At 44.2% G+C, this 57,671-nt stretch carries 38 protein-coding genes and 1 pseudogene (1 of these 39 cut by a window edge); 20 read left to right on the plus strand and 19 right to left on the minus strand.

All coding sequences use genetic code 11. The annotated features are described in order from the left end of the window. The first annotated feature begins 171 nt into the window (after positions 1-171). On the plus strand, positions 172-2,859 hold the full coding sequence (locus tag WDV75_RS07120) for a beta-N-acetylhexosaminidase (RefSeq protein ID WP_273558226.1): 2,688 nt from the start codon (positions 172-174) through the stop codon (positions 2,857-2,859). Positions 2,860-3,000: 141 nt separating this feature from the next. Here the strand turns inward: WDV75_RS07120 and fur are convergent, their stop codons facing one another. The 3 genes from fur to ybfE all read right to left on the minus strand — a co-directional run bounded on the left by fur (position 3,001) and on the right by ybfE (position 4,630). Further along, positions 3,001-3,450 carry a ferric iron uptake transcriptional regulator gene (fur, locus tag WDV75_RS07125; RefSeq protein WP_189758084.1) on the minus strand — a complete coding sequence of 150 codons (450 nt, stop codon included), beginning with the start codon at positions 3,448-3,450 and terminating at the stop codon, positions 3,001-3,003. Between the two features lie 181 nt (positions 3,451-3,631). Next, entirely contained in the window at positions 3,632-4,165 is a 534-nt protein-coding gene (gene fldA, locus WDV75_RS07130) for a flavodoxin FldA (protein WP_273558227.1), read from the minus strand. Positions 4,166-4,339: 174 nt separating this feature from the next. Then, positions 4,340-4,630 (minus strand): LexA regulated protein, encoded by a 291-nt coding sequence (gene ybfE, locus WDV75_RS07135; RefSeq protein ID WP_189758086.1) that lies wholly within the window; start codon positions 4,628-4,630, stop codon positions 4,340-4,342. Positions 4,631-4,853: 223 nt separating this feature from the next. On the opposite strand from ybfE, the gene WDV75_RS07140 reads away from it, so the two are divergent. Together WDV75_RS07140 and WDV75_RS07145 are read left to right on the plus strand one after the other, a co-directional pair. Beyond that, entirely contained in the window at positions 4,854-5,138 is a 285-nt protein-coding gene (locus WDV75_RS07140) for a CopG family ribbon-helix-helix protein (protein ID WP_273558228.1), read from the plus strand. Beyond that, entirely contained in the window at positions 5,135-5,404 is a 270-nt protein-coding gene (locus WDV75_RS07145; RefSeq protein WP_273558229.1) for a type II toxin-antitoxin system RelE/ParE family toxin, read from the plus strand. The genes WDV75_RS07140 and WDV75_RS07145 overlap by 4 nt, the downstream gene beginning before the upstream one ends. A gap of 135 nt (positions 5,405-5,539) precedes the next feature. On the opposite strand, the gene WDV75_RS07150 is transcribed toward WDV75_RS07145, so the two are convergent. Genes WDV75_RS07150 through WDV75_RS07160 form a run of 3 tightly spaced genes read right to left on the minus strand, consistent with a single transcriptional unit; the run spans position 5,540 to position 11,179 of the window. Then, positions 5,540-7,723 (minus strand): type I secretion system permease/ATPase, encoded by a 2,184-nt coding sequence (locus WDV75_RS07150; protein WP_273558230.1) that lies wholly within the window; start codon positions 7,721-7,723, stop codon positions 5,540-5,542. A 2-nt stretch (positions 7,724-7,725) separates the two neighbouring features. After that, the gene (locus WDV75_RS07155; protein ID WP_273558231.1) at positions 7,726-9,081 is read right to left on the minus strand and encodes an HlyD family type I secretion periplasmic adaptor subunit; all 1,356 of its coding nucleotides are present in this window, start codon (positions 9,079-9,081) and stop codon (positions 7,726-7,728) included. Next, entirely contained in the window at positions 9,074-11,179 is a 2,106-nt protein-coding gene (locus tag WDV75_RS07160; RefSeq protein WP_273558232.1) for a peptidase domain-containing ABC transporter, read from the minus strand. Before WDV75_RS07160 ends, WDV75_RS07155 begins: the two co-directional genes overlap by 8 nt. A gap of 646 nt (positions 11,180-11,825) precedes the next feature. Between WDV75_RS07160 and WDV75_RS07165 the strand changes: the two genes are divergently transcribed. The 8 genes from WDV75_RS07165 (at position 11,826) to WDV75_RS07200 (ending at position 30,904) form a co-directional block, all read left to right on the plus strand. Beyond that, positions 11,826-12,176, plus strand: a complete 351-nt coding sequence (locus WDV75_RS07165) for a peptide chain release factor 1 (protein ID WP_189758091.1) — start codon at positions 11,826-11,828, stop codon at positions 12,174-12,176. Between the two features lie 33 nt (positions 12,177-12,209). Beyond that, positions 12,210-12,671 (plus strand): RTX toxin-activating lysine-acyltransferase RtxC, encoded by a 462-nt coding sequence (rtxC, locus tag WDV75_RS07170; RefSeq protein ID WP_273558233.1) that lies wholly within the window; start codon positions 12,210-12,212, stop codon positions 12,669-12,671. A 21-nt stretch (positions 12,672-12,692) separates the two neighbouring features. After that, a complete protein-coding gene (rtxA, locus tag WDV75_RS07175) occupies positions 12,693-26,420 on the plus strand; it encodes an MARTX multifunctional-autoprocessing repeats-in-toxin holotoxin RtxA (protein ID WP_273558234.1) in 13,728 nt (4,575 codons plus the stop codon). Positions 26,421-26,651: 231 nt separating this feature from the next. Then, positions 26,652-26,855 carry a type II toxin-antitoxin system VapB family antitoxin gene (locus WDV75_RS07180; protein ID WP_189758094.1) on the plus strand — a complete coding sequence of 68 codons (204 nt, stop codon included), beginning with the start codon at positions 26,652-26,654 and terminating at the stop codon, positions 26,853-26,855. After that, entirely contained in the window at positions 26,855-27,259 is a 405-nt protein-coding gene (locus WDV75_RS07185; protein WP_273558235.1) for a type II toxin-antitoxin system VapC family toxin, read from the plus strand. Before WDV75_RS07180 ends, WDV75_RS07185 begins: the two co-directional genes overlap by 1 nt. 615 nt (positions 27,260-27,874) lie before the next feature. Further along, positions 27,875-28,981, plus strand: coding sequence for a hypothetical protein (locus tag WDV75_RS07190; RefSeq protein ID WP_273558236.1), 1,107 nt, complete (start codon positions 27,875-27,877; stop codon positions 28,979-28,981). 215 nt (positions 28,982-29,196) lie between these two features. After that, on the plus strand, positions 29,197-29,880 hold the full coding sequence (locus tag WDV75_RS07195) for a hypothetical protein (RefSeq protein ID WP_273558237.1): 684 nt from the start codon (positions 29,197-29,199) through the stop codon (positions 29,878-29,880). Positions 29,881-30,067: 187 nt separating this feature from the next. Continuing rightward, positions 30,068-30,904 (plus strand): inositol monophosphatase family protein, encoded by an 837-nt coding sequence (locus tag WDV75_RS07200; protein ID WP_273558238.1) that lies wholly within the window; start codon positions 30,068-30,070, stop codon positions 30,902-30,904. A 216-nt stretch (positions 30,905-31,120) separates the two neighbouring features. Here WDV75_RS07200 and WDV75_RS07205 read toward each other — a convergent pair whose 3' ends face one another. From WDV75_RS07205 to ybfF, 4 genes are all read right to left on the minus strand, one after another. After that, positions 31,121-32,659, minus strand: coding sequence for an FAD/NAD(P)-binding protein (locus WDV75_RS07205; protein ID WP_273558239.1), 1,539 nt, complete (start codon positions 32,657-32,659; stop codon positions 31,121-31,123). A gap of 69 nt (positions 32,660-32,728) precedes the next feature. Beyond that, positions 32,729-33,760 carry a methyltransferase gene (locus WDV75_RS07210; protein ID WP_420497502.1) on the minus strand — a complete coding sequence of 344 codons (1,032 nt, stop codon included), beginning with the start codon at positions 33,758-33,760 and terminating at the stop codon, positions 32,729-32,731. Between the two features lie 497 nt (positions 33,761-34,257). Next, on the minus strand, positions 34,258-34,992 hold the full coding sequence (locus WDV75_RS07215) for a class I SAM-dependent DNA methyltransferase (protein ID WP_273558241.1): 735 nt from the start codon (positions 34,990-34,992) through the stop codon (positions 34,258-34,260). Positions 34,993-35,179: 187 nt separating this feature from the next. Further along, positions 35,180-35,959 (minus strand): esterase, encoded by a 780-nt coding sequence (gene ybfF / locus WDV75_RS07220; protein ID WP_273558242.1) that lies wholly within the window; start codon positions 35,957-35,959, stop codon positions 35,180-35,182. Positions 35,960-36,321: 362 nt separating this feature from the next. On the opposite strand from ybfF, the gene seqA reads away from it, so the two are divergent. After that, a complete protein-coding gene (gene seqA / locus WDV75_RS07225; RefSeq protein WP_273558243.1) occupies positions 36,322-36,855 on the plus strand; it encodes a replication initiation negative regulator SeqA in 534 nt (177 codons plus the stop codon). 81 nt (positions 36,856-36,936) lie between these two features. Beyond that, positions 36,937-38,577 carry a phosphoglucomutase (alpha-D-glucose-1,6-bisphosphate-dependent) gene (gene pgm / locus WDV75_RS07230; RefSeq protein WP_273558244.1) on the plus strand — a complete coding sequence of 547 codons (1,641 nt, stop codon included), beginning with the start codon at positions 36,937-36,939 and terminating at the stop codon, positions 38,575-38,577. Positions 38,578-38,615: 38 nt separating this feature from the next. Here pgm and WDV75_RS07235 read toward each other — a convergent pair whose 3' ends face one another. Next, positions 38,616-39,044 (minus strand): EamA family transporter, encoded by a 429-nt coding sequence (locus WDV75_RS07235; RefSeq protein ID WP_189758103.1) that lies wholly within the window; start codon positions 39,042-39,044, stop codon positions 38,616-38,618. Positions 39,045-39,714: 670 nt separating this feature from the next. Here WDV75_RS07235 and pulA point away from each other — a divergent pair. Further along, positions 39,715-42,513 carry a pullulanase-type alpha-1,6-glucosidase gene (gene pulA / locus WDV75_RS07240; RefSeq protein ID WP_273558245.1) on the plus strand — a complete coding sequence of 933 codons (2,799 nt, stop codon included), beginning with the start codon at positions 39,715-39,717 and terminating at the stop codon, positions 42,511-42,513. 59 nt (positions 42,514-42,572) lie between these two features. Here the strand turns inward: pulA and kdpD are convergent, their stop codons facing one another. From kdpD to kdpF, 5 genes are read right to left on the minus strand one after another with little or no spacing between them, the layout of a single operon-like run. Beyond that, the gene (kdpD, locus tag WDV75_RS07245) at positions 42,573-45,290 is read right to left on the minus strand and encodes a two-component system sensor histidine kinase KdpD (protein ID WP_273558246.1); all 2,718 of its coding nucleotides are present in this window, start codon (positions 45,288-45,290) and stop codon (positions 42,573-42,575) included. Beyond that, positions 45,277-45,876 carry a potassium-transporting ATPase subunit KdpC gene (gene kdpC, locus WDV75_RS07250; protein ID WP_273558247.1) on the minus strand — a complete coding sequence of 200 codons (600 nt, stop codon included), beginning with the start codon at positions 45,874-45,876 and terminating at the stop codon, positions 45,277-45,279. Before kdpC ends, kdpD begins: the two co-directional genes overlap by 14 nt. A 55-nt stretch (positions 45,877-45,931) precedes the next feature. Further along, positions 45,932-47,998, minus strand: a complete 2,067-nt coding sequence (kdpB, locus tag WDV75_RS07255) for a potassium-transporting ATPase subunit KdpB (RefSeq protein ID WP_273558248.1) — start codon at positions 47,996-47,998, stop codon at positions 45,932-45,934. 16 nt (positions 47,999-48,014) lie between these two features. Next, complete coding sequence (gene kdpA, locus WDV75_RS07260; RefSeq protein ID WP_273558249.1) at positions 48,015-49,712, minus strand: potassium-transporting ATPase subunit KdpA; 1,698 nt, start codon at positions 49,710-49,712, stop codon at positions 48,015-48,017. After that, positions 49,713-49,802, minus strand: coding sequence for a K(+)-transporting ATPase subunit F (gene kdpF, locus WDV75_RS07265; protein WP_065814091.1), 90 nt, complete (start codon positions 49,800-49,802; stop codon positions 49,713-49,715). Positions 49,803-50,150: 348 nt separating this feature from the next. On the opposite strand from kdpF, the pseudogene WDV75_RS07270 reads away from it, so the two are divergent. Further along, positions 50,151-50,336, plus strand: a pseudogene (locus WDV75_RS07270) (YbfA family protein); the annotation flags it as partial. A gap of 78 nt (positions 50,337-50,414) precedes the next feature. Here the strand turns inward: WDV75_RS07270 and tnpA are convergent. Then, positions 50,415-50,840: an IS200/IS605 family transposase gene (gene tnpA, locus WDV75_RS07275; protein ID WP_338860970.1), complete on the minus strand. Its 426-nt coding sequence runs from the start codon at positions 50,838-50,840 to the stop codon at positions 50,415-50,417. 56 nt (positions 50,841-50,896) lie between these two features. Between tnpA and WDV75_RS07280 the strand changes: the two genes are divergently transcribed. Together WDV75_RS07280 and WDV75_RS07285 are read left to right on the plus strand one after the other, a co-directional pair. Continuing rightward, the gene (locus WDV75_RS07280; protein WP_273570738.1) at positions 50,897-52,069 is read left to right on the plus strand and encodes an RNA-guided endonuclease InsQ/TnpB family protein; all 1,173 of its coding nucleotides are present in this window, start codon (positions 50,897-50,899) and stop codon (positions 52,067-52,069) included. Between the two features lie 250 nt (positions 52,070-52,319). Beyond that, on the plus strand, positions 52,320-53,063 hold the full coding sequence (locus tag WDV75_RS07285) for a type 2 GTP cyclohydrolase I (protein ID WP_273570744.1): 744 nt from the start codon (positions 52,320-52,322) through the stop codon (positions 53,061-53,063). An 84-nt stretch (positions 53,064-53,147) separates the two neighbouring features. Here WDV75_RS07285 and WDV75_RS07290 read toward each other — a convergent pair whose 3' ends face one another. Then, entirely contained in the window at positions 53,148-54,296 is a 1,149-nt protein-coding gene (locus WDV75_RS07290; protein WP_273570736.1) for a multidrug effflux MFS transporter, read from the minus strand. A 120-nt stretch (positions 54,297-54,416) separates the two neighbouring features. On the opposite strand from WDV75_RS07290, the gene WDV75_RS07295 reads away from it, so the two are divergent. Then, entirely contained in the window at positions 54,417-55,202 is a 786-nt protein-coding gene (locus tag WDV75_RS07295) for an AraC family transcriptional regulator (RefSeq protein WP_273570735.1), read from the plus strand. 102 nt (positions 55,203-55,304) lie between these two features. Here WDV75_RS07295 and WDV75_RS07300 read toward each other — a convergent pair whose 3' ends face one another. Next, on the minus strand, positions 55,305-56,588 hold the full coding sequence (locus WDV75_RS07300; RefSeq protein WP_189758112.1) for a citrate synthase: 1,284 nt from the start codon (positions 56,586-56,588) through the stop codon (positions 55,305-55,307). Positions 56,589-57,209: 621 nt separating this feature from the next. Here WDV75_RS07300 and sdhC point away from each other — a divergent pair. Both sdhC and sdhD read left to right on the plus strand, forming a co-directional pair. Next, entirely contained in the window at positions 57,210-57,599 is a 390-nt protein-coding gene (gene sdhC / locus WDV75_RS07305) for a succinate dehydrogenase cytochrome b556 subunit (protein ID WP_074022583.1), read from the plus strand. Then, positions 57,593-57,671, plus strand: the 5' portion of a protein-coding gene (sdhD, locus tag WDV75_RS07310; RefSeq protein WP_047770308.1) for a succinate dehydrogenase membrane anchor subunit. Its footprint extends 269 nt past the window's final position; 79 of the gene's 348 nt are visible here — the first part of the coding sequence; the start codon lies at positions 57,593-57,595; its stop codon lies beyond the right edge, outside the window. Before sdhC ends, sdhD begins: the two co-directional genes overlap by 7 nt.

The following is a 57,671-nucleotide window of genomic DNA, read 5'->3' on the forward strand; positions in this document are numbered from 1 at the left end:
TTGCCTGATAGCCTCGTAATGAAAATTAACTCCTTCAGCTAAGATTAAAAATTGCCTTATAGTCCCATATTGTATAGGGTTATTGTCTGACCAAATTTGTACACTATTTACCCAAAAATTTGCCCAAAAATTTACCCATCGAAAAAATAATAAGTTCGGACGAGGTAATTTATGAAACCCATTAAATTACGTACTTTGGCAGCATTCATCACGGCAGTTGGATTTATAGGCAACGCTCATACAGAAATAACACCGGCAATGTCATCACAGCAGATCGTAGATTTGCTGAGCCAGTTAAAAGTCAATTTCAACGTCATTGATAATCAGGCGGGTTCACATGGTACAGATTGTGCCATTCTTGGCGCTGATTCGGCGGCCTGTAATCGAGTCAATATCATCTTGAGCAATGGTGAGCAGGCAATCAACTCTTCTGATTGGGCGCTCTATTTTCACAGTATTCGCCAAATACTGAAACTGGATAATGATCAATATAAAATCACTCATGTTACGGGTGACTTACATAAACTGGAACCGACGAAAAAATTTACGGGCATCAAAGCCAATGAAAAGGTCGTGTTACCGATTATTGGTGAATATTGGCAAATTTACAGTACGGATTTTATGCCGCGTTGGTATGCGACTTCCGGTGATGCAAGGCCCAAGGTCTTGGTAAGTACCGATACGGAGAACATCAGCCAATTTTTATCCGATCTGGAAGGTGAACAGTGGAAACGAACCACCGCGGATAACAATATCCTGATGACACCTGAAAACCGCTTTGCAAAAAACCAACAGGTGGCAATAATCAGTGAAGATAAGCTGCGAGGACAGATTATTCCGACACCGAAAGTCCTTTCCGTTCATTCCCAGGATGTGGATTTATCTCGTGGCGTGAAATTAGAGTTGGGCGGATTGAGTGGCGAATCTATTAACGTGATCAAGGAGCATTTCAAAGCCCGTGATATTCCTTTAACGGATAACGGTTATCGAATAGCGACCCAGATCAACGCAAACCAATTTACCAAGTCCTGGAGAGTAAACGGTGCGTATTCATTGGAGATTACTACCAAAGGAACACAAATCGTCGCGTTTGATCAATCTGGCGTATTCTATGGTTTGCAGTCACTGTTTTCCTTACTTCCTGCCAATGGTATGCCAAAGATTGCGACATTGACGGCAAAAGATGCACCACGGTTTGAATATCGTGGGGTGTTCCTCGATGTTGGACGAAATTTTCATAGTAAAGAAGCTGTCCTGCGCCTGCTTGATCAAATGTCCCGCTATAAACTGAACAAATTCCATTTCCATCTAAGTGACGATGAAGGCTGGCGTTTGGAGATCCCTGGTTTACCGGAATTGACAGAAATCGGTAGTCAACGCTGTCATGATCTGAGTGAGACTCAATGCTTATTGCCGCAGTTGGGATCAGGCCCAGATAGCCACAACATGGGAAGTGGTTATTTTAGCCGTCAGGATTACATTGATATTTTGCATTATGCCAAAGCCCGCCAGATAGAAGTGATCCCAGAAATTGATATCCCCGCCCATGCTCGTGCCGCAGTGATGTCGATGGAAGCGCGCTATAAGCGGCTTATGGCACAGGGCAAAGAGCAGGAAGCCAATGAATATCGTCTGCTTGATCCGACAGATACCTCGAATACAACCTCAGTGCAGTTCTATGATCGTCACAGTTATCTTAACCCGTGTATGGACTCTTCAAAACGGTTTGTCGATAAAGTAATTAGCGAAGTTGTTGCCATGCATAAAGCGGCCGGTCTGCCGTTGAATACATGGCATTTTGGTGGGGATGAGGCAAAAAATATTCGTTTGGGTGCTGGATATCAGGATAGAGATGGACCGATTGTGCCAGATAAGGGGATTATCAACCAGAAAATTGAAGACAAGCCGTGGGCAAAATCTCAGGCTTGTCAGAAGATGATAGCGCAAGGCGTCATTAAAGATGTTGATGAACTTGCCAGTTATTTTGCCATTGAAGTCAGCAAAATCGTCAATGCCCACGGTATCAGCACCATGCAGGCATGGCAGGATGGCCTAAAATATGCCAAATCGGCAAAAGATTTCGCGACTCAATATGTAGCAGTGAACTTCTGGGATACCCTATATTGGGGAGGCTACGATTCTGCCAATGACTGGGCGAATAAGGGTTATCGGGTTGTTGTTTCCAGTCCTGATTATGTTTATCTGGATATGCCATATGAAGTTCATCCGAAAGAGCGGGGCTACTATTGGGCAACTCGCTTTAATGATGAGGCGAAAATTTTCAGCTTTGCCCCGAACAATATGCCACAAAATGCTGAGACTTCGGTGGATCGTGATGGCTATCACTTTAATACCCATAGTAATAAACGCTGGCCGGGAGCTTATGGCATATCGGGGCAATCATGGAGTGAAACCGTGCGTACCGATGAACAAATGGAATATATGATCTATCCACGCTTATTGCCGCTGGCGGAACGGGCATGGCACCAAGCTGAATGGGAGCAGAATTATCAGCAGGGCAGGGAATATAAAGGTGGAATAACGCATTATGTTGAGATTGCTCTCTTGCAACAAGATTGGGAACGCTTTGCCAATCTGATAGGACAGCGTGAGCTGGCTAAGCTGGATAGCGCCAAAATCACATATCGTTTGCCAGTGCCAGGCGGCAGAATTGTTTCTGGAACACTAGAAGCGAATATCGCATTACCAGGGGTGGTTATCCAATACTCATTGGATAATGGAAAAACATGGCAGGATTATAATGACAGACAGCGGCCTCATGTCAGCGGCAATGTGAAAATTCGTTCTGCCAATACTGATAGAAGCCGTTTTAGCCGTATAGATGAAGTTAAACTCTAACAGTTGCCTGGAGAAATGAGGGCAATAAATTGATAAAGCAACCTGCCGATTAATTATCAAGTTAATCGGCAGGTTGCTTATTTAGGTGAATAAATTGCAGAAGCAAATGGTTGCAATTATTTCATTGTCAGCGCTTGTTTATCATGCTTTTTCATCATGAAGCGTGCTATTTTCGCGGCAATCACCATCAGCACAGTGACCATATAAATAAAGACTGTGGTTTGAGAGCTTAATTCCATAACGCTCAGCGATATTTTTCTGACGCTCCTCAATGAATTCATCGTTAAATTCAATGACTTTACCGCAGTCGAGACAAATCAGATGGTCATGGTGATGTTGCTGAGTGAGTTCAAAAACCGATTTACCGCCTTCAAAATTGTGGCGTGTGACAATGCCAGCATCATCGAACTGGTTCAACACGCGATAGACAGTGGCGAGGCCAATCTCTTCACCGATATCAATCAGTTTTTTGTAGAGATCCTCCGCACTGACATGATGGCATTCTGGGTCCTGTAGCACTTCCAGAATTTTCAGTCGTGGAAGAGTTACTTTAAGTCCAGCATTTTTCAATGCTTTATTGTTGTCGGTCATGCGGATTCAGTCCTGTAACTTGAGTTAAGTGCACTTATGATACTTGGGGGTATCGTGAGGGAGTTTCATGTTGCTGATTATAGGCATGGATATTAAAAATGAAAACCATGCCTATTCATATATCATGACACATTATGCAAGAATAATCCTGCCTGAAAGGGCTTTTCTCTTCTTATTAAGCTTAAGCGCCTAGGATCTCTGACAGGCTCATTTCAGCCTTGATCTGCTGCACCCAGTTTTCAACGCGCTCATCTGTCAATTCAGGTTGACGATCTTCATCAATGGCCAGGCCAATAAAATGGTTATCGTCGGCCATACCTTTAGACGCTTCAAAATGATATCCTTCGGTTGGCCAGTGACCTACAATAATGGCACCACGAGGTTCAATAATATCGCGAATGGTGCCCATAGCGTCACAGAAGTATTCTGCATAATCTTCCTGATCACCACAGCCGAACAAAGCAACCAGTTTTCCGTCGAAGTTGATCTCTTCCAGTGTTGGGAAGAAATCATCCCAGTCACATTGAGCTTCACCGTAATACCAGGTTGGGATGCCAAGCAGCAGAATATCGAAGGCTTCAATGTCTTCTTTGCTGCTTTTGGCAATATCGTGGACTTCAGCAACATCAGCACCGCCCAATTTTTCTTGGATCATTTTGGCGATGTTCTCTGTGTTGCCTGTATCACTGCCGAAGAATATACCTATTATTGCCATAAAATGGGTTAACCTCTTGTTTTATTTGTGTATTAAATCTATACACATCACGCTGAAATCAGCTAGAAAAATGTCAGTTTCAGTAACATGAAAAGCGTTATTTTGACCAAACATCCATGACAAATCTGTCAGATTTGTGTGGTGACACCGCTTCGTTGTGTTTAATAAAAGCCGTTAATCGGCAAGGTGATTTTTTTCTGTCAGTTGGGCTAATAGCATTTGTTCAATCAATTCACTGCGGCTAATGTTGCGCTGTTTTGCCAGATGATTTAGTGCTGCGACGGCATCTTCATTAAGTTTGAGTTCCACTCGACGCAATCCTCTGACTTTATCTCGTCGCAACTGGTTGCGTTTATTGATCCTAAGCTGTTCATCCCTGGACAGTGGATTTGTTTTAGGTCGCCCAGGCCTGCGTTCATCTGCGAACAAATCCAGTGTGGTGCGATCAGTTTGTTCTTTTGCCATAAATTCAATTGATAATGGGCGTGTACCAATAATATAGCGGGCAATAATACCTTAGCTGGGCGCGTGTCGCTACTAGTTGATAGGAGAGATTGTTGGGATGGCTCAAATGTTGTGAGTGTGTTTTGAGTGAAATTTGAACTCTTTCCTTGCGGGATTTTCTCCCCAGAGCTAACATGTATGACAATGTAACACATGCTGTATAGGTAACTATTGAGGTATAACCATGAGTGAAACGACATTTACATTTAGGGTCGATGATACACTGAAAAGTGATTTTTCAGTGGCAGCAAAAGCACTTGATCGTACTGGTGCACAGATTTTGCGCGAATTTATGCGTGACTTTGTTCGCAAACAGCAAGAAGTGGCGGATTACGATGCTTGGTTTCGCGAACAGATTCAAATAGGTATTGAGGATGCCAATGTCGGAAATTTAATGTCAGCGGAAGAAGTTGAAGCTGACGCAAATGTATGGCGTGCTGAAGTCCGAGAGAAACTGGCTAAGAAATGAAGATCGTATGGACGCTATCAGCCAATGCTGACAGAAAAAAAATTCGTGAATATATTGCATTAGATAATCCGATAGCGGCTTTGACTATCGATGAACTTATTTCACAAAAAGCAAAGTTGTTAGTTGAACACCCCAATACAGGACGTCGCGGACGTATTGTTGGTACACGTGAGCTGGTTATTCATCGTCATTATGTTTTAGTTTATGACATAAAGAATGAATCGGTTAGGATCCTCCGTGTTCTCCATGCCGCGAGGCAGTATTGAATGTGACCGCTTAGGCGGTCACAGAATACCGGCTTCGGAGTTAAGAACATCTTATGATGCTATGTTAATTCCATAATGAGATGAACTCTGAGGCGAAACAAGTCTCATATCTTCAATAAATTTCTTTTTCAATCATCACTGAGTTTGTTGATACCAAAGCTGTGCATATAAGCTATCTTGCTGCACTAAGGCATCATGTGAACCTGATTCAGCGATTTTTCCCAAATCCAAAACGAAAATCTTATCGGCATGACGGAGAGTATTTAGCCGGTGAGCAATACTGATTACTGTTCTGTTTCGGCATATTTCAGCCATGTTGCTCATGATGGCCGCTTCAGATTCATAATCCAGAGCAGACGTGGCTTCATCCAGGATCAAGATCTTGGGATCACTCAGTAGCGCCCTTGCCAATGCGATGCGCTGCCGTTGTCCGCCAGAAAGATTTCCCCCTTTTTCGCCAACCGGATGCGCAAATTTATGGGGGAACGCGTTAATGAAATCAACCGCGCCTGCTAAGGTTGCCGCCCGATAGACCTCTTCATCACTGGCATTGGGTTTGCACAGGCGGATATTGTCCGCAATGCTGCCGGAAAACAGAATGCTTTCCTGCAAAACCACACTCATATTACGGCGCAATGATACTGGGTCGGCAATCGCTAAATCCATTCCATCCACCAAAACCTGACCGTGTTGTGGCACATATAGGCGCTGTAACAAGCGGGTTAATGTGCTTTTGCCGGAACCCGATGGCCCTGTAATACCAATAAATTCTCCGGCCTTAATTTCCAGTGACAGATTTGCCAGCACTTCTGGCGTATCTGCATGATAGCGGAAGCGTATATTGCGGAATTCAATCTGGCCTGCCAGTTCGGGGGCTGATGCCAGCCCTTGTTTACTGTTTTCCATTGGCTCATCAAGAATATCCCCCACCCGCCGTAGGGCGATCAGGGTGTGCTGGAAGTCTTGCCAGACTTGCGCCAGTCTTAGGATGGGCTGGGTAACGTGCCCTGCCAGCATATTAAAAGCAATTAACTCACCTGGGGACAAATCTCCATCAAGTACGCTTCGGACTCCCCACCACAACAGCAAGGCAGCAACCACTTTTTGGATCAGCTCAATCCCTTGCCCCGCTGCAAGCCCACTTTTTTGGGCGGTAAAGCGTTGGATTAACTGCTGGCTCAACACCTTTTGCCATTGGGACAAAAAGCGTTTTTCTGTCGCTGTGGTTTTGATGGTTTCAATACCCGTGACCGCTTCTGTCAGGAAGCTGGTGGCATTGGCATCGGCTTCATACTCTTTTTCTACCTTGCGCTGAATAATGGGGCCGACGGCGATCCAGAGCAAGAAATAGAGCACCAGCGAACTGATGACGAGCCATGTCAACAGGGAAGAGTAGTGGAACATCACGCCCAGAAACAGAATGATGAAAATCAGGTCAAGCAACAGCATAAGGGTAGAGCCGGTCAAAAACTGGCGGATCTGCGCCATTTCCCGAACTCTGGCGATAATTTGCCCTGTTTGCCGTTGTTTGAAATAGGGCAGGGGCAATCCTACGAGATGACGGTACAGCTTGCCGGAGAGTTCCGCATTGATTTGGCTGGCCGTATGGCCAAACACGGTATTGCGCAAAAACCCATACAGGGGTTCTGCCAATGCCAGTGCCAGCATCGCCATCCCTAATACATGCAGGCTGGAAATGCTCCGTCCAACCAATACCTTGTCGATGACATTTTCAAATAGCAAGGGGGCAGCCAGGGCAAAAAGTTGTAACACGATGGCAAACAGGAAAATATCCCGTAACTGGTTTTTCTGCCTGAAAATAGAGGGATAAAACCAGCTTAGTCCAAATTTAACCTGCTGCTTGGTCAGGGACTTATCTGCTACCAGTAGCACCTTGTATTGGTTAGATTGGCTGCCACTTGTTTTTTCATCGTGCAATAATGCACGCACTTCATATTTTTCGGTGGCAGGATCGAACAACGTAAATGTGTCAGGACGGACTTCTGACAATACCCACCAGCGCTGATCCAATTCAACCAATGCTGGTAAAGGTAATGTGGCGGCGGTATCCGGTGTCAGGCGTTCAAATTTGCTGCGTAACCCAATGGCATCCGCCGCTTCACGTAGCTGTGGATCTGTCAGTGTTAGGGAGTCCACACCCAGAATATGGTGTAATTGTTCGACAGAAGCCACCTTGTGGAACTGTTTCCCTAAATGGGCGATACAATCCAGCGCATAATTGTTTGTATTTTCACCGATTGTATTGTCGTCTGTTTGGTCTGTATCTGTATTACAGGTGAAGGTAAAAGTATCAGCCATGATTATTTTTCCCTCAATGCTTCAGATTGATATTCCTGGATTGGGCTGAGCAGATAATCAATCACTCTTCGCTGATCTGTCTTGATTTCCGCAACGATAGACATACCCGCCGTGATTTCAACAGGTTTCCCCTCTACCATAATATTGTTCTGTTTGAGGCTGATTTGTGCAGGAAAAACCAGGCCTAACTGTTCATCGGTGGTGGAATCCCGCGAAATGCTAAGTAACTCTCCCTCAATTGTGCCATAGCGGGTATAGGGGAAAGCATCGACTTTGACGGTGACATGCTGACCAGGCCGGACAAAACCAACATCTTTATTCAAAATCTGGATTTCGGCAAGTTGTACATGTTCATCAGGAACAATCACCATCAAATTTTGCGCAGGTTGCAGTACCGCGCCGAGGGTATGGACAGTTAATTGTTGAACGGTGCCGGTTACGGGGGAGCGCACAACTTCAAGCTCTTCCCGCTCTTGCATTTTCGAAATTTCTTGGTGCGTTAACGCCAACTGTATTTCTGCCTGTTTTCTTTTCTCAAACCATTCCCGCTCTTTTTTTATTTTGGTGCCCTTTAAGCGTTCTTCCAGGCTTTTGTACTTCGTTATCAGAATATCGAGTTCCGATTTTTGTTGGGCGATCAGCCTTTCTGTTTCCAGAAATTCCTTTTCTTGCTCCAGATATTCCACTTTGCTGATGACCTGCTTTTGGCTCAATGTTTTTCTGGCCTGTAAGCGTTGGTTGATATTTTCACGCAGGTTGGTTAATGAGCGAATATCACTGTTTCGTGCCTGTTGGGAAGTCAGGTTCTCTGCCATTTCCGTATGGATACTGGTAATGATTGAATCAAATTCCTGCTTTTCGTGAGCGTAATGCGTCAGAATGCTTGTCTGTCTATCTGCGGATTGTTGCTGGAAAAGTGGCAGGGATTTGGGATCCTGTTTTTCAAGCAGGGCTTGGTAACGGATTTCCTCTTCCACCAGATAATCACGTTGCTCGCTTAAACGGGCAATATCCTGATTGACGCCCAGCGTATTGAGTGTAAGCAGAGGTGCGCCTTTCTCAACATGCTGACCATTTGTGACATGGATAGCAATCAGGCGGCTCTGCTCATAAGCCTGAATGATTTGGGAACGACCAGACGCTATCAAACGTCCGGTTGCGGTTGCCTGTACATCCAGTTTCCCCAGGCAAGCCCATAGCAAAGCAAGCAAAACGCTAATGCTTAGGGTTATTGCCGTATAACGGGCGAACGGCGAAGGTGGACGTTGTGACAATGCCAAATGGGTTGGCAAAAAATCGTAATGCGGGTTGGCAATACGTAACGGTTTGATTCCTTTCCGAAAGATAGCCTTAAACATGGGCAGGCTCCTCCTGTTTTAGCTCTTGTTGTAACTGCCAAAGTTTCCGATAGTGTTTGCCTTGTTGCAGAAGCTGTTCATGGCTACCTTGTTCGATGATTTGGCCTTGGTGTAATACAATAATCCGGTCACATTGGCGTACTGTAGAGAGACGATGTGCAATGGTGATGACGGTTCTGCCTTGGGCAATCTCAGCCATGTTAGATTGAATGATGGCTTGTGATTCATCATCCAGTGCACTGGTGGCTTCATCCAGGATCAGGATCTTGGGATCTGACAGCAGGGTTCTGGCTATAGCCAAACGCTGTCGCTGGCCGCCTGATAGCGACTGCCCTCCTTCTGCGATCACCGTGTCATATCCCATCGGCAATCTGAGAATAAAATCATGTGCCCCAGCCAGCTTTGCTGCTTCGATGATCGCGGATAACGGGGCATCAGGGCAGGATTGAGACAAATTCTCATACACCGTTTTATTAAATAGAAAGTTTTCTTGCAGAACGATACCGATCTGCTGCCTGATGGATTCAATATTGAAATTTTGCAAGGGAACGCCATCCAGCGTGATAGCCCCACTTTCTGGGGTATAAAGCCGTAACAGCAAACGTGCAAGGGTACTTTTCCCGGAACCAGAGGTGCCGACAACGCCTACAGTTTCTCCCGCCCGAATATCTAGGGTGAAATGGTTGATAGTAGGGGGGAGATCGGGTTGATAGCGAAAGACGATATCAGAAAATGAGATTGCCCCGCGCAAGGTCACCTGTTCGTTACCTGATTGCTGCTCTGTTGGTAGATTCAGCATATCTCCCAGCTTCTCAATGGCAATGCGTGAACGGATAAATTGTCCCCACAGTTGCACTAACTTAGCCAGAGGTTGTTGGGTGTGGCTGACCATCATGTTGAAGGCGATCAGTTGACCAATGGTCATGTGCAGGGAAAGCACTTCCGAAGCACCCAGCCAGATAATGATGGCACTGGTGACTTTTTGTAGCACCATTACCAGATGACCGGAGCGATTATCCCATTGCTGTACATCATAACTGGTGCTGACCATCTTTTCGGTCTGGCTATCCCAGCGGCGAATAAAGCGGGGTTCAGCAGCAAGGCTTTTTAGCGTCTCGGCACCGGCAACGGTTTCAGTCAGGAAAGAGGTATTTATTGCGGCATGGGTGAACTGTTTTTCCACCGCTTTTTCGATTTTCGGTGTCACCCACCAGGCCAGCAGGGCATAGCAGGGCAGGGTAAGCAAGAAAATCAGCGTCAGCATACCGGACAATAAGCTCATGACATAAATAAAGACGAACATGAACAAAACGTCGATACACAAGGTGAACATAGAGCCGGTTAAAAACTCGCGAACGGTTTCCAGCTCCCGTACTCGTGTCACAATTGCGCCCACTTGACGAGATTTAAAAAACAGCAATGGCAAGCCAAACAGGTGGTTAACCAGCTTCAACCCTAGTTTGATATCAATCCGGTTGGCGGTGTGGGCATACTGATATTCACGCAATCCCCGCAGAATGATTTCAACCAGTCCGGCCGCCACCAACCCAAAAATCAGCACATCCAATGTGGAAAGCGCCTGGTGCACAAGCACTTTATCCATGACAACTTGCACGACCAGAGGAGAGATAAGCGCCAGGATCTGTAGAACCAAGGAGAACAGGAGTATCTCCGTCAGGTTCTTCTTTTGCCTGACAAATTCAGGAATAAACCAGCGGATATTAAATTGGTTGCTTTTTTGTGTTATTTTTATCCACTTGCCACTCCATAGATTGATAAATTCTTCTTTACCTAATATCTCCGGTGTATCTTGATAAGGTTTTTGAATTAAAACCCGCTGTTCATCATATTTCGCCAGAATGAAAGGTTGCCCATCATTATTAAACAAAATGGCTGGCAAAGATATGGCACTTAACTTCTTATTTATAGAGTATTTATTTTGGATTTTAATATTACATTCTTTTTGTAGCTGCTTGAGAGTAGAAATATAATCATCACCATCATTTAAGTTTTTATTTGATATGGTCGTATGATCTCTATTAGATATCATTATTATTAAATTAATTAATGATATTATTGTTTTTTCTATTTCATTCATTAAGTTCAATCTTTTTTAAATAAAAAATCACATTTTTGATATAAACAGATAACCTATACCAATCTAACTCCAAGATGCGTGTGATTTCTCCCCGCGAAGCAGGGGAGAAATCAGGTTTCATAGCATATAGCATGTTGTAAATTGCAACTTGAAGTTTAATGCGTATAAAAGTGCGCGAAATGTTAATATATTAACTTATTTTAACAAATCAATAAAAATATTATCTGCTATCAAAGAGTCTGTAAATGCCAGTAATTAGAATAAAATGCAGAGTCTGAATAGACATGCGCTATTTATATGTTGATTTTAGCCAATAAATAGTTATATCTTTATCCAAAGTCGTTGGCAAACGATAGTTAGTAATGCATTGTCAGTAAACCATCTGATGATAGAGTCATACTTAAATCGACCCATACTTTATTTGCTATTTTGTATTTTGGATAGCTCTTTCAAAATGATCTTTTTTTCAAAAATAGCGATTGAAAAATAAGAGAAATATAAATGGCTTTAACTGACTTTGATGAGCCGTAGTCATCAGGTTAAATCATAAATGAAGCCATCATGAATATGGGTTCATTTATGATTTAATCATATTAATTTAATGCAATATTAACATTAAATTAATAATTATTTAATGGATAATGCTATGTCTGAAAAATTTGTTCAAACCATCTCAAGCGTTAATTATAACAAAGGCGTATTTTCTCTTTATTTTGTCGGCCAGGAGCCTAATCAAATGGCGAAGGGTACGCTGGCGGAAAATGATCAGGAATTGCAGTTAAAACAAGTGATCCATATGCCTGCCTCTGGTTTTATGTATATGGTTTCCATGGTCAAAAGTATGCTTGAAGACCCAAGAATGGAAGCCGAAATCAATAAACTGATTGCCGCAGGTTTTTTACCGATGCCTGAGATCAACGAAAGCGAAAAACCGACGGAAGCAGCCGCTACAGAGCCGAAAAAACGTTCAACACGCAATTCTGAAACCACAAAATAGTATCAGCAAAATTTTATCAGGCAGTTCTAACTTATGGTGATCACACATCATTCAGCAACACTGAGTGCGCATGAAATACAGGCAATGATGGGTGGGGTGATGTTGCTTTGTCAGCATTCCCCCTTGCACCAACGTTATTTAGTTGCTGAATGGCAACAACGTATCTTGCCATCATTCCAGCTCAATCAGTTTTGCTATTACGAAGATGAACATCAACGCCCAATTGCTTTTTGTAATTGGGCTTTTTTGTCTGACAGCAGTCGGGATGCCATTCTTGCCGGTGAACGGGAAATTTCACAGGAAGATTGGCGTTCCGGCCAGCATATTTTTTTTCCAGAAATGATTGCGCCTTTCGGACATGCGCGTGACATTGCCCGCGATCTGCGCCGGCGTGTCTTCGCCGCATGGAAAGGGCAAAAAGCCTGCACAGTCAGGGGAACTCTGGATGTTTCAAATAACCGCTGTATCCGTCGGGTACAGTGGTTTTCGATTTAACTTTTACTCAGAGATTGATATATGGGAAAACCATTTTGGAGAAGCGTTGAATACTTCGTTACGGGGAATTACTTCGCCGATGATGGTGATAACAACATTAAGGCCATTGGATTTGGCGGAAATATATATGCTTACGGTGGCAATGACCATATTACAGTGGGATCGATTGGGGCTACGGTGTATACGGGATCTGGACATGATACCGTGGTAGGAGGCGCCGCCTATCTTAAGGTCATTGACACCACCGGAAACCTGACAGTTAAAGGCGGTGCTGGTTATGCAGAGATTGACAAAAATGAGAGCGGAAATATCGGATTTTCTGGTGTTGCTGGTGGGGTATCGATAACGCACACGGGCAAGGTCGGTGATATTACGTACGGTGGTGGTGCGGCTTATAACCGTATCGAGCGTATACGTCAGGCGGCTGATACCTACTCTGAAACTCGTGGGAATATCCGGTTTGAAGGTGTAGGCGGTTATAACCACATTTACTCTGATGTTGCGCACGGTAATATCTATTTCACAGGTGGTGGTGCTTATAACGAAATTATCCGCAAAGGAAAAGCCAATGACTTCGGCAGTGAAGGGATGGAATACGCCAAAGCTGAAGAGGTTGTGCTGACAACAGCAACCATGAGTGGCGCATGGATTGGCAACTCCCATCAGGTGACAGGGGTTAAATCGGCGCGGGAGCCAAACACTTACCTGTTTGCGTTTGAGGATGGTACTTACACTAAAATCAACAAGGTTCAACTGCGCAATGATCCCGAAACGGGCAAACTGAGGTACTTTTCGACTGCCTGGTTTAAAACGGGGAAACACCTCAAGGAGCTGGAAAAACAAGATATTTCAGATCAAGGTGTTTTTAATTCAGTCGATGAAGACGGCGCATACACGTTGTCAAACCTGATCGTTGAACAACAGAAACCGATCACGATTCATGCGGTTGAGAAAAAGCTGACAGAAAACCAATGGGTAGATTATGGTAATGGTGTCCAGATTAACGCAGCAGATATTACTTTGTCTGATGCCAAAATGGGCGGTTATGCTATTTATCGTGATGGAACCACCGTTGATGTAAAAGCCGTCAAATCCAACCGGATGCCGAACACCTATATTTATGGTAAGCAACTTGGCGAATATACCAAGGTCGTGGTAGTTGAACTAAAGAATGATCCCAATACAGGCGTGCTGCGATATATCGCTCGCCCTTGGTATAAAGAAGGCAACCATACCGCTAATCTGGCGAACACCGATATCTCTCTTGCCAATGGTTACCACTATATGGGAACCGGTAGCTACTCACTAAGTGATTTGCATTACAGCGTTAATACTGTGCGCACAACCTCCAGTCGTGTGCCTGATATGCATGAATATAGTGATCTTGAACTGTTCAACTCGGCAACTGACAGTAATGACAGTTCTGGTGATATTCATTATGTTGGTGCCGGTGGTGGCAACATCATCAAATCCAACGTGACGCGTGGCAATGTCAACTTTAAAGGTGCGGGCATTGCGAACGTGATTGAACATAGTTCTGAATTCGGTAATACCATCTTCGCAGGTGGTGGTGGCGCAAACATCATCATCAAAAAAGGCAAAGAAGGTAACCTGAACTTTGATGGTGCGGGCATTGCCAACGTGTTGCTGCACCAGAGCCGGAGCGGTGAAATGAATGTCAATGCGGGCGGGGCAGCAAACGTGTTGGTTCGTGTTGGCGATGGCCGCTATCTTGCTCACCTTCTGGCGGTTGGCAATATCTCTATTCACAAAGGCAATGGCAACAGCCGTATTGCAATGGGCGGTGGTTTCAATACCCATACCCAAATTGGTCATGGCGATGCGTTCTGGACGGGCATTGGCGGTGCCAATGTTCTGACCCAGATGGGGAACGGTAATGTCGCATCAATACTGGCGGGTGGCACTAATATTCTGACCAAAGTGGGTGAAGGCGATTTGCAATCAGCCATGCTGGGTGGCGCCAATATTATTACCCATATTAGCCATAATGAAGCGTCGGATTCCGGCTCTGCAAATACATCGGTGATTGCGCTGGGCGGTGCCAACATCCTGACGAAAAAGGGCAAAGGTAATGTCCAGGCCGTCATGGGCGGTGGCGGCAATGTCCTGACCCATATGGGGGATGGCAAAACGACCGGTGTTATGTTGGGTGGTGCTAATATTCTGACCAAAGTTGGCCAGGGTGATACAACCGGCATTATGTTAGGCCTGGGTAACGTTTTGACCCATGTTGGTGATGGGCAAACGCTGGGTGTGATGGGTGCGCTGGGTAATATTTTCACCAAGGTGGGTGATGGTACAACCATTGCGGCGATGATTGGTGCAGGCAATATTTTCACTCATGTGGGTGAAGGCAATGCCTGGGCGTTAATGGGCGGTAAAGGCAATATCTTCACGAAAGTTGGCGATGGCGATGCACTGGCCTTGATGCTGGCATTAGGCAACGTATACACCCATGTTGGTGATGGCAAGAGTGTTGCTTTGATGATCGCCAAAGGCAATATTGCGACCAAAGTTGGCGATGGCGATGCCCTGTCAGCCATGATTGGTAAAGGCAATATCTTTACCCAGATTGGTGATGGTTCCACTTTCGCGGCCATGATTGGTGGGGCAAACGTGCTGACCAAAGTGGGGGATGATCTGACCGCAGCATTGATGGTGGGTAACGCCAACATTTATACCCATGTCGGAGACGGCACCAGCATTGGTTTGTTTGCGGGTAAAACCAACATCATGACCAAAGTGGGTGATGGCACAACATTGTCTGCTATGTTTGGCGAAGCCAATATTATGACCCATGTCGGTGATGGTTTAACCGGTGTATTGGCATTAGGCAAAGCCAACATTGTGACAAAAGTCGGCAATGATTTTATGGGCGTTGTGGCCGCTTCTGAAGCCAATGTGGTGACCCATGTTAATCAGGAAGGCAATAGCACAACGGCAGCCGTGTTGGCGGGCAAAGGCAATATCCTGACCAAAGTCGGTGATGGAAGTGCGGTCGGCCTGCTGGTTTCTAAAATCGGCAATATCATGACCCATGTTGGTGACGGCACAACGGTCGGATTTGCCAAAGGGGAAGGCAATATCATCACTAAAGTCGGTGATGGATTGGGTATCAATGCCGCCTGGGGTAAAGGCAATATCCTGACTCAGGCCGGTCACGGCGATCGCTATAACTTTGCCAAAGGTGATGCAAATATCATTACCAAAATCGGCGATGGACAGGAAGTGACCGTTGTCCAAGGGCAAGCCAATATCGTAACCCATGTTGGCAACGGTGATGACTATACCGGTGCGTGGGGCAAGGCTAATGTCATCACCAAGGTCGGTGATGGTCGTAACGTTGTACTCGCTAAGGGTGAGGCTAATATCGTCACCCAAATCGGTCATGGGGATAGCTTCAATGTGTTATGGAGCCAGGGCAATGTCGTCACCAAAGTGGGTGATGGTATGCAAGTTACGGCGGCCAAAGGTAAAGGCAATATCACCACCACAGTGGGGAATGGCCTTAGCGTGACTGCGGTTCATGGCGACCTGAACATCAATACCAAAGTCGGCGATGGGGTTTCCGTCAATGTGGCCTGGGGTAAATTCAACGTCAATACCCGTGTGGGTGACGGTCTGAATGTTTCCGTCATGAAGGGCAAGGGCAATGCCAATATCCGTGTGGGTGATGGCCTGAACGTTAACGCTTCTTATGCACGTAACAACGTGGCAATTCAGGTGGGTAATGGTGATTTTTATAGCCTTGCGGTGGCGGAAAGCAATACCCAGAGCGATAAACTGAATGCACTGTTTGACAATCTCAAACAAACCGTACTGGGTCACGCGGGCAGTCAGGGCATCAATTATCTGGTGAATGGCGATGAAGCCACGACATCAGGAACCCATAAAGGGCGAGGCGCCATTGACCTGCCGGAAGTTTCTTCCCTAAATGGTTTCAAACTGACAGAAGTTAATGAAATCTCATCGGATTTGGCAAAAGATTTGAAAGGGGCTGTGACCGGTGTAGATACCCCAGATATTGCAGGGATCGAGAAGGCACTTGGCAGTGAAGAACGTCTGAACCCGAATCGACCACGTAATTTAATCGTCAATGGTGATTTTGAACAAGGTGTTGTGGGATGGAAATCCACCAATGGCATTGAAGCCAACCATTCAGCCAAGGCATATGGATTGAGTGATGAAGGGCATGGTAAGCGGGTCAGTGAACTTGATGTCAGTGGTAACACAAATATCTATCAGGATATCCAGAACTTAACGGCGGGTGAAGAAATTACGGTTAAGTTCGATTTTGCAAGGCGTGCTGGCAGCTCTGCGGATAATGGGCTGGAAGTGTGGTGGAATGGCAAAGTTGTTTTTGCCGCCGCCAATGGTGACAGTGAGTGGCAAAACAAGACACTGACCTTAACCGCCAATGCGGGAAGTAACCGGCTGGCATTTTCTGGAATTGGCTTAAATGATGGTTTAGGTTATGTGCTGGATAATGTAGTTGCAACTGCTGAACTGAAAGACGGTGGGGTTGCTGACCATGTGAAACAGGATAAAGCAGCACACAATGCCTTGCAGGACAAGGAAACAGCAGAAGCCGATAACCAACGTCTGGCTCAGGAAAAAGATAAGCAACTTGCAGCGATTGCTGGCACCCAGTCACAACTGGAAGCGACAGATCTGGATGCCCTGAACGCTAACGGGCAGAGCCAGCGTAATGCCATCAAAGAAGAAGCGCAGGCGGTGACAGATGAGATGCTGGCGCAGGTTAAGGGGCTGGAAACACTGGATGTCCATGCCAGCCATCATGGTGAATCAGGCCAACAATGGCGTGATCAGTTCGCGGCTGGTTTACAGCAGCGTATTCAAACCGAATTGAATCAGTCTGGTGAAACTGCGCAGAATCAATTGGATAATATCCAGAAAGTGATAGCAGCGCGTTTGGGCGATACTAAAGATGCTGTCGCTAAATCAGAAATGGGTGCACTTAAGGCTGAGCAAAATCAACAAGATGCTGAGCAAGATATTGAAGAAGCGCTCATTCAGGCCAAAAACAGAGAGAAAGAAGCTCTTGATCGTGAGCTAAAAGCTAAGCGGGCAGAACATGAGGGTAATCTGGCCGTACAACAAGCAGAGCAGCATGGTCAGCATGAAGTCTCTGCGGCAGACAATAAAACTGCGCAAGTGCAACATGATGCCAAGGGTTCAAAACTGGATAACAGCCATAAACCGGTTCGTACAGGCGCAACAGGCAGTGGTTTGTCTGGTAAAACTTATAACGCTAATTACTCTGAAGACATTGAACACGCAGAAAAATCCAAGAGTAATATCAATGCCAATTCGACTGTTCAGGCCGATGGGCGATTCAGTGAGCAATTACAAGAGTTGGATAAGGATCTGAGCGAGCTTGGTAATGCCAAAGCTGCCTTAAACCGCTTGCAGATCAATGCAGGGATACGTGCCAAAAAAGTGTTAACGTCTGTTCATGGCGAAACGTCGGATAATCAGGTGATTAGCCAACCTTCTGCCGTGGTGACTGAATGGATCAGGGATACCCCGAGAATTTCGGGATTGGATCTCAGTGGCCTGAAAGCGCTGGGTGAAGAACATGTTCAGCAAGATTCAGTGGCTCCGGCTGAAACTGGTTATTCTGTTGCAAGCAAGGCACAAAAAGTCGCCAATGTTTACCGTTGGTTAGATAAAGACAACAAACTTGCCACAGAAAAATATATTCCCGTACCAGGGTTTGATCGCGTGGATGCAGATATATCGGATGACCTCAGACAAGAAATGGTAACCTTTATTGAAAACTATCTGCAACTTACTAATAGTGAAAACAGCGTACCGGAAGACCAGTATACTTCATTGGCAAAATTATTTGTTGATGCAACCATCGATTACGATTGGGATAAGCGCGTCGAATTCGTCTCAAGGCTGGAAAGCTATGGCTATAGCTTCGAACCTGTACATGGTGATAAGAGTATCGTTTCATTTTGGTCTGGCAAAAACTTCAAGCAATATCGTGCAGTTCTTGATGCAGCGCAGACTGATGGCAAGAAAGTGGTTTACGATATTGATGTAAAAGGTAACAAGTTTGCTATTGCCTTGAACAAATCGCTGATGAATTGGGCCTTTTATCATCTCAAATCTGATATTGCAGAGCAGAAGGCTTTGCAATCGGCCGTTAATGCTGCGACATACAGCAATACCGGATTCTGGAGTTCCCTCTATGCAACTGGCTCACGTGATGATGTTTATCTCATTTCGGAAGGCGGATTGCCTCTTGGCAACTACTTCTGGAATGTTGAATTACCTGTATTGCGTCAATTACAGCGTGAAGGCTTGGTCGGGGAAATTCGTCTGCTGGATAAAGCTGCTGCAGAGTATAAAGGCGCGTCACCTGAATCCCTTGGCCGCAGATTGACAGAAGCCGGTGTGACTGTAAAAGTGCGTTTTAATTCGCTCAGCCTTGCAGAGCAGGAAAGGCTGCTTGCATTGGACCCTGACAAATATAAACCGTATACGTTGGTTGATTTGGATATCAAAACCAGTGCCATCGATAACCTGCTGAATCAAGCCTTACCATTCTATGGTTTGCGTACAGAACGCAATTTGTTGGTGAGTGAAGTTGATGGTGAAGGTTTTGAAGTCCGCCCTTGGCCGGGTAAGAACAGTGATAGCTTCAAAACTATCATGTTAGAAAATCCAAAAGATTCCGCTCAGATTAAATCTATTGAGCGTTTTATTCTCGCCAACTATAACCATTACGACCAACTGCCTGATGAATTGCATTTGGTGAAAGATCGCATTGTTTCCCACGAGCACGGACGTACTCGCATTATCGCTGAAAAAGCGGAGGGTAGCTGGCGTTATAAACCGCAAACTGACTTAATGTCTGTGGGGGAATTGCGGGAAGCTGCTTATGTTAAAGGCAAGATCCTTGGTGACAGCTATCGAAATGTGTTAGATGCCCTCAGTAACTACGAAAATGTGTTGCAAAATAGCAAGGACTATAGCTTTGATGCAGTGGAAAAATTAACCGTTCTGCGTTACCAGGTTGAAAGCTATTTGCAGGGGCATCCGGATTCAAAACGCGTTCCTGCGCTACAAAATTTGTTGTCACAAGTGAGTGTCCGTCTGGAAGAGTCGCTGATGCTGACGGAAGTTACCCTGAGAGGTGGCGAAAAAGTCGCCATTGACAATAATGGTACGCCACCACGTGACAGTGAACCGTCTAATTCAATAACGCGTTTGATAAACGGGCGGCTTTTCGGCACCAAAGAAGAACGCCGTAACGTAGATAACGATACCCAAATGATATTGGATGAATTTGTCAAACAGGGGACAGCGGATAATATCACGTTACAGGGCGAAGCGGGACGCCTAACCGGTTATTACTATAACGGTGCTCAGCAAGAACAAGATGGGCCGAGTGCGACGAAAAAAGTTGTGCTTTTCCTTCATGGTTCCCATTCATCTGCGGAAGAGCAAACCATCACTATCCAAAATTATTACCAAAGACAGGGTGTAGATATGCTGGCGGTGAACATGCGGGGTTACGGCTCCAGTGATGGTCATCCAAGTGAAAAAGGGCTTTATCAGGATGCCCGTACTATGTTCCGCTATTTGGTTAATGACCGTGGCATCCAGCCTGAAAATATCATTATTCATGGCTATTCCATGGGAGGTGCTGTCGCGGCGGATCTTGCCCGTTATGCCGAGCGCCGTGGGCAAGCTGTCTCCGGTTTGCTGCTTGACAGGCCAATGCCAAGTATGACTAAAGGGATTACCGCCCATGGAGTGCCAAATCCTGTGGGGATAAGCGGTGCTCTGGCGAAAGCGATTAATGGCCAGTTCTCGGTGGAGAAAAACCTACAAGGTATCTCGAAACAGACGCCAATCATGCTATTGACCGATAATGAAGGATTGGGCAAAGAAGGGGAAAAACTGCGTGCCAAACTGGCTGTCGCTGGTTATCAGGTATCAGGCCAACCGACTTCTTATGGTCATGAAGACCATGGATTGATAAGCAATTATGCAGACCAGATTGTCTCAATACTTTCTGCACCTCAGCGTGAAAATGGTAGCGTGAAGGCTGGTTTGCGAGAAAAAATGCTTTACATCCTGTTTGATATGAAATCAGGTGGCAAAGAGTTAGATAAATACTCACTCCATTTCAATCAGGGAGGATCTCTGCTCAATGAGCTTCAGAAACTTGTACCTGAAATTGGCAATGTTCTCCTGACTAATGGGAACCACGTTGAGTCAAAAGAATTTCTGGAAGGCATCTGTTTTGCCTTGTCTGGCCGTTACCTGATAGAAGAGCGAGTTCATGGATTAGGTGGTGGCAAAGCCTATTTGTCGTGGCTGACCGATGCAGTCAAGGCCTACAATGACAATACGGTGAATAAAAAGAGTGATATCAATTCGATTGAAGCCTCTTTGCTTAATCAGTATCGCCGCCAAAATATCGGTCCGGCAATCCAAGATCTGCTATCAATGCAGTATAGCCAGACGCAAAACCAGTCCAATTTGGCAGACCGCAGAAAAGCTAACCAGGCTTATGGCGGTAAATTAAAAGCCAATGGGCTGACGGGAGATCGCATTGACCGTTCGCTGAGCAATGATATTGCTGGCTATGAGAGCGTCATGGAGACACTGCGCAATGTGGATAAGACGACCTATATGTCCTTTATGTCTGAAGATCACGCCATGGCCGTTGTTGTCCATAAAGGGGAAAACCAAACTGTTTGGTCATTCTATGATCCTAACTGTGGTATCAAGTCGTTTGATAACTATAAAGACTTTGAACACTTTATGGACTCTTTCCATAAGGGAATGATAACGGGATATCAATCCAAGTTTGCTTATACCTATGAGGCCAGCCAAGAAGAAGGCCAAAGTTTCTATGTTAACTACAATATCTTTGAAGATGACACGATTAGCCAGTATGACGGAGTCTGGAAACAGGCGCGTGAAGGTGAACAACCGTACGTATTGCGTGCGCTGAAGGAGCAGGGTAAGACCTTTAAGCTGGGTGCAAACGTAACGGGACGTGTGGTTGATTACGATAACGATGCCGTGACATTGGAAGTGACGACCAAGAAAGGTGAGAAAATCCGGGTTGAAGTTGAAAGTCACAATTTCAAGCAGGCGGCTAACCTTGTACAGTCGAATATCGATAAAGTCGTTGCTCATGCCAAAAATGGCACATTCATACTCAAAGCATCGGCTGAGAATATTACCCAACAACCCAACGCAGAGATTGCGCCTGATTCGTTTGAAGTAAAACCTCAGCCTGACGAACCAGAAGTACTCAAAGGTGCTGATAACGACCTTAAACGTTACGGTGAAGCAATAAAACCACAGCCAGCCGGCCCAGGGAAGAAGCTGATAGATATTCGTACAACCGAAGATTTTCTGGCGGGTTACAAACAAGGCCATGCAGAACAGATCGTGGATGGTTTCCGTCCAAACATGAATCTCAAGCAACTGGTGGATTTGCTACTTAAGGGTAACTGGAACCTGGAACAGAAAGGCGCTTTGGCTTGGGAAATTGAAAGCCGCGCCTTGAAAATCACCTTCCAGCCAAGAGCTGAAAAATACAATCGGTTGTTCCGTGATGTCGCTTCAACCGGCATTGCTGACACTAAAGCGAGTGAACAACTGGCACCCCAATTGTTATTACTGAATCTGTCAAATGATGGTTTTGGCGGACGTTGTGATCCGTTGTCGAAACTAGTTCTGGTTGCGAAACAACTTGAAAATGAGGGACAGGAGGGGGTTGCCCGTCAATTGCTGGAGAAAATGTATTCTGCGGCAGCGGTACTTAACAACCCAGAACGGTATTCTGCCACTGAGCACGCCAACGCAAATAAACTGTTGGGATCTTTGGCCGCACTCCATGCTAAGAACCCAATGTCAGCGACATCCATGAAAGTGTGGAAAGAGAAACTGGAAGACACGAAAGCACTGACAGTCGATGGCGTCGTCCAGAAAATTACTGCTGGCAATCCAGAAGGTCAGCCAGTGTTGCTTGAGCTGGATGGCCCAGACCATGCTATGGCGGCGTGGGCGAAAGGCAGTGGTGAAAATCGTGTTTATGGTTTCTATGATCCCAATGTGGGAATTATTGAATTCTCGTCGGCGGAGAAGTTTGGCGCTTACGTGACGCGTTTCTTCGGTGAATCCGATCTAAACATGGCACAAAGCTATAAGTTGCCGAAGAATGCAGCAGGGGAAAGCTTTTTCGAACGTGTCGCCGTCATGGATGGTGAGGTCTTGGCAACTTATCGTCCAAGATGGGCTGAAAACTTCACGATGCGAGACATCTTAGAACTGCCTGTGTTTGATGATACCCCAATCAAGAAACCGGCAGAGATTGATGCAACTCATAGTGTGAAAAAACCGTTAGGTGATGACTCGCTGGAAAGTCATATTCACGTGAATAACCAGGATGTCAATGCCTGGGAAAATATTGTGGTCAAACCACAGCATGAAGGTAGCGATAGCCGCTTTGCGGGTCAGATTATTATCCAGACCGAAAATGATCCTGTGGTTGCGCAAGCCGCTGCAAACCTGGCAGGTAAGCACCCGGATTCCAGCTTGATCGTTCAGCTTGATGCCAACGGTCAATATCGCGTGGTGTATGGTGATCCCGCTGTCTTGTCCGGCAAATTACGCTGGCAGATTGTTGGGCATGGACGTGAAGGTGCAGCGCAGAATCATACACGCCTGAGCGGTTACAGTGCGGATGAACTGGCTCTGAAACTGAAACAGTTCCGTACTGATTTCCAACAGGCCGGCACACCAGACCATATTAGTCTCGTGGGTTGTTCTTTGATAGGCGATGACAACCGTAATGGTTTCGCCCATCGCTTTATTTCGGCACTGGATAAGCAAGGTATTCGTACCACCGTATCGGCGCGCAGCAGTGAGGTCGCGGTAGACAGTATTGGCCGCAAATACACCAAAGATGCGCAGGAACAATGGGTGCACAAACTCACGGATGATAAGCTCGTCTTGGGATGGAATGACAACGGTGAAGTGGAAAGCCACTCCGAACGAATCCGCTTTGGTATCGCTGAAAATGATATCAACTTATCCCGCGTGGGTCAGACTGAGGTTGGTGCAAAAGCGCAAGGCGCTATTGTGGAAAATGCAGAGAAATTCCATGCGCCAAAACAACGTGATGCAGCAGATAACCATGCAACGGTAGTATCATCAAACAACCAACTGAGTTACTCCGGCAATATTCAGGTTCAGGTTGGTGATGGTGAGTTTACGGCCATTAACTGGGGCACTACCAATGTAGGTATCAAGGCTGGTACAGGTGGCTTTAAGTCTCTGGCCTTCGGTGATAACAATGTGATGGTTCACATTGGTGAGGGTAACAGCAAACACAGTGTTGATATTGCCGGTTATCAGGCATTGGAGGGTGCACAACTGTTTGTCGGCAACCGTAACATCAGCTTCAACTTGGGACGCAGTAATGATCTGATCGTTATGTTGGAGAAATCCATTCCAACCCCACCGTTGGTTAACCCATTTGATGGTGCAGCCCGTATTTCGGGTGTATTGCAGAACATTGCCGGCTCGTTTGATTCACCAGATTGGCTGGCGACACAAAACCAGCAATGGACATTGGAAAGTGCGAAGAAATATGTCAGTGATCTGTCCGGTCTCGATTTGACCAGCAGTGTGAATTATAAGACGTTGACTGATCTCGACTCACAAAATGAACGTAGCAGCCGTGGCCTGAAAAATGATCTCGAAAGCACGCTGAACAAAAAATACAACCAATGGTTGAGTGGAAATGGCAATACCCCGGAAATGGGTAAAATCAGTCGGGCGAATAAACTCCGTCAAGCGAATGAAAAACTGGCCTTCAACTTTGCCGTGGGTGGACAAGGTGCGGATATTCAGGTTACGACGGGTAACTGGAACTTTATGTTTGGTGACAATATCCAGTCGATTCTGGATACCAATATGGGTTCACTGTTTGGTCTGATGACGCAGGAATATACCTCAACGGGTGTGGCAAAAACCACGTTTACCTTTAGCCCAACGGACTTGCCACGTCAGATCAAAAACAAATTGCTGGGGGATCTGGCAGGGGTTAGTGCGGATACCACGCTGGCGGATATCTTTGGTGTGGATTATACCCCGAAAGGCGGTATTGTTTCTCGCTCTGGTCAGTCTGTTGATGGTGTCGCTATTTTGCGTGAAATGCTGGAAATCATCGGTGAATTCAGTGGCGATCAACTGAACGCCTTCACTGATCCAGACAAATTACTGGATAGCCTGAAAGCCGGCCTGAATATGGGGGCTGATGGCGTGAGATCGTTTGCTGAAAGCCACGGCCTGAAAGCCAAAGCACCGGATGAAAATCAGGAAGGGCGTGTTTCCATCATTAAAGGGGATGCATCGGCACCAGAAACGACACAGGCAGATCGCGCCTTTGGGCTGACGTCCCTGAACCTGCCAAACCTGTTTGCAACGCTGTTCAACCAGGATAAGCAGGCCGAGATGAAATCGCTGGTCACTAACTTAAAAGAGAATCTGACTGCCGACTTACTCAACATGCAGGATAAAACCTTCGACTTCCTGCGTAATAGCGGTCATCTGCAAGGGGATGGTGACATCCACGTTTCTTTGGGTAACTACAACTTTAACTGGGGTGGTGACGGTAAAGATCTCGGTGCGTATCTGGGAGATAACAATAACTTCTGGGGCGGCCGTGGTGATGACGTTTTCTATTCCGTAGGTACCTCGAATATTTTCACAGGTGGCCAGGGTAATGATGTCGGTGTCATGATGGGGCGTGAAAACATGATGTTTGGTGGTGCAGGCAATGATGTGGCTGTATTGGCTGGACGGATTAACTACGCCTACATGGGAGATGGCGATGATCAGGTCTTTGCCTTTGGTGAAGGTGGCGTGATTGATGGCGGCAAGGGACGTGATTATATCGTGGCTTCCGGCAACTTTAACCGCATTGATGCAGGGGAAGATCAGGATTACGTTGTCACCATTGGCAATAATAATCAGGTTGATTTAGGTAAAGGTAACGACTTTGCGACGGTATTCGGCAACAATAACCGAGTCGATGGCAAGGAAGGTAACAATGCCATCAAATTGATGGGTTATCACGCTGTTATCAATGGAGGGACAGGTAGTGATCACCTGATTGCCGATGTGGTCTCTAAGTTCAGCCAGCTTAACGGTGGCGATGGTGATGATCTGCTGGTATTGGGTGGATACCAAAACCGCTTCAAAGGCGGCATGGGCGTGAATAGCTTTGTGGTCAGTGGTGATGTGATTGATAACGTGGTTGAAGATATCAAGCAAGGCGACAAGATTATTTTTAACGATATCAATTGGCAAAACCTGTGGTTCCAACGCAGCGGTTACGATTTAGTTCTGTTGACCCAGCGTAATGTCAAAGATACCTCTGCACAGGGGGAATTTGAGGCAGTGGGTTCTATAACGTTCAATGGCTATTTCAATGGCAACCGAGCGGATATCATCACCCAAATGGGAGATAAAGATGCACAGGGCGAGCGTGAATATACAGCACTCTCTGCCAATGCCGTTGATTCCCTGGTGCAGGCTATGAGTGGATTCGCACCTAATATGGGAGACAGCAGCTTGATTGATTCGCTGGATAGTAAATCGAAATCAACCGTTATAACGGCTTGGTCTGATACCATTAATGGAAAATCTAAACTAGTCTGATAGTCTTATTAACAAAATGGCCCATGAATATGGGCCATTTTTCAATTAACGTGTTATTGGGATTTATCACTATTTAGCCTCCTTATGGCGAGCATCATTACGGGTGAATACGTCCCCAAATATTATCATTCAGGACGATGAGGACCCCATACGGGCACGGATAGGTCGAATTGTTTTGATTCTATTTTTGATGTATATTAGCATCAATATATGAATCATTGAGGTAATATTATGCGAACTACCGTCACGATAGATGATACATTATATGCTCAGGCGCTAGAGATGGCCGAGCCTGGCATGGATAAAGCCGATATTTTTCGGGAAGCTGTGAAAACGTTTGTTCGTGTGCAGGCGGCAAAAAGATTGGCTGCGCTTGGCGGTTCATCGCCTGAAATGCAGATGGTTCCCCGCCGCCATGAGGAGCCATCCTCATAATGACTGTTTTGGTTGATACGTCCGTTTGGGTTGACCACTTCAAAAACAGGAATGACGGGTTGGTTCAGTTGCTGAGCTGGGATCTGGTTCTAATTCACCCGATGATACTGGCCGAGATAGCCTGTGGAACTCCTCCAGCGCCAAGACAGCGAACGCTTGGTGATCTAGGTTTGTTACCACAGAGTCATCACGCCAGTATTGCTGAAGTAATGGCATTTATTGAAAATAAAAAATTGTACGGGCTTGGATGTGGCTTTGTTGATATTACGTTGCTGGCATCGACCATGATAACGCCAGGAGCGAAGCTCTGGACGCTAGATAAACGACTTGAGGGGTTGGCTAAACGTTTTAATGCGAATTATCAGCCGATTTCATTAGGGCGGGACCACGGTCCCAGCTTATAGTGAATTACCGTGATTAATGCAATGCTGACCTATCCACGCCCGCATGGGGGACACGCCTTCGGTAACGCCCTGAGAGTGTCCGGTCAAGCTGGTGGGGGTATTTAGATAGGGTTCATATGGATTGAAACTATATGAATCCTAATTTTTTATAACAATGTTAATGGCAGTCTGATAAATAAATATCGTTTCAAAATGATAGGAGTATTTCTTACCCCGCGCGGAGCGCGGGGTAAGAAACTCCAACATCTGATACTCTCAGTATTATGAAAACCTATTTATAAGATGTATACGCATTAAACTTCAAGCTGCAATTTATAACATGATATGAAACCTGATTTCTCCCCGCTTCGCGGGGAGAAATTACATGCATCTTGAAGTCAGAATGGTATATTCGGATAGAAAAAAACGTTTTGCTCCTATTGTCTTTATATAATGGGATACAAGGTGTATTTTATTTGGTATTCGCTCTTCTATAATTCCATTTAGGCTTTTAAAATAAAGGCCTGCAATTAGTTTTACATCTTTTTCTCCATTTATATAAGAGCAGACGAATGCTCAGGAAAGCCGCTAATAAATAAAAAATACGAATTCGCTGATAAAATTTTAACCGCCACATTGGGAAATAAAACCGTCCTTGGTACAAATATTCATCTTGTTCTGAATGAAAAACAAGAAATTAAAGTATCCATAGGAACTGAATCAGAAATTCAGACATTCACTGATGAGCAAAGAAAAAAACAGCAAAAAGAAAATAATAGAAAGAATGGAATTCCACATAGAGGCTCGTATGGTTGGAGAAAGAAAACCAATCCTTACGAAATAAATAATAGCCTGACTATTACTGGAGAGATTTCTGCCGAAAAAGGTGCTGAAACCCGGAGTTGGTCAAAAGAATTAGAGTTTGAGTTTAAAAAAGGTAAAAAGAAATTAGGCCCGATAGATTCGGCTATCAATGGGATAAACAAAATCAATGATATTCTTTCTTGTGGGCACCCTAAAGATAAATTTAAAGTCGCCAATCTTGAACTTGCTTATCCTTTAATCGATATTTGCGGTGGATATGAATTATCACACAGTGATGATTGTAGTCTATTCTATAAGTTTAACGGTGAAATAACAGCAAACCCACTAATAGGAATTAATCTTCGGCTCGATGTCGTTCAAATATTTGCCGCTTACTATAAACTGGATGAAGTCGTTGCCATGATCCGTGAAGCGGGAGAAGAGCACGAAAAAGAAGTTAAAAAAGATAAAAATGGGGCATTTTATGGAGTGCAATTAGATTTAATCCTGAGTGGTGATCTTAAGGTAAAATTTGGTTGGGAATCAGATGATAAAGGAAGCTGGTCTTTCAAAAAAGAGGGTGTATTAGAGGCAGGGTTTGGTATTACGGCTGAAACTAATATTCGCGGCGGTGCTCGTTATTATGCTATTTATGGATATTTTGATGCATCTGCTACAGTTGCAGCTAAAATGATGGTGGCTCTGGAATCCACAGAAAAAAGTATGGAGTTAATACTTTATCATGATGGTATTCAGGCATCGGCGAGTGTGAAATATGGAATGAGTGTAGGGAAAGATGAAAAAGAATCTAACGGTGATATATTAAATGAAGAATCGACACAAAACCAAAAAAAAACTGAAGGGGTAGAAGAGTGTGATTGGGTATTTCAAAAACCGATTAGTAAAGAAGAATCACCGTACAGGATTTCTTTGGGTTAGTATTTTATTATGTATATTTACTTCCTCTGCATCAGGAAAAACAAATATGGAATATAAATATTTATTATCAATGAATACACATCGGAGTGTTTGTGTTGTTCGTCTTAATGAGATGATGGCAATGCATAATGTACGCTCACGCAGCGGAACGGAATCCAGTGGATTAAATATTAACTGCCTTTTTAGAAAATGGTAATAATACACTCTCTGTTTCAATGGGTAAAAAAGCTATTGATAAGGATTTTGAAAAATTTAACCCTGATTCATGGTGCGAAGCAATCATCAGAAAAGTATCTGCATATGACCCAGGTCAAATTGTTAGTTATATTAAATTATCTGTAGATAAAGATGGTGATATTGTTACTCACACTTCACCGAATCATATTTCTGATAATTCTTCAGATTTTTATTTTTCTGGTATGTCAATGAATTATGGAGAAAAGGGATTGTATAGAGCTCAAAAAAATTACCTTATTAGCGGTTTACCTGATTGGATGTGGGTAAAAGCTACCCCTGTTTCAGAAAAAAATTTAACAGAAATCAAAATATTCTATCAAGAAATGATTAATATCTTTGCACAACAAAATCTAGATAAAATATGGAATATAACAAAACCTGCTTGGGAAGAATGGGCTATTGCAGAAAACAGTAATTCAAGGATATTTTTCGATTCAATGGGGTTTAAAGAGAAATTCGATAGTGGAAACTATGTGGTTAGAGTAACACCTGAATGGAAAAATTTCAGATTAGTCAGTTACAAAGGGGGGCGCCTTTTCCGTTTAGAAGAGGGATCTTTTGGTAATTCGCCAATACAGTTAGATAATAAAATTACAGGTAAAACAGCAACTTATAATCCTTATCTATCAATTGTTAATGGCAAAGTCGTTATAGCAAGATAATTAACCTTATTGGCTAATCAAGGTTATTAGTGACTTTGATTAGCCAAACATATCTGATGATGAAAAATAAAATTGAGTAGTGATAGTGTATATTTAAAATCTAACCTTGATTAGTATGCTTATCCAGCAATAATTGAGTTTTCTTTAATCCCAATACCGATAATAAAATAAAAGGAGCTATAAGCTGATGTTAAATATTGCCCTTGAAGCGGTGAACACCATCAGAAAAAAAACTCAGGAAGCTTTTTATGGTGCGGGGCAGTTCGATTATAAATTCGACCGTTCTGTTGTTACCCAAACCGATTTAATGCTGGAAGCAGAAATTCGGGAACTATTTGAAAAACGCAGTCCGGGAGTGCCAGTTTGGGGAGAGGAATTTGGATTAAATGGGGCGGAAAAATTTGAATCGGGATGGATTATTGATCCTATTGATGGGACAAGGGCGTTTTTGTATGGCATCCCATTGTTCAGTACCTTGATTGCCTTTGTTGAACAAGGCGAACCTGTCGTTGGGGTAATGAGTTTTCCGGCGATTTCAACTGTGGTTTATGCGGCAAAAGGTGAAGGTTGTTGGATGAGCGTCGAAGGTAAGCCACTACGTCAACTCAAAATTGCAGAAAATTCACCTGAAATGGTGAAACAGGCGGTGATCACTGCTTCAGGAATACACAGTACGAGTTATAATCTTGCCGATGGAACCATCGCCTATAATTTGGACTCACTGGTAAAATCAGCGCGTGATTTTTCATTTGTTAATGACGCTTACCAACATGCCATGGTTGCAGCCGGTCGCCTGCATTGTGCTATTGATACCTTAATGAAACCGTGGGATAGCGCTGCAATTCTGCCCTGTATTAAAGAAGCAGGTGGTGATTTTTGTACCCTGAATGGCAGTCGGGAAAAAGTGATATTTGGTGGTAGCCTGGTATCGGCATGTACGCCAAAATTGCTCGATAATGTTGTGCAGATAATGAATTCATCTATACCAATCCAACTTCAAATTCCAGCTTGTAAATCAATGTGATTGTTTATATCTCCCCGCGTAGCGGGGAGATATAAGACGTATCTTGAAAGATGATTGGTATAGTTTAGATTAAACGATTTTGTATTTGATGATATCAGCTATTTCATGGATTGTTATTCAACAAAGCCACTGATTGTATGAACTATGCTTAACATGGATCTTCCTCTTCGGTATTAAAACCTTAAGGAAAATCCATGTCAGACGAACGGGTTAAAATTATGTGCTGATTTCTAGCTCTTTTTCATGGTTGTCAACAGCAGATGGGGCCTGAATATCGATGCGTAACATATTCTTAATCACCTTGGTTGCAATATTCGCTACCACGACGAGGGCATTAGGCACCCATAACCGCTTGTGCGCAGGCGTTCCGACAAACCAAATGCTTTCCTTTTCCTTAAGGTCAGGGTGGATGGCGACCATTTCTGGCGAGATTGATATGGCGCGCTCTGAATGCTGGCCGTGAGTGTCAATCTCAAGTTTCCCATCCTCGTTAATGACAAAGTCAGGTTGGTGATAACCAACGGCAGCGACAACAGCATCAAACGGTTGATAATCCTGCCCTAAGTTGACTAACCAGGTATTAGCCTCTCCTTCCTCTATAACAACATTTAGAATTTCTCCTTGCTGGATGATCAGAGAATCCTCATCCATATAATGCAGGAGCTTGCGTGCATTGGGCAAAGCTATGGCAGTGATATATCGATGAAGCATTTTTTCGACGTTGGGATGAAATGAACCGTCGAAATAGGTTTTATCATTTAAATGCACTTCATTAATGACATCCATGAAATTGACTATCATGTCTTGCCATTGACTCTTTCCTTGCTCGGCAATAGCTATTTCTTCACGCAGACGTTCACGATAACTATTGGCATTAGAAAACTGTTCTCGCCAGGGTATCTTGGTGTATTTGTTGAGTGCGCGATAGAAATATTTTAGATATGCACGTTTCAATGAATCAGGAAAAAAATGGTTCGATTGATTTCCCTTACGGGTCATTATCGACATTATGTTTTCATGCTCAAAGAAGGCTCCAGGGCTTCGTATAAACCGCGAACGCACAGCGGGAATATCTCCTGATGGCGATGTCATGGTGACACGATGGCCTTCACGGCAGAGAAGAATCGCCGCATCGATGGCTGAAAGTTTACTGCCGATAACCAATACCCGCGATTGCGAGGGTATTCTGGCTAACATATCCTGCTCTGGATAGGGACAGTGAATAAAAGTTGGATGAGCCAAGTGGGGTTTCAACACTTCAGGGAGTCGAGAAGCGCCGAAGCCTGTACAAAAAATGACATCAGTTACTTCCAGCGATTGAGGTGTCAAGGTATCACCGTACCAGAGCGTATAATACCGATGTGAATTGATTTTTAACCCCTTAAATACATAGGGTATATGGAAAACATCGATTCCGATCTTGAGAGCGATAGTGTTAAATTCCAGAAACTTTTCATTCAGATAATTTCCTACCCATTGGCGCGGTACGAAAGATTCCGGTGTAACGGTATGCCCACGTTTATGCAGATAATCCAGAAAATCCAGAGGGTTATCTGCCACGACGGACATGGTATCAACTGAGGTATTGCAGAGGATATCACCATCTAGATTGAAAAAGGCCATACCGGGGCCAACAGCCCCAGGCGCAATAATATAAATGGTTTGTGCCACACGATGTTGCACTGCTGCGATGAATGTTGCCACGCCCGCAGCCCCGCCTCCGACAATCGCAAGACTTCTTTTTTGAAAAGACATCATCATTTCCTATATTTTAAATATATTGAAATTAAGGACGTTTTATTCGGCTGACTTAAGCAAAGGCTTTCATCCTGCAATGGCTTCGACAATCGAAATATAACAACCTGTATCAATAACGCGATTGAGTTTCAAATCTGCGTTAGCCAGCAATTGTCGTAGCTCATCTTCTGTGCGTTCGCGTCCCCCTTCGTAGATCCCCATGCAGAGGAGATCCATTTCCTTACCTGAGTGCGAAACGTTGCCATTAGGGATGACCGGATCCATGATTAGCACTCGGCCGTCAGGGGACATCGCTTGTCGGCAGTTACGTAGGATGCGTATACATTGCTCATCAGGCCAGTCGTGCATAATGTACTTGAGCAGATAGATATCGCCCTGTGGACATGACTCGAAAAAGTCGCCAGAAGTAATCTCCCAACGTGTATCGTCACCTAACGCGTCAAGTTGATGTCTGGCCAGTACGTGTGGTTGGTCGAAAAGGATCCCTCGCAGAGTGGTATTAGCCTGTAATACGCTTAATAACAGGCCACCAAATCCACCAGCGATATCGACAACGGTCGCATTTTTCGGAAAGTCATAACTGTTCACGAGAAACAGATTTTCCACTTTAGACATTGAAGACATGCCGGCGTGAAAATCATCAGCCGGTGTGTCCTTCTGCGCCCAATAATCAAAGAAAGGAAGTCCGTAGAGGTGTTTGAAGGCGGGATTGCCGCGGACACTTTCGACAATCTCACCAAGAGGTTGCCAAAATGTCCTGTCAGTCAGCATCAGTACTGCAGCTCGGAGGGAGTGGTGTGTGTCTTTGCGCAGGAACTCTGCGGCTGGTGTGAGTGAAAACCGATTTTCTTCGGTTTCACGAAAGATATTCCGTGTGGCGAGCAACCGCAGAACTCGGTGTAGTTGTTGCTCCTGGGCGCCGACAGTTTTGGCAAGTTCATTCACTGTTTTTGGCCCATCGCTCAAATGATCGGCTACACCCAGAACTGCGGCAGCACGAAGCGCCGCTTGATAAGAATACCCCATTGTTTGATTAAGTAAATGTAACGCTGCTGATGTGTAGTTAGAAATTGCTGTGTTATTATTTAAAATGTTCATATGATTCTCATTTATTATGTAATTATTAAATAGCGTTTCAAAATGATAGGAGTACTCCTTACCCCCGCACGGGGTAAGGAACTCCAACATCTGATACTCTCAGTATTATGAAAACCTATTTAAAATAAAAAATTAAAGAAATATAAGTTTACTTATTATTTCAAGCATATTATTAACCAGAGAATTGTTTATTTTTCAATCACAAAAAAGCTTATACGAAAGGATATTGTTATAATGATTTTTATTAATAAGAATAATGAGTAAGGTTGTTTTTACGAGGAGGTTATGTTGTGTTTATAATGAGAGTTTTTGAGGGATATATACGCATTAAACTTCAAGTTTCCGCTTGAAAATCAATGTGATTGTTTATTATCTCCCCGCTACGCGAGGAGATATAAGACGCATATTGAAAGGCGATTGGTATAGTTATTAAATAATACAATAGAAAAATACAACAGGGTATAATCACCTCCCTAAAATAGAGGGGGATTATTTTGTTATAATTGACAAACAAAAGCTGCATCAATGCAATTTCTTTGGAAATCATCCCAAAAACCTGGGGGATAACTTTCAATGTCACTTTCCAATAGCATGGGTTTATGCCACTCGAATTTTAATCCTGCCTTAGTGATGGCGTTTTTATATTGATCATGGCTCCAACGATGCATAGTAAAAGGGCTGGGTGGGGTAGTAAGAAATTCAGCCCTCACAAGAGTTGTATCTTTCACAGGCTCTTCACTTAAAACCTTTATGCAATAATTTTCATAGTTCCCTTTTTCTAAACGATAATCGGGGTCAAATGTATAAGCAATGAGTTTACCGGAAGGTTTAAGATGATCCGCAATGACACGAAACATACTTTCAAGTTGTTCAAGTGATTCCGCATGGCAAAATAACCAGGCGGCAACGATCAGGTCAAATTTGCCAAATGACTCCATTTTGCTGACATCCCTGATATGATATTCTATATCATCGCCATATTGTTGCGATTTGTTTTTAGCAATTTCTATCATCTTATCTGATATATCAACACCAATTACTTTTGAAGCGCCATGGTTTCTGAATTCCCGACTAAATAAGCCATATCCACATCCTAAATCTAATACCGATTTTCCTTTTACATCCCCTGCCAGATTGAGGAGGGTACGAGCTACTATTTTTATTTGAGGGCTAGAGTCTGAAAAATCTTCGTAGAGATGAGCAATAGGATTATATAAGATGTTATCTTTCATAATGATGTCCTTAATTAAAATTAAGATATTTTATTTTTTTGTAGAATACATTATTTAATATTGGTGTAATAATGACTGACTGTTTCCTTTGTTGTATATTAAGGCGCCAGTAATGAATTGGATATAATTATTTTTATATTGACTCTTTTTTTTATCAACCCATCGGAATATGGGTTGATATTGGTCATTATTTTGTACCTAAAAAGCGATGAATGGCTCGGAGTACAGCTTCAGGCTTTTCTGCATGTACCCAATGCCCACAACCGGCCACAACCCATGCGGTTGCTTGTGGGAATTGGCTGATAATCTCTTCTCGGTATTCTTCATTAATATAATCTGAATTTCCACCACGGATAAATAGGGCGGGATTATGCCATGCAGGAATAGTTTCCCAACCGATAATCTTTTCATACTCTTTTTGTAAAACGGGAAGATTGAATTTCCATTCCCCTTGATGGAATGATTTCAGTAAAAACGGAATAACACCTTCTTCCTGAATATCCTGGCGCATAATATCTGCCGCTGCTTGTCGGGTTTGTACACCGGCGGCTACGACTTTGTTCAGTGCGGTGAAAATGCTGTCATGACGGCGAACCAGATAAGCGACAGGAGCCATATCAATCACCACGATTTTTTCAATCCGCTCTGGCGCAATAGCCGTCATGCTCATGGCGATTTTGCCACCCATGGAATGCCCTATAATAATAGCCTTGGACACGGTTAGCTCATCAAGCAGTGCCAGGACATCCTGTGCCATATCGCGATAATCCATATTTTCCATACGTGGTGAAATACCGTGGTTACGTACATCAATTTGAATCACCGGATAATGTTGCTGTAGCTCCCGCCCCAATACTCCCAAATTGTTTAAATCGCCAAAAAGCCCATGAATCAAGACAATGGGCGTTGAAGATTGCAGGTTTTCTACAGTGTGAAGATGATAATTTAATTGACAATTTGTCTTCATGATTTGCCTGAATTTAATACCATTTATACGCATTAAACTTCAAGTTGCCATTTACAATACGCGATGAAACCTGATTTCTTCCCGTGAACTGAGGAGAAATCACACGCATCTTGAAGTTAGATTGGTATATACCATGTTTAATATTGAGATGCTTAATATCATGACACGTGAGCTTTGACAAACTCAATGGGATGAAATAGTTGTAACTAATTGATTTATTTTAAAGGAAAGTGACTTTCCTAAAGATTCTCTATTTTAAAAAGAATCACTTTAAGTTATTGAAAGTTTAATTGTTTTGTTTTGTGGCATTATATCTTATAATCCCAAGATAATTTTTTCATTAAGAACAGTACTGGATAGAAATGAAAACGATAGAAGTTGATGAAGAACTTTACCGCTTTATTGCAAGCCAAACTCTGCATATCGGTGAAAGTGCATCTGATATTTTACGGCGCATATTGAAGTTAGACGCCGGGCAGCCAGTACAAATTACAGAGCCTGCCAACGACCCTGCACCCGTTGTTAAAACTCCAGTTACTCATTCCCGTGATGCTGTTCGCGTTATTCGTGAATTATTGCTTTCGGATGAGTACGCTGAAAAGAAAAAATCAGTTGAACGCTTTATGTTGGTCCTGTCTACCCTGTATAGCTTGAACAGCGAGGGTTTTTCCAAAGCAACAGAAACGATGCATGGCCGTACTCGTACCTATTTCGCCGGTGATGAGCACACGTTATTGGCGAGTGGTAAGCAAACGAAGCCACGCCATGTTCCTGGTACGCCTTTTTGGGTGATCACCAATACCAACACTGACCGTAAACGCAGCATGATCGAACATATCATGCAGGATATGAAGTTTCCGGCAAATTTGATTGAAAAAGTGTGTGGTACTATTTAATTCTACTACTAATACAATTGATTAGCTTATTAGTACCGCGCTGGCGATAATCCAGTGCGGTCTCCCAGGAGAAATAATAAAGTGGCCATTCATCCAAGAGCAGGGCAGCTCGCTCAGCAGCATGATTTAATCAATATTGCTCAACTCACTTCACAGTATTACACCTTACAACCCCATCCTGAAAATCCAGCCCATAAGGTTAAATTTGGTACTTCCGGCCATCGTGGCAGTTCTGGACGCAATAGCTTTAACGAAACACATATTCTGGCTATTTCTCAAGCCATTGTGGAAGTGCGTTCGCAACATGGGATTACTGGGCCATGTTATGTGGGTAAAGATACTCATGCGCTTTCAGAAGCGGCATTTATCTCCGTATTGGAAGTGTTAACGGCGAACGGAGTGGATGTCATTGTGCAGGAAAATAATGGGTTTACACCGACTCCTGCTATTTCTCATGCCATCTTATGTCATAACCGTCAGGGAAAAAGTTTGGCTGATGGTATCGTGATCACGCCATCCCATAACCCACCAGAAGACGGTGGTATTAAATATAATCCACCTAACGGCGGGCCAGCCGATACCGATTTGACGGCAATCATTGAACAGCGTGCAAATGAATTACTGGCTTCTGGTCTTAATGGGATCAAGCGCCTGCCTTATGAACAGGCATTAAAAAGTGAATACCTGCATCCCCAAGATTTGATCGATCCTTATGTCACTACACTGGGTGAAGTGGTGGATATGACAGCGATCCAGCAGGCAGGCCTAAAGATTGGCATTGACCCACTGGGTGGCTCAGGGATTGCCTATTGGCAGCGGATTGGGGAATATTACAATCTCGATCTGACATTGGTTAATGATAAGGTCGATCAGACATTTCGTTTTATGACACTGGATCATGATGGTGTGATCCGTATGGATTGTTCATCCCGTTGGGCAATGGCAGGGTTGCTGGAGCTGCGTGGTAAATTTGATTTAGCCTTTGCCAATGACCCTGACTATGACCGTCATGGGATTATTACGCCGGCGGGTTTGATGAATCCTAACCATTATCTGGCAACAGCTGTCGATTACCTATTCCGCCACCGCCCACAATGGCCGCAAAATATCGCGGTGGGTAAGACTCTGGTTTCCAGCGCCATGATTGATCGTGTTGTAACTGATCTGGGGCGTGAATTAGTGGAAGTTCCCGTCGGTTTTAAATGGTTTGTGGATGGACTTTATAAAGGCGAATTAGGCTTTGGTGGAGAAGAAAGTGCTGGGGCATCTTTCCTGCGCTTTGATGGCACGCCATGGTCAACCGATAAAGATGGTATCATTCTGTGCTTGTTGGCGGCTGAGATGACGGCAATTACCGGTGAGAACCCACAGCAACGCTACGACAAACTAGCTGCTAAATTTGGTACACCAAGTTATAGCCGTATTCAGGCTCCGGCGACGCATCAGCAAAAGGCATTATTGGCCAAACTATCACCGGAAATGGTTAAGGCCGATATATTGGCAGGTGATCCGATTACCGCCCGTTTAACCACCGCATCGGGGAATGGCGCTTCCATTGGTGGCTTGAAAGTGATGAGTGATAATGGTTGGTTTGCCGCCCGTCCTTCTGGTACGGAAGAAGCCTATAAAATCTATTGCGAAAGCTTCCTTGGTGCGGAGCATCGTGAAAAAATTGAACAAGAGGCTCAGGACATCGTCAATCAGGTATTTGCTGCAGGTTAAAAATACAAGCCGTAGCGATTGCTGCGGCTTCTTTGTGTTTATCCTAAAGCAACCATCAAAGCACCCAGGGTAATCAGCACGATACCACCACAAGTCACCAGAGAAATTTTCTCGCCAAATAGAATTACCGCCAGAATGACTGCAAATACCACGCTCAATTTATCGACAGGAGCAACTTGGGAAACGTTGCCATGTTTGATCGCCAGAAAATAGAATAGCCAGGAGAGTGCTCCGGCAATACCACTTAATAGGATAAACAGAAGTGCTTTGCGATTAGCGAGAATTTCGCTGATAAGATTCAATTTCCCCTGCACAATGACAACGCCTGTCAAAAACAGTGCCATAATAACAGCACGAATGGCAGTTGCCGTATTAGCATCTAAATTTTGCAACCCAATTTTTCCAAAGATAGCGACCAGCGCAGCCGTTAGCGCAGAGAGTAGGGCATAAATCAGCCATGTACTCATATTCAATTAACCTTGTGTTTGATATTAGCGTGTGGTATCAGAGGAATGCATCATAGGCTAATTTTGTTGTTCTGAATATGCATAATACCACTAAAATGCCAAAAATATTTATGCACTATACTCATCTCACTTCAAGATGCATATTGTTACCTTATAATGAGCAACTTGAAAGGTAATGTTTATATACCAATCTAACTTCAAAATGCGTGTGATTTTTCCCCGCGAAGCGGGGAGAAATCAGGTTTCATATCGTGTTGTAAATTGCAACTTGAAGTTTAATGAGTATATACCAATTGTCTTACAATATACGTCTTATTATCTTGAAGTTAGATTGGTATATATTTTTCAAATTGCCACAACTTTTAATCATGTGAAAGTACAATTGATGAATATCACAGAGGGTAACTCATCCTTTATCCTACTCCTGATATTTATTAATAAAGGATGAGGTGAGTTTATCTAATACAATGTTTAATCATTATTTTCATTTTTATTAAAAATAGCGTTGATGTGATCTTTCTATTAAAAAGGTTTTGCTATGAAATCTGACTTTTGGAGAAAAGTTTATTTTATTGTATTCAGCAGTCTATTTGTTTTATTACTTGCAAGTTGCGCACAACAGCGTTGTATCCCAAATAAAAATCATTCATTTAAAACCCAGGAGGAACTGATGGCACATAGTTTGAAGCAAATATCCGACAGTGAACAAATCTATCGTTGTCGTTCTGAACCAGAAATTTCTCACGCCTCCGCACATTGGGTTGATCGACAAACATTATTATGGTCAGGTGGAGCAGGTCAGCCTATTGTTCGCCTATATTACAATCACAACAATAAGGTAGAAGCTAATGAGCAAGGTTATTTTACCGATGACTATCTGACATTAACCCCGACAAACTTAAGCCAGGAGACGGCAAGGAAGTTTCCCCATCTGGCAAAATGGGCGGCGTTCCGTCTACCAGAAGAAACGGATATTGATCTTCTTCTGACGGGTGATTTGGTGGCTTTGGCTGCTGATGAGCAAGGTTTGTTAATATCAGCAACTCAAGTACAAACGGCGGGTGTGTTGGATGATCGTTTTGCCGATGCCGCTGATAAGCTGGAATATGGGGCACGGATAGATGACAAAGGCGTCATTTTCCGCTTGTGGGCACCGACTGCCCAAGAGGTTGGCCTGATGATTTATAATCAAGATAAGCAGATTATTGCCAATCATACAATGCAGCGCGATGCCGCAAGTGGTTCCTGGTTCTGGCAAGGTAACAAGAAATTGATTGGTGCTTACTATCGTTATGCCTTAAAAGTCTACCACCCAGATTCCCGCAATGTGGAACGTTATGAAGTGACCGATCCCTATTCTTATAGCCTGTCTACGAATTCTGAATATAGCCAGGTTGTCAATTTGGATGATGCGTCACTGAAACCACAAAATTGGGATAACCTGTTGATGCCGCATCCGCAAAATACACCAACGGATATTGCCCGCATGACCATCTATGAAGCGCATATCCGTGATCTTTCCGTGGCAGACAGCACAATACCCGCAGATTGGCGTGGTAAATATCTGGCACTAACCGCCAAGAACAGCGATATGTTCAAACATCTTAAGGCGTTGAATCAGGCGGGAATGACTCATATGGAGTTATTGCCTGTGTTTGATATTGCCTCTGTTAATGAATTTAGCCATCAGGTGGCTGATCTTGATCACTCTTTTAAACGTCTGTGTCAGGTCAATCCAATGGTGAAAAATAACCGTTTTGCGGGTTATTGCGATAGCACATTGACTGTACGGGAGGTTTTGCAGCAATTGCGGCGCGATGACAATATCAATAATCCGCAGGTACAAGAATTAAATACGATGGTGGCAAAGACGGATTCCTATAACTGGGGTTACGATCCGTTTCACTATTCAGTACCGGAAGGCTCTTATGCCACTGATCCGGAAGGTTCCGGTCGTATAAAAGAGTTTCGCTCCATGATACAGGCTATCAAACAGCAATTGGGTATGAATGTGATCATGGATGTTGTCTACAACCATACCGATGCGGCGGGTCCTGTGTCCCGAACGTCGGTATTGGATAAGATCGTGCCCTGGTATTACCACCGTTTAGATGAAATAACAGGCAATGTAGAAAATAATACCTGTTGCTCTGACACTGCGCCTGAACATCGTATGTTTGCCAAATTGATTGCAGACTCACTGGTAACCTGGGTTAAAGATTATAAGATAGATGCGTTTCGATTCGATTTAATGGGTTATCACCCCAAAGCGCAGATTATATCGGCACTGGAAAAAGTTCGGGCGATTAACCCATCGATCTACTTTTTCGGCGAGGGCTGGAATTCTGGGCAGGATGATCGGTTTGAAACCGCATCACAAGTTAATCTTAAGGGGAGTGGCATTGGAACTTTCTCTGACCGATTACGAGATGCGGTACGTGGAGGCGGGCCTTTTGATGTTGCCGACAGTATTCGTAGTAATCAGGGGGCAGGAAATGGTGCCGAAATATTACCGAACGAAATTTCTCTCTTAGATGCCGATAAGGTTCGTCATTTATGGGATCTGGTCCGTCTTGGTATGGCGGGTAATTTGGCGGATTTCATCATGATCGATAAAGATGGAAAGGTGAAAACCGGCAGGGAAATTGATTATAAGGGCACCGCTGCGGGTTATGCATTAGATCCCATTGAAGTAGTGAATTATGTCTCTAAACACGATAATCAAACATTGTGGGATATTATTAGCTATAAAGCTGCCCAAGAAGCAGATTTGCTGACGAGAGTTCGTATGCAGGCGATCTCCCTGGCAACAGTATTCCTTGGGCAAGGCCTGGCTTTTGATCAACAAGGGTCAGAGTTATTGCGTTCAAAATCATTTACCCGCGATTCTTATAATGCGGGTGATTGGTTTAATCGTGTTAGTTATGACTATAAAGACAATAATTATGACGTAGGGTTACCTGAACGCGGTAATGATGGCAAAAATTATCCACTGATTAATCGGGTCAAAAATCAGGTGGAAAAACCAAGCCAAAATGAACTATTACAGATGATGGCGTTTTATCAGGAACTACTGAGATTACGTCAATTTTCGCCGCTGATGACACTTGGCGAAGGTGCTGCTGTCAGGGAGCGTATTAATTTTATTAATGTTGGTCCTCACCAGCAACCTGGTTTACTGGTCATGACGATTGATGATGGCAATCTGACATCGGGTGATCGTGATTTGCGGTTTGATGGTTTGGTCGTCGTCATTAATGCTGCACCCTGGTCTGTGACTGTCAAAGATCTTAATGCCGAGGGGCTGAGATTAAATGATATTCAACATGAATTAGGCAAAGCGTCTTTGGCTGCAGGAATACGAATCACAGAAAATGGTGAAGTAACCATGCCTGCATGGTCAGCAGCCGTGTTGGTTTTGCCACAAGAAGGAATTCGTGGTACAGGTTTGCCTGTTCGCAGGAAATAACGAAGTTAAGAAATATTTAATTACTTTTAATACCGAGATGCTTAGGGGGCGAAGCGGTTTCAGGTTTTTGCCGTAGATGCCCCATGTAAATCTGGTGGATCTTGCAACGGCAGAAGAAAATGAAAACTGGTTCCCCCTTTTTGATTATTAGCTGCCCATATCTTTCCACCGTGGATTTCAATAATGGATTGGCAGATCGCTAGACCTAGCCCGATACCAGGTATCGCTGATTCTTTACTGGTGCGTGAGAATTTATCAAAAATCAGTTTTTTTTGTTCTGGTGGAATTCCTGTGCCTGCATCCCAGATTTCAATATGCACCTGTTTTTGAGCAGCTTTTTTCTCGATAGTAGCTTGTATGCCTAAAGGAGTCTGTTCACTGGTGTATTTAATGGTATTTTCCAGCAGGTTGATAAAAACACGTTCCAGTAAGGCGGCATCACAATGCAGCAATACATTGTTGGGTAAAGAAAGTGCTACAGTATTGCGATTGAGGGTATGTTCCAAAGAACGCAAGGCACTGCTGACAATTTCTTCCAGTGGACACCATTCAAGGTTAAGTTGAATGCCACCTGATTGTAGTCGTGCCATATCAAGCAGGTTATTGACCAGTCGAGAAAGGCTGAGAATTTGCTGGCGAATTTGATTAACTTGTTGGGTATGGGGCGAATTTTCTGTCGATAAATCCAACATCAGTATTTCAGCCTGCCCGAATAGTACAGTCAACGGAGTAAGTAAGTCGTGAGATAGGGCTGCCAGCAATGAATTACGCAGTTGTTCCCGCTCAGTTTCTAACCTGGCAGATTCTGCGCTACGGGTCAGGTGCAAGCGTTCCAGCGCATTGGCAATAAGTCCCGTGAAGATTTGTAATAGCCGCTGTTGTTCCGGTACTAGTAACTGGCGCTGGTTAGGGGATTCAATGGCAAGAACAGCAAAAACCTGCGAGGGCGTAGCGATAGGCAATAATTGATAAGGGACGCCGGGTAATGTATCAGTACCCGCTCCGGCAGGTTGTTTTTTCTCAAAACACCATTTGGCGATCGCTTCATCGATCTGCATCTGACCACCATTATGGGATTTCACTTGATATAAACGCTGATTGTTATCTGGCAGCAGCAGACCTGTTTTTGCCTGAAAGCTGTTGGATAGAAAGTAATAGCTGATACGCGCTACATCCTCTTCATTCAGAGCCTTGCTCAGTGTACGGGTTATTTCATATAGGTGCCGTGTTCTTTGTTCGCGATAACGCGCTACTCTGGCTTGATAGCGTATACCTGCGGTAAGGTTGCCAACAACTGCCCCGACAATCAGCATGACGGCCAGTGTGAGCAGATATTGAATGTTTTTGACTTCCAATGACCAACGTGGTTGGACAAAGAAAAGATCAAAACTAATGACATTGACAAAAGCAGCAAAGACAGATGGCCAACGACCATAAAACAGCGCGATAATGACAACACCGAGCAGATAAAGCGCTACCAGGTTGGCTTTGTCAAGGGTCAGCAAGAAAGTGCGGGAAAAGAGGGTAATGAGGGCACAGAGTACGATAGCCATCAAAAAACCCTGAATAGGGACTCGCCATTTATCATTGAAGGTTCGGTTATCTTTTGGCTCTTTGTCACCGTTTTTTTTATCTTCCAACGCAACAATAATCAAATCTAAATCAGGACCGAGCTTTCCCAGACGCTCTGAAAAGTCACGATACCATTTAAAGCCGAAGAAATTTACCTGTGAATTGTAATAGCGGCCAATAAGGATTTTACCCAGATTATGCTCTCTGGCGTAGCGCAGGACGGCTTTTTCTTCATCGGAATCAGAGAGTGTTGCGGTTTCAGCGCCCAGGTCTTGTGCTAGCTTTAAGGCTTGCAAAATGGTACGTCGTTTGCCTTCTGGCAATCGATGTAGTTTGGGGGTTTCAACGTAAACAGCATGCCAGGTGCAGTTGAGTTTTGCTGCCAGGCGAGCGGCTTTTCGAACCAGTTTTTCATTGCCGGCGTTGTAGCCAATGCACAGTAGTAAATTCTCTTGCGTATGCCATACGGGTTCTTTTCCTCGCGTATCACGAAAAGCGCGCATTTGGTCATCTACGCGGTCTGCCGTGCGGCGTAACGCCAATTCACGCAGGGCAATCAGGTTCCCTTTGCGAAAAAAATGTTCAATGGCACGTTCGGCCTGACCTGAAATATAAACCTTGCCGTCATTGAGCCGTTGACGCAAATCATCAGGTGGAAGATCGACCAGAACAACATCATCGGCCTGATCAAAAATATGGTCAGGAACGGTTTCCCGCACGCGAATACCGGTAATGCCGCCAACAACATCATTCAAACTTTCCAAATGTTGCACATTGATGGTAGTCAGTACATCAATGCCAGCTTCCAGTAATTCTTCGACATCTTGCCAGCGCTTCGGATGGCGGCAACCTGTAGGGTTACTGAATGCCAGTTCATCCATCAGAATAATGGCTGGATGGCGGGCAAGGGCGGCATCAATATCAAATGCCGCTATCCGGCGTTCATTATGGCGGAAATATTTAGCTGGTAATCGGGGTAGCCCTTTTAATAAGGCTGCGGTTTCTGATCGATCATGGGTTTCAACAACACCGACAATAACATCTAGCCCCTGTGCCAGCAGCCGTTGAGCTTCTTGCAGCATGGCATACGTTTTGCCAACACCCGCACAAGCACCGAAAAAGATTTTTAGTTTACCGCGGGGCTTTTCGTTTGCCAGTGTCAGCAATTCATCAGGATCAGGGCGCTGTGGTTCATTGTGTTCCATAGTCTGATCTGCCTTTTGGGTCCAGGTTATCTAACGCCAGATTTAGTTCCAGTACATTGACTATGGGTTGCCCCATATATTCCAGCAGGGGATATTGAATGTGTTGCTCAATGAGTTTATGGATGATAGCAAGTGGCATATGACGGGCTATCGCCACTCGTTGTGCCTGGAATTCTGCCGCTTCAGGGGATATATGGGGATCTAACCCGCTACCTGATGCCATGATTAAATCAACAGGAATTGGATAGGTTGCGGGATGGTTAAATAAACGTACCTGGATAATGTTTTGGTGTATTTTGCTGCTTAGTTCAGGGTTGGTTACTGCGAGGTTACTGCCTCCAGATGACAGCGTGTTATACGGTTTTTCAGCTGTCATGGAAGGTCGCCCATGAAAATAGATGGATTTGGTAAAATTCTGACCAATTAATTCAGCGCCAACCAGTTTGCCATTCTGCTCTATTAGCGATCCTTTAGCCTGATAGGGAAATAAAAATTCTGCTATTCCCGTCACCAGCAATGGATAGGCTATTCCCGTGATGAAGCTAAGCAATACCAACAGAATAATGGAAGAACGTAACCAGATCATTTTTATCACCTTATTTGAAGCACCGATTTTTAAGTATGCTGTAGTGAAAAGATCGTTAGTTAAACATTAAGACAGTGAGCAATATGTCAATAATTTTGATACCCACAAAAGGTACAAGCAGGCCACCAAGTCCATAGAGCCATAGATTCCGGCGCAAGAGTGACAATGCATTCATTGGGCGATAACTGACACCCTTTAGGGCCAATGGTAGTAAAAAGATGATGATTATCGCATTGAAGATAACCGCAGACAGTACCGCCGATTCTGGAGAATGCAGGTGCATGATGTTTAACACATTAAGTTGTGGGTACGTTACGGAAAAAGCCGCGGGAATGATGGCAAAATATTTAGCAATATCATTGGCAATACTGAATGTGGTTAAGGAGCCGCGGGTCATTAGCATCTGTTTGCCAATATGGACAACTTCGATCAACTTGGTGGGATTGGAATCCAGGTCAACCATATTGCCAGCCTCTTTCGCCGCTTGTGTGCCTGAATTCATGGCAACAGCCACATCTGCTTGTGCCAGTGCTGGTGCATCGTTTGTACCATCACCTGTCATGGCAACCAGACGTCCTTCTGATTGATATTGGCGGATAAGGGCAAGTTTCGCTTCGGGAGTGGCTTCTGCCAAAAAGTCGTCAACGCCTGCTTCGGCGGCAATTGCAGCGGCTGTGAGATGATTGTCACCTGTGATCATGACAGTCTTGATCCCCATTTTACGCATTTCACTGAAGCGCTCTTTAATGCCGCCTTTCACAATATCTTTTAAGGCAACAACACCCAAAACTTGTTGGTTCTCAGCAACAACTAAGGGTGTTTCCCCCTTATGTGCAACTTGCTGTACCAGTTGGTCAATCACATCCGGAAAATGGCTGTGATTAGCTTCAATATGGCGACGAATCGCATCGACCGCGCCTTTGCGGATCATGCGATTACCAATATTGACTCCACTCATGCGTGTCATTGCGGAGAAGGGGACAAATGTGGCATTTAATTCCCGTAGATCGCGTTCACGCATATTGAAACGTTGTTTTGCCAGGATCACGATACTGCGTCCTTCCGGTGTTTCATCCGCGAGAGAAGAGAGTTGAGCTGCATCAGCCAATTGCCGTTCCGTTACGCCTGGTGCGGGTAAAAATTGGGACGCCTGACGATTTCCTAGTGTGATAGTGCCCGTTTTATCGAGTAGCAAAACATCGACATCCCCAGCGGCTTCAACGGCCCGACCGCTGGTAGCAATAACGTTGGCTCCCAACATCCGGCTCATACCCGCAACGCCAATAGCTGACAGCAATCCACCAATGGTGGTGGGGATCAGGCAAACCAGTAAAGCAATCAATACCGTAAGTGTAATAGGCGCGCCAGATTGGTTAGCCTGAACGCTAAACAAGGAAAAAGGCAGCAGACTGACACAGACCAGCAGAAAAATAATGGTCAGTGCAGTGAGCAGAATGGTGAGGGCGATTTCATTGGGGGTTTTACGTCGTCTGGCACCTTCAACCATTGAGATCATTCTGTCTAAAAAGGTTTCTCCCGGATTGACGGTGCACTCGACGATTAACCAATCTGATAAAACTCGCGTCCCACCAGTGACAGAGGAAAAATCGCCGCCGGATTCGCGGATAACTGGCGCTGATTCTCCGGTAATAGCACTTTCATCAACGGAAGCTCCTCCTTCAAGGACTTCTCCATCACAAGGAATAATTTCTCCGGCTTCCACCAATACAATATCGCCTTTGCGCAAGGTGTCAGAAGTGATTTTTTCTTTTGCGGCCTCACGGCTGGATGAGGCTAGTTTGATTGCCCAATTAGTTCTTTTTACCCCTTTCAGACTGGAGGCTTGAGCCTTGCTACGTCCTTCAGCCAGTGCTTCTGCAAAGTTGGCAAACAGTACGGTAAACCATAACCAGAGAGCAATGGCACCAGTAAAAAGTGTGCTACCCGTTAGTTGTCCCACTAATAGGCCAATCCATAAGAGGGTGGTCAGGCAACTTCCCACATAAACGACGAACATGACCGGATTGCGCCATTGTTGAGCCGGATGACATTTTTTTAACGAATCGATAAGTGCACGGCGAATTAAAGTCGGTTCAAATAATACTTGTTGTTTATTTTTCATGCGCTACCTCACACTCTTACGGCCAAAGTTGTAGATGTTCTGCGATAGGGCCTAGAGCCAGAGAAGGAATAAACGTAAGGGCACCAATCAGTAAAATGACCAGAATTAATAGTCCAATGAAGAGCGAGCCGTAAGTCGGTAAGGTGCCATTGCTAATTGGCTGGCGTTTTTTGTTAACCATAGAACCGGCGATTGCCAGAACGGGCAGAATGATACCAAAGCGGCCAAGAAGCATGATGATGCCTAACAATAGGTTGTAAAAGATATTATTGGCATTGAGTCCGGCAAAGGCACTGCCGTTGTTGTTGGCTGCGGATGAGAAAGCATAAAGCACTTCGGTGAAACCATGAGCACCGGGATTTGCAATAGCGCTGCGGCCTGCATCGATTGAAATTGCCAACGCCGTGCCTAATAAAACAAGCGAAGGTGTGATTAAAATTGCCAGTGCGACCATTTTCATATCGTAGACATCGATTTTTTTGCCTAAGTATTCTGGTGCGCGGCCAATCATTAAGCCCGCAATAAATACAGCAAGCAGAACGAACAGTAATATGCCATAAAGACCAGAACCTGCCCCACCGAATATGACTTCCCCGATTTGCATCAACCAGAGCGGTATCATGCCACCCAGTGCGGTAAAGGAGTCATGCATCGCATTTACGGCACCACAGGAAGCGGCTGTCGTCACAACGCTATAGAGCGAAGAGGCCAGAATACCAAAGCGGGCTTCTTTGCCTTCCATATTAAAGTGGTTACTGATATTGGGATGTATGAGTTGGGCATTACCTGTGGTTTCGGCATACATCACAACGCTGGTGGCAATAATGAAAATGATGCTCATTGCCCACAGCAGGGCATATCCTTGACGGTTGTCGCCAACAACCAGACCGAATGCGAAGCATAATGCACAAGGAATTAAGAAAATAGCCAGGATCTGGACAAAGTTGCTAAGTGAAGTTGGGTTTTCAAATGGATGGGCTGAGTTGGCCCCAAAAAAGCCTCCGCCATTAGTTCCTAACAGTTTTATCGCCTCTTGGGAAGCGACTGGCCCCATAGGGAGCCATTGTTGTTGTCCCTCAAGAGAATGGATAAGGACATAGGGCGAAAAGTTTTGGATAACCCCTTGGCTGACAAAGAATAAAGCTACAATGATTGCAAGCGGAAGTAAGAGGTATACAATGATACGTGTAATGTCTATCCATGCATTTCCTACTGTTTTAGTGCCTTGACGGGAAAGTGCCCGCATTAAGGCAAAAGCCACAGCAATTCCCGTTGCCGCAGACAGAAAATTCTGAACAGTCAATCCGGCCATTTGGCTCAGGTAACTGAGGGTATTTTCTCCGCTATAAGCTTGCCAATTGGTATTAGTGATAAAACTGATCGCGGTATTAAGTGCCAGATCCCATCTCATGCCAGCAAAATGTTGTGGATTCAGTGGCAGGTGACCTTGGCTGATCAACAGTGTAAACAGTAATAATAATCCGGCGATATTGAAGATGAGAATGGTGAGAGCATACTGCCACCAGTTCATTTCTTTGACATTGCTGCCCGGTTTTTGCATGCCGCAACAACGCCATAAGAGGGTTTCTGTTTTGGTTAGCCAGTAAGGTAGCTCTCCTTCGACGAGCCGAGCAATCAGGATACCAAGCGGTTTAGCCAATAGAAATAGTATGAGCAAGAAACTGGCAATCAATAAAAAAGCGGATGTTGCCATTTAGAAATCCTCCGCATTCAATAACGCATAAATGAGATAGCCCAGCAATAGCGTCACCAGAAAAATGCCAAGGATCAGGAAGATATTCATGTGGTGTATCTCCTTGCTTATTTCTTTAAGAAATAGTCTGTTACAGCATAGAAATACCATACAAAGAAGTTATTAAAAGGTTCCTGAAAGCGTAAAAAAAGTATAAATGATCTGTGGAATTCATCGACAAAACATCATAAAGCAAGTGTAGCAAACTATGCTGAGTTAATTTTTTGTTTTCACTTTGTTTGTTTTGTTTCTGTTTAAGTGTAATTTTGTAATTAAATTACGAAATCAGAGAAAAAAGTGATTTATACCACTAAAAAAGTGGTCGGATGAGTGGTAAGTTTTCATTTTATCAGATAAAATTTTACGCATATTACAGGTTAAGCCCATGAGGGGATATCAATGTCTATATATCGTGCATACTCTTGGCATCAGGTTCTCTTGCGACGTATTGGCGCTATATCACTGGGTGTCATTGCGCTTCCTGTTATGCTGTTTCGTCGTGATCGTGCCCGTTTCTATAGCTATCTGTATAAAGTATGGCGAAAAACCAGTGATAAGCCAGTATGGCTGGAACGTTCAGAAATGACTTTAGCAAAATCCGCCGTAAACCCTCGCCCAATGCGGGCTGGGATATCAGGCGAAAAGCCCGTAGGGCTTTAAAGATCAATCAGACGTTGTCTGGCTTTGAACATAGGCTCTGAGCGTTTCAATCGTTGCTCTTCCGGAGCTACAGACAAAGTATGATCTTGACCATAAAAGCCCCGTTTTACTCTGCATCCGTAAATGCGTGTTTTGCTGGCGCAGCAGGCGCGACGACACGGATTTGAGATTGTTGACCATCACACTGACAGCAAGTTTTGGCGGATAGGCAACCAGCAGATGCACATGGTCTGGTTCTCCGTCCATCTCAATAATTTCACATTCGAGTTTTGCGGCAGCAGAAGCAAAAGCATGCCGCAACTGTTCTATCATTCGTCCATCAAACAGTTTACGGCGGTATTTTGTCGTAAAAATCAGATGCACAACAAGTTTGCTGACACTATGTCGTTTACGGAGGAACCCTGCCAGTAAATCATCGTGATTACTCAATTGATATACTCCATTAACCTGTTAAAATAAAAGTATTATATCAATGAGCGCTGACTATGTTAAGAGCCACAAAAGTACGCATTTATCCGACACCGGAACAGGCTGAGTTTCTCAATGCCCAGTTCGGCGCCGTTCGTTTTGCGTACAACAAAGCTCTGCACATCAAAAAACAGGCTTACCAGCGCCACGGTGTCAGTTTAAGCCCCCGTAAAGATCTGAAACCGCTGTTGGCAGTCGCGAAAAAATCCCGTAAATATGCCTGGCTCAAAGCGTATGATTCCATCGCATTGCAACAGGCGGTCATTAATCTTGATGTGGCTTTTTCCCATTTTTTTAATCCGAAACTGAAAGCGCGTTTTCCGGCATTTAAAAGTAAGCATGGAAAACAATCAAGCTATCATTGCGTTGGGGTTAAAGTGCTTGATAGCGCGATCAAGATCCCGAAAGTTTCACCGATTGAAGCGCGTTTACATCGTGAAATGACGGGCTCATTGAAAAGTATCACGCTGAGCCGCAGCGCAACGGGGAAATATTATGCGTCAATACTCTGCGATGATGGGACAGAAGCGCCGGCGAAACCCACATTGATATCAACTGTTACGGGTATTGATATGGGACTCTCGCACTACGCCATTAAATCGAATGGTGACAAAATCCCGAATCCCCGCCCTCTCATCAATGCCAGTCGCCACCTGCGACGTAAACAGAAAGCGTTGTCCCGTAAGAAAAAGGGGAGTGCGAACCGTCGCAAAGCCCGTATACAGCTTGCGGGTGTGCATGAACGGGTAGCCAATACCCGTGCTGATTTCCAGCATAAACTCTCCCGCACAATTGTTGACGAAAGCCAAGCGGTAATTGTGGAGACACTGAAAGCAGCAAATATGATGAAAAATCATCATCTGGCACGTGCTATCGGCGATGCCGGATGGTCTGGGTTCATCACAAAACTGGAATATAAGGCCGCAGAGAAAGGGGTGCATCTGGTGAAACTGGATCACTGGTTTGCCAGTTCAAAAACCTGTCACTGTTGTGGCCACAAAATGCCGGAAATGCGGTTAAATAAGCGAATCTGGCAATGTCCTGAATGCGGAGTTGAACATGACCGCGATATCAACGCGGCAATCAACATCGAACGCAAGGGCATACGGGAATTATGTGCGGCGGGACTCGTCGTGCAATCTGCCCATGGAGGCCAGCGTAAATCCGTCATACAGACGGTTGCGGCCTAGGAAGTGGGAAGCCTCGCCCGACGCGGGGAGCAGTCACAGACTCGAAATCGCTAAAATGGCATGATGGCTGAGCCTAATCAGGCATACGCATTAAACTTCAAGTTACAACACGCTATGAAACCTGATTTCTCCCCCACTTCGCGGGGAGAAATCAAACGCATCTTGAAGTGATAACCAATCTATTTTGACTTAATCCATGGCAGGTATGTATTTTATGATGAAGAAAATGCTAAGTGACAAGGAGAATGTGATGAACAATGTTGAATTGGAGCATGTGCTCAATACGGAATTGAAGATCCGTGAATTTCAAGATTACGCTCCCAATGGATTACAGGTGGAAGGCCGCCCTCATGTTCAACGGGTAATTACAGGCGTGACAGCCTGTCAAGCACTGTTGGATGAAGCTGTTCGCCTTGAGGCAGATGCTGTCATCGTTCATCATGGATATTTTTGGAAGAATGAATCTCCGGTTATCCGTGGCATGAAGCGTCGCCGTTTGCAAACACTGCTTTGTAATGATATCAACTTGTATGGTTATCATCTTCCGTTAGATGCCCATCCTGTTTTAGGTAACAATATCCAATTGGCCCGTCAGATGGGTGTGAAAGTTATCGGTGAGATTGATACTCTTCTTCCTCATGGTGCTTTTGATCAACCTATTACACCGGCAGAATTGACTGAACGTCTCGAAAAAAGCCTGAAGAGAAAGATACTGCATTGTGGTGATAATGCCCCCGAAGAGATCCGCACGCTGGCATGGTGTACAGGTGGTGGTCAAGGTTTTATCGAACAGGCGGCAGAGTTTGGTGTTGATGCCTTTGTGACAGGAGAGGTATCAGAAAAAACAATCCATGTTGCCCGTGAAATGGGACTGCATTTTTTTGCGGCAGGGCACCATGCGACAGAGCGCTATGGTATCAAAGCACTCGGTGAATGGCTGGCGAATAATTATGGGTTGGATGTGACTTTTATCGATATTCCTAATCCGGCTTGATTTTTTAGAAACTTGATTTCTCCCTGCTTCGCAGGGAAAAATCACACGCATCTTGACGTTAGATGGGTATATAGCCTCTGGATTTTATTTCCATTTCGGGACGTGGGGCTTTTTATTTTGAAAGAGAGAGAAAACAATCATTGCGATCCCACAACATATTAATACGCAGCCTAATGCCTGACTCCAGCCCGCCAATGCCAAACCAAGCCCCAGCAGCGAATAGTAAAACAACCCAAGTAAAGCACCGGCTGTACCTCGCCTATCTGAATAGTTAGTTAATGCAGAAGCTAAAATATTCGGGATCGCTAACCCATAAGCGATGACTATTCCCAATATTGGAAAAATAAAGAGCCAGCTATTTTCGAGCAAATAGACACCGATCCCACTGAATAAACTGATTAATGAAGCAAGGGTAACTACTTGGATTGATACCCATTGTTGCTTTAATAGATATTTGTTTAATAGTGAACCTAATCCAACGCCGAAAGTTAATAACAAACCAGTATAACCAAATACTTTCTGTGACAATCCAAATTGTTGGAAACGAAATGGCGCTAATTGGTAATAGCTGAACAAACAAATATTGAAAAGTGCGATCAAAAACGCATTTCGCCAAATTGAAATATCTTTAATCATCATAATTACTGTGCTAAATAAAGCCACCTTTGTTATATCAGTTGGTCGAGTTTCTGGTAATCGGGTAATAGACCAACAGATCAGGATAACTGCCAGAATAACTAACCCAGCAAAGACTGCTTTATAGCCAGCAAAATAGTTCAATGTTGAACCACTGAACATGCCAATGGCAGGGCTGATGGCTAAGGCAATACCCATAACAGAAAAGACACGTGTTAACTCTTCCCCACGATAAGTATCACGCATAATAGTTTGTGTGCCGACAGAGCCAACTGCGGCTCCGAAAGCAGACAGCATTCGGGCAATGAGCAATAACCAAAATTGTTGTGTCAATAATGCCAACAGGGAAGCGAGGCCATAGAGTGATAGACCAGTAATAATAGTTGGGCGCCTGCCAATGACATCACACATACGTCCCCATACGACAACACCAAGAGCAAAAGCAAAAAAGTAGAGTGATAGTGTTTGGGCGGCTTGCTCTGGGTTGACGGAAAATCCAGCGGCAATATTGATTAATGCGGGACTATAGATGGTTTCTACGATCTGTGGGAACATCATCAAGGCAATAGCGAGCCAGATTGATGGTTTATTTTGCATGATTTTTTTCTTTTTGCTGATAAGTCATGGCTTGAAAGGTTAGCATTATGGCTGTTGTCTTTTTATGATAATAAAGACTATTTGTTTATTTAATCGGACATTAAATCAGAAGGAATAAACATGGCATGGCTGCAACAACGTGATTATTTTGATCCTGATAGCTTGGATATGCCTGTAATAGGGATCGCAGCAGAGATGGGGCAACACGATTCTGGCTTTCATCAACATGATATGGGGCAATTACTGTTTACCCAACGGGGCTGTATCAAGATTACCTTGGCAAACCAGATTTCTGTTCTGCCGCCAAGTAGAGTGGCATGGCTTCCTCCCAGGATACGGCATCGGGCAGAAATGCGTGGCTCTATAGGTTACCGTTCTATTTATTTAAATTCCAGTTACTTGGAATTTTCTGAAATGGCATTGCTTCCGACGCAAAGTGAAATATTAGAAGCCACGCCACTATTACAGGCACTTTTAGAGCGTATCGCGACATCTTCTTTTGATTCTGATTGGTATCAGGGAAAAGGAGCAAATTTGTTAGCACTGTTTTTTGATGAGATCCGTGAAGCACGTAGGGAACCAACTTTATTGCCGTTACCTTCTGATCGGCGTTTAGCACATTTATCATTTGATCAATTGCCGCCACCATTACACAGTCTGGCGACTTATATTGGTGCCAGTGAGAAAACCATTACTCGGATATTTCAGCGTGAAACAGGAATGAATTATCAACAGTGGCGACAGCAATGGCGATTGGTAAAGGCAATAGAGTTATTGGCACAGAATAAAATGTTATCCTATGTTGCACAGGAACTCGGTTTTGCCAATGATAGTGCATTTGTGACATTTTTTCGCAAAATCATGGGAAGGCCGCCAAGGGAATATATGGCGGGTTCAGAGAGATAAAACAAAACTACACCTCTAATATCAGAATAAAAAACTGACATAAGAGGTGCAGAAATACACTATTCAAAATGTGCCAGAATATGAATAGTGTTATTGATTCAATTATTTTTTCAGCTGGCTCTTGAAATCGCGTTTCGAGTGACCAGTATAAAGCTGGCGCGGACGTGCGATCTTCAAGCCTTCATCGTGCATTTCATTCCAGTGTGCAATCCAGCCAATAGTACGGGCAATGGCGAAAATCACGGTGAACATGGTCGATGGAATACCCATAGCTTTCAGGATGATGCCTGAATAGAAGTCGACGTTTGGATACAATTTTTTCTCAATGAAGTATGGGTCATGCAAGGCAATACGCTCTAATTCCATTGCCACTTCCAGCAGACTGTCATTCAGACCAAGCTCATTGAGTACTTCATGGCAGGTTTCACGCATCACTGTTGCGCGAGGATCATAGTTTTTGTAAACACGGTGACCAAAGCCCATCAGGCGGAAAGAATCATTTTTGTCTTTGGCACGAGCGATGAATTCAGGAATGTGTTCGACAGTTTGGATCTCTTCCAACATCCGCAAGCAGGCTTCATTTGCTCCACCATGCGCTGGCCCCCAAAGGGATGCAATACCCGCAGCAATACAAGCAAATGGGTTGGCACCAGAAGAACCCGCAGTACGTACCGTTGAAGTTGAAGCATTTTGTTCATGATCTGCATGCAGAATGAAAATGCGATCCATAGCGCGTTCTAAGACTGGATTAACTTTATACTCCTCACACGGTGTTGAGAACATCATGTACAGGAAGTTAGCCGCATAAGACAGATCGTTACGTGGATAAACGAAAGGCTGTCCAAGAGAATATTTGTAACACATTGCCGCAACAGTTGGCATTTTGGACAGCAGGCGGTAAGCAGTAATTTCACGGTGGCGAGGATTATGGACATCCAGCGCATCATGATAGAAGGCCGCTAGTGCGCCTGTCACGCCACAAAGTACAGCCATTGGATGGGAATCACGGCGGAAACCATGGAACAGACGGGTGATCTGTTCGTGGATCATAGTATGGCGAGTCACCGTAGTTTTAAATTTTTCGTATTCTTCGGGAGTGGGAGGTTCGCCATATAGCAGAATGTAACAGACTTCCAGATAGGTCGATTCCGTTGCAAGCTGATCGATGGGGAAACCACGGTGTAGCAAAATGCCTTCATTGCCATCAATATAGGTGATTTTCGACTCACAAGAAGCAGTGGAAGTAAAACCTGGATCATAAGTATAGAAGCCTTTTGAGCCGAGGGTACGAACGTCAATCACTTCAGAACCTAGGGTCGGCGTTAGTACGTCTAGTTCGATAGCAGCTGAACCATTTATGTTCAACGTAGCCTTTTTATCAGCCATTTATATCTCCTTAGCGCTTATTTTTATAACCCCTAACAACCAGATAGGCGCAATTTATACTGTGCCGAAGGCATTGTGCTACCGGAGAGAATTTAAAATCAGGCTGGTATCACATTTAACGCTGAAATCTCATTACGGATGACAATGGTTTTCAGGTTGTTAAAAAGTTTTTGGAAGTTATGTTTAAAGTATTATTGACATAAAATGTTATCATTTTGTGCTTATATGATACTTTTGCATAACTTTTATTTTTCGTTAAGATTAATTTTGCATCATAAAATGATGGCAAATAATATATAACGACATATATGTAAGATAAATGTTTAATCTTTGTCAAACAAGATTGTTAATTTCATGAAAAATGTTTGAAGCGTGATCTTTCTCACTGTTCAAGCTAAATGTTAATAATCATATTGTGTGGCAATTGTAATAACAATGTGAAGTACTTATACTTCTGACAGGTCTCCGGATTATCCTGATGTAGGAGCACCCAGCGTAACCAAATCACAACTTTTGATGAACAGTAGGGATTGTTTAAGTTAATTATGTTGTGTCTTTGTATCCTCTTCGCGCTGTCTGATTCCCGCCCAGGACCGGAGGATGGAAAATAAAAAAAGCTTTGTGGGCAAAATTGTGAAAAAACAAAGACCTGTCAACCTTGATCTGCGGACGATTAACCAACCCGTCTCCGCGATAGCATCGATCTTGCACCGTATCTCAGGCGTCATCACCTTTATCGCAGTTGGCATTTTACTGTGGTTATTGGGGATGTCTCTGTCTTCGCAAGAAGGCTTCCTGCAAGCATCTGAAATCATGACTGGCTTCTTCGCCAAATTTATCCTGTGGGGGATATTGACGGCGCTGGCTTACCACATCTGTGGAGGCATTCGCCATGTGTTGATGGATTTTGGTTTCCTGGAAGAGAATCTTGCTACCGGTAGTGCATCTGCCAAAGTAGCAATAGCAATCGCGGTTATTCTGTCTATTCTGGCTGGGGTATTATTATGGTAAGCAACGCATCCGCTTTGGGTCGTACAGGTATTCAGGATTGGCTGCTACTGCGCGCATCCGCAATTATTATTG

It is taken from the genome of Xenorhabdus griffiniae (assembly GCF_037265215.1).
GTDB lineage: Bacteria > Pseudomonadota > Gammaproteobacteria > Enterobacterales > Enterobacteriaceae > Xenorhabdus > Xenorhabdus griffiniae.

Coding starts and splice junctions, on each gene's coding strand:
- WDV75_RS07145 (WP_273558229.1), top strand. CDS start 5,135: ATGAAGATCGTATGGACGCTATCAGCCAATGCTGACAGAAAAAAAATT.
- WDV75_RS07300 (WP_189758112.1), bottom strand. CDS start 56,588: ATGGCTGATAAAAAGGCTACGTTGAACATAAATGGTTCAGCTGCTATC.
- kdpB (WP_273558248.1), bottom strand. CDS start 47,998: ATGAAAAATAAACAACAAGTATTATTTGAACCGACTTTAATTCGCCGT.
- WDV75_RS07160 (WP_273558232.1), bottom strand. CDS start 11,179: ATGAATGAAATAGAAAAAACAATAATATCATTAATTAATTTAATAATA.
- rtxA (WP_273558234.1), top strand. CDS start 12,693: ATGGGAAAACCATTTTGGAGAAGCGTTGAATACTTCGTTACGGGGAAT.
- WDV75_RS07140 (WP_273558228.1), top strand. CDS start 4,854: ATGAGTGAAACGACATTTACATTTAGGGTCGATGATACACTGAAAAGT.
- ybfE (WP_189758086.1), bottom strand. CDS start 4,630: ATGGCAAAAGAACAAACTGATCGCACCACACTGGATTTGTTCGCAGAT.
- WDV75_RS07120 (WP_273558226.1), top strand. CDS start 172: ATGAAACCCATTAAATTACGTACTTTGGCAGCATTCATCACGGCAGTT.
- WDV75_RS07180 (WP_189758094.1), top strand. CDS start 26,652: ATGCGAACTACCGTCACGATAGATGATACATTATATGCTCAGGCGCTA.
- pulA (WP_273558245.1), top strand. CDS start 39,715: ATGGCACATAGTTTGAAGCAAATATCCGACAGTGAACAAATCTATCGT.
- WDV75_RS07185 (WP_273558235.1), top strand. CDS start 26,855: ATGACTGTTTTGGTTGATACGTCCGTTTGGGTTGACCACTTCAAAAAC.
- WDV75_RS07295 (WP_273570735.1), top strand. CDS start 54,417: ATGGCATGGCTGCAACAACGTGATTATTTTGATCCTGATAGCTTGGAT.
- kdpC (WP_273558247.1), bottom strand. CDS start 45,876: ATGATCTGGTTACGTTCTTCCATTATTCTGTTGGTATTGCTTAGCTTC.
- WDV75_RS07155 (WP_273558231.1), bottom strand. CDS start 9,081: ATGTTTAAGGCTATCTTTCGGAAAGGAATCAAACCGTTACGTATTGCC.
- WDV75_RS07165 (WP_189758091.1), top strand. CDS start 11,826: ATGTCTGAAAAATTTGTTCAAACCATCTCAAGCGTTAATTATAACAAA.
- kdpA (WP_273558249.1), bottom strand. CDS start 49,712: ATGGCAACATCCGCTTTTTTATTGATTGCCAGTTTCTTGCTCATACTA.
- rtxC (WP_273558233.1), top strand. CDS start 12,210: ATGGTGATCACACATCATTCAGCAACACTGAGTGCGCATGAAATACAG.
- fur (WP_189758084.1), bottom strand. CDS start 3,450: ATGACCGACAACAATAAAGCATTGAAAAATGCTGGACTTAAAGTAACT.
- WDV75_RS07215 (WP_273558241.1), bottom strand. CDS start 34,992: ATGAAAGATAACATCTTATATAATCCTATTGCTCATCTCTACGAAGAT.
- WDV75_RS07200 (WP_273558238.1), top strand. CDS start 30,068: ATGTTAAATATTGCCCTTGAAGCGGTGAACACCATCAGAAAAAAAACT.
- WDV75_RS07150 (WP_273558230.1), bottom strand. CDS start 7,723: ATGGCTGATACTTTTACCTTCACCTGTAATACAGATACAGACCAAACA.
- kdpD (WP_273558246.1), bottom strand. CDS start 45,290: ATGGAACACAATGAACCACAGCGCCCTGATCCTGATGAATTGCTGACA.
- seqA (WP_273558243.1), top strand. CDS start 36,322: ATGAAAACGATAGAAGTTGATGAAGAACTTTACCGCTTTATTGCAAGC.
- WDV75_RS07285 (WP_273570744.1), top strand. CDS start 52,320: ATGAACAATGTTGAATTGGAGCATGTGCTCAATACGGAATTGAAGATC.
- ybfF (WP_273558242.1), bottom strand. CDS start 35,959: ATGAAGACAAATTGTCAATTAAATTATCATCTTCACACTGTAGAAAAC.
- fldA (WP_273558227.1), bottom strand. CDS start 4,165: ATGGCAATAATAGGTATATTCTTCGGCAGTGATACAGGCAACACAGAG.
- WDV75_RS07290 (WP_273570736.1), bottom strand. CDS start 54,296: ATGCAAAATAAACCATCAATCTGGCTCGCTATTGCCTTGATGATGTTC.
- WDV75_RS07205 (WP_273558239.1), bottom strand. CDS start 32,659: ATGTCTTTTCAAAAAAGAAGTCTTGCGATTGTCGGAGGCGGGGCTGCG.
- WDV75_RS07280 (WP_273570738.1), top strand. CDS start 50,897: ATGTTAAGAGCCACAAAAGTACGCATTTATCCGACACCGGAACAGGCT.
- WDV75_RS07195 (WP_273558237.1), top strand. CDS start 29,197: ATGGGTAAAAAAGCTATTGATAAGGATTTTGAAAAATTTAACCCTGAT.
- WDV75_RS07210 (WP_420497502.1), bottom strand. CDS start 33,760: ATGAACATTTTAAATAATAACACAGCAATTTCTAACTACACATCAGCA.
- kdpF (WP_065814091.1), bottom strand. CDS start 49,802: ATGAATATCTTCCTGATCCTTGGCATTTTTCTGGTGACGCTATTGCTG.
- WDV75_RS07235 (WP_189758103.1), bottom strand. CDS start 39,044: ATGAGTACATGGCTGATTTATGCCCTACTCTCTGCGCTAACGGCTGCG.